The organism is Streptococcus sp. 1F3 (assembly GCF_054968985.1).
On record NZ_JBUEQR010000028.1, the window covers coordinates 1 to 47,068 of the forward strand.

A 47,068-nucleotide genomic window follows, 5' to 3' on the forward strand; every position below is an offset into this window, starting at 1 on the left:
TTGAAAACTTTAAAAAACGCATTTTGATTGCTTTAAACGTAAAGAAAGAGAGAACGAAGTTCGTCCTCTCTAGGTGTTAGCTTTTCATCTACCCACTACAGTTGACAAAGAGCCATGATTTTCACCTCCTGCTTGTTAATTCGAAAAAAACCAGTCAAAAAAGACTGGTGCAGGAGATTATGAAAAATTTTAGGAGTGGATATAGTATAGCAAATGGGAGATAGAGAAACATCAGTCTTGGGGCGGATATTTTTAGGACTCTGACTAAGTATCTAATTCTAAAGTTTTACGAGTAGTAGCTTCGTATTGTTGAGCCAAATATTGAATCTTACGTTCAAAATCTGGAAATAAATCCTCTTCGAAATAATGATACTCCTTTAGTTTCTTAATCAATTCTTTACAAATATTCCTTATGCATTCTAATATTTCATAATCTGAATTGGATAATTTTTTCTCTAGTTCCTGTTTATACTCTTCTAATTCCGTATATTTAGTTTGAGTTATACTAAGAAGCTCTTCAATGCGTTCTATGTCTTCTTGTAAAGATTTTTTGTGAAAACATTCGTCATACTCTAAAACTATTTTGTAGGTTTTTATCTTTTTTATATCATAACTTTTAATACTATCTATTTTGTCAAAATTTAGAAAGGCACCTTTTTGAGCTATTATACGTTCGTTTACTCTGTCTTTTTTCACTTCAGTAAATAGATGTTTTTCTCTATGTTTCTCGTCATCAATCCTAAAGAAAAATAAGGACGGAGAACGCTTCTTATCAATATGTGACAAACCAGATAGCATAAAAAGCAAGGCAATGTAAGGATTTTTAGTTATATCTAACAAACTGGTCTTTAAGCCGTAGTGTTGTAACAAGGCCAGCTGTTCCTCTCTGTCGTCTATATTATCAGTATTCAAAGGAAAATATGAGATTTTTTCAGGAAATTCATTAGCTACTCTTTTATATAAATACTCAAATCTCTTCCTGTAGTCATTTTGTACATTTTTTCTCAAAATACCAGGAAGCAATGGGTAGTCATGAGATTGCCCGCGAAAATAATTACACGAATCCTGAAAAGAATCAGAGGTAAAGAATTGGATCAATTCCTTATAAAGATAGAAAAGTTGCCAATTTCCACCATTGTACATATTTTCACTCTTTAATTTCTTATTACAATCTTCGATAAATTCTTTTAATTTTTTAGATGTTTCGCCATTTTTTGATTCAATTTCCAAATTGAGTATTTTATAGAATCTGTAATCCTTCTCTTCCTCTGTTTTTCTTCTGGCTACATAGCGTATTTTTATTATCACTTCTTCGAAATATTTACTTGCATCATATTCTTTATTAACTTTGTTATAAAAATCATCGTTGCTATTATGCATCAACAAACACCTGCAAATTATCTAATCTATATCTAAAAGATTGTTCAGAAACATTCATAATACCTGCTCCTATTTCGATTATTTTATCTACATCTCCGTTATCGAAATTTTGATCTCTTGTATATCCTAGATTATCTATAACTTTACCAACAACCTGCTGCACTAATTTACGCGGCATAAGCAAAGTCGCTGCAAACTTATTTGCCGAAACTTCATTCATTCTAGATATAACATCTTTATACCTAGAGCTGTCCTCATCCCTATAATGAACTGTACCTTGGTGCTCTAAAATAATGTGTCCTATTTCATGTGCTATGGTAAATCTCTGCCTAACCTCCGGATCCCATATATTAACACAGATTTTTTTATCCGCCCCTTGCTTAGCTTCCCCAGAATATTCTAAATCTTTATATTCGATTTCAATACCACATCGTTTCGCTACCTCGACCACATCAATGGATAGATTTTCCGTAGAGAGATTTTCTATCACTTCTCTTTTATCTTTGAATTTTTCTAAGAAAGTTTCGTCATATAAATTTCTATATAATAACATTATACTCACTTCCTTTTTGATATTTTTCATACAAAGTATATCACATTATATACCTTTTGGATACAAAAACACTCAATATTCGTAATTTTTCTGAAAAATACTGTTAAGTTTTGTTTACAAAAAAACCGCCCAAAAACTGGACGGGTGTTGCTGTATTATTTAAAAGTTCCCCAAGCAGATCCGAAACGTTCACCGTTTTGGGTTGTACCTGTGGCGACGTAGTTACGTTTTCCACTTGCCCCGATGTACGAAATCCAGACGAAGCCATTCAAGTCAATGATAACTAGGTCATACTTGATTGTTTGACCTTTAGTATATTGAGCTACGATTTCGCCTGATGTGTTAGGGGCTCTGCGTACGTTGATTGCATCAACGGCAACAGTCATCGTCCCGCTTTCCGCATACTGACGAGCTACTCCATTTGGGACTGCACTCCGGACTTCTCCTACGTTTCCTGGAGGTGTGATGTAATGAGCCACATTTTGCTTGTACGCTGAAGCACTGTAGTAGTTACGTGCTGGGTAACGCTTGCCAGCGTAATTTTGCTCAAGCACCGTCAATTGATCCCCATTGACTGCCTCAATAACCACAACGTGACCGTAGATGTTGTCTGCGGTTGGTTTTGTAGTAACAATTTGACCTACTTTGAATGGTCCAGAAATTGACGCGCTCCAGCCGTTCGCAGACCAGTTGTAAGATGTGCCGATGTTTGTGGCTTTAATAGTATCACCTATAGCACCACTGACATAGCCAACGCCAGCACCTAATCCAACTGTCGCGTCTGGACTAATCATTCGCTCATAGTAACTAGCTAAAGCGTAACATTCTCCGTTTCCAACGGGCTGGCCAGAACCAACTAGGGCTCCAACATTATTTAGAGCTTGACTTACTGTTGTCATTATTTTTTCCTCCTATTCAATTCTAAAAACGGGCTAAGCACGAAAACGATGTAGCCCGCAGGTAATAGAATCATCATTACAAGTATTCGCTTCATCGCTTTCATGATAGCCTCCTTTAGTCGTATTTTTCGTCAGACTGGATAGCTGTATTTGGTAATTTTGTACGGCTATCAATCAACGTCTGCACAATTTTTGTATTTTCCTTTTTCATTTGGTTGATATATGGTCGTAAGAAATCTGGGAAACCAATGCCGATAGCTTCCCAATTTTCGATGACGGACCCTAAATAATTGAAGATAAAGAACATGCACCAGGCAATACCAATAGTTCGTACGCCCAACGCACGAGCATACATCGCTACTACTAGAATGACCACGAAAACCAACGCATGTCGCAATAGACCTAGCGTGCCAGTCTTGCTATCAAAGCGCTTCAGTTTGAATGCTTTGATATAGCCTGTAACAATATCCAAAAGCATAAGCCAAAAGAAAAAATGAATATAGGGGCTTGTCATTAGCCCCCGCAAATGGATAAGTAGTTCACTAAAAATCAAATCTTGTAACATAGCTTACCCCCTCTCTTTCCACTCAAAGCGGTTAAATTCTAGAGGGAGCTCTTTCTCAACTGTGCGGGCTAAGCCAACGTGATTCTGTCCTGTATCTTCCCACGACAAGTCAGAAATAGCTACTTTGCGAATCTGAACAGATTCTAGCTCAATACTAGCGTTTGTGCGGAAATGATAATAGATTGCACTATACAATTTATCGACAGTTACGACAAAACTGTATTCAGTCATTGCATCTGAAATATCTGAAAACTCCTGCGTCTGATTTAGGCTTTCGAAGCCAAATTTGATATTTGTTACAGCATCGCTAGTCTTGCGAGCTTTAATACTAATTTCATAGTTTCCGGCTTCAACACCTTCAAGTGTTGAATAAGCAACTGAGCCGTGTAATTCTCCATTTTCAGAGCTTAGAAGTTGTTTTTCATCGCTGAGCTCTCTCGTCATATTGACAGAATAATCAAAGAAACTAGACTGTGCTAGATTATCCCCTTTTGAAACATTCGCATAAGCTGTATGTTCATGTAGTTTTGTACCCTTACGAACAATTCGCTTGACAGGCTCTTTCACGATTTCTTTAGAAATCAATTCATTACCTTTCCAGACATGTCGTTCTAAGCCATTTTCGCCCTCTTGCTCGACGACCTCCTCGCCAACGAAGAGATTGTTATCTTCAATGATTTCTTCGTCAAAATCAACGGTGACTTCTATGATTTCTTCAGCTTTAGGGTCTACCTTGCCAAAACTTGATTTGGTCACTTCAATTGTGACAGTATTCTTGCTTGGAAAGATATAACCTCCACAATAAACTTCAACGAAATAAGTATCTGCTTCTAACGTTTCTGTGATCGTAAACTCAACTTTTCCGTCGACAACTGTTGCTATTGTTTCGTAAACTACTTTGATTGCTCCGTTCTCTGGCTCTTTGACTAGAGCAATCTTTGCTTCTTTTCCGTCTAGAACTGGAATTTTTTCTTTGTGCTCATCTCGCAGTTCGTAGACAAAGTTAGACGAATAATCGTTTTGTTTAATGACCTTTCCGCCCTCGACTTGAACAAGACTAGTGCTATTTTTTGTTGCTTTTTGTTGTTTCATCTGCTTTTCTCCTCAATTAGTTGTCTACAAACCTGTTTCTGCCAGTTTCACCAATTCTTGAACTCGTTTACGAAATCGCTTTGGTACTTGTTCCAACGTAATCCAACCTTCCAAAATCTCCATAGCATAAAAATTGACCATCATAATTTTTCCTCTTTCTGTAATATTTTTAATTGTTTTGAATAGCTTCTTCATGTTCAGCTTCATCAATCTGTTCCTCCTCATCGCCACCACTCTTGAAGAGCATTGAGAGAGCTTCGTTCAATGTAAGAGACACAGTCCGAACCATTCCCTTGACCTGCTCTACCGCAGCCTTTGCTTCCTCCGCTGCATCTTGTGAACTTTTAGCTGCTCGGTTTGCTTCATTGATTTTGTCATTCAACAACTGATCAGAGAAGTCTTTGACATACTTCAACGTGAACCAATCGACAGCTAACTTGATAAGTTCTGCTTCTGAAGCGTTCGTGTGATCTCCATCAAGTAGTGCAGTAAATAGAACAGTCTCACGTTCATCTGCTTCCTTGACACCAACTAAGGTCTTACCTGTAGTTGAATCAAAAGAAGCGGAAGAATATAGTCTTAGTGCCATACTATCCCTCCTTTTCGAATTTTCGGACTTCGTATTGCTCTAGTAGATTATCCACTAGCTCAATTTCCGCAAGAGTTAAATCACCGTCGTAATTTGATAAAAACTCTAGAAAGTCAATATAGCGCTTCGAATACTCGCCACCCTTAATAACGACTTCCTCATCTCGCAATTCATCCAGAAGCCCGTTAACCTCCTGCATTTTGCCCGAATCAATCATGATGAGATTTCCTGTATCGTCACGCTTGAATGCACCGTTTTCCGTAACCTCGACATACTCTTTCAAGATGTCCGTTTCGTCTTGTAGGTACTCATTCAACTTATTTGCTGCATGAGCGGACAGCTTAGCCCGTCCACGATTCGCCTTCATGTTCCGGACTTCTACTTTCTCAAGAATTGTCATGAGAGTTGTTAAATCTTTGTTCTTTAATGTTAATTGCATGTTTTTCTCCTTTAAAATTTTCTCGGTAAACTGTAACTATACGCAGCAGCAGTTTCTTTGTTGTTGTGCAATAATTCCAAGTTATCAATGATGCTATTCAGAATTTCACGTAGCCATCTGTAGGTATTGTTGTTATACCACAATTTAACGTCTCCTACTTCGATATAGGACGGTCGGCGATGTTCTGATTTGTATGGGCGCATATTAGGAGTTCCCACCGTAGTTACTACCCAACCTGCGGGGGCATCTGTATAAGCTGCATGCACCAGATTCAGTTGATCCCCAACCAAGTCGATTTCATCAACCGTTTGACCACTTGGTCTGCCGTTCCAAATTCGTACGCCTACAAATCCTCCATCGTCCGTACTTTCACTGCCATAACGATTGGAACCAATCACGGTAACCCCTACCTGACCTTTTCCTACATAATTTCCCGTCGCGAATTTCACAAATTGCGTCGGATAGCCGGAAAGTACTCGACGAATAGCCGGGCTATCTGTATTGAAATTCAAAGCACCCGTATTCAGATTGAAAGTCGTTGCCCCATTTAAGGCAGACAGCAAGCCACCTTTGATTCGTGTTGCACTCAGATCCACCGCTTGAACCGCTGTGATAAATGCGCGCTTCGAAACCAGATTGCTAATAAGGGCATCACTTGCAACCAGTTTGTTAATTAGCGCAGTATCAACTCTCAGCTTATCAGCGGTAATCGCATTTGACTGGATCATATGAGAGGTAATTGAGTTTGCAATCAAAATACCTGCGCGAACACTGTTTACATCCAGCTTATCTGCTGTAATAGAGCCGTCTACTATCAATTCTGCACCCATTTTCGGCATGATGGATAGATTGCACACCTCCCAAACATCAGAGGACGATACATTCATGTAGAATCTGATACCCGTCACAGTCTTTCCAGCCGTTGATGTGAATTTAGAGGTTAGCTGAAAAGGTGTTTTGCTTGTGTTCGTCAGACTAGATGTATAGCCTGTTCCAACCTTACTACCGTCGTTGTAGAAAACCACGCAATAGAAATGCAGAGGGCCATTTCCTGATATTCTAGTTGCTTCACCAGTGATTAAGAACTCTCTCTCATCAATAGCTAGTGGAGCGTCCATTACATAACCACTTGATGATACGAATACACAGCGATTCTTATACTCGTCACTGACGATATTAGTCTGTTTTGAGGTAATGACTAATTTATCAGTCACCGCTCGAATCGCTTCTGGCTGAACCGTCAAGAGACTAGCAACTGTGTTTCCGTCAAGGACTTTTCCTGCACCAATTTGAACACGACCATTCTCAATTAGCACTTCTGATTTTTTCAGCACATCGCTATTGAGACTTTCGACAGTTTGAGCTATCTTGTCAGCTTCTGTTTCAATCCTGCTAATACGTGCTGAATCTTGCGATAATTTCTCTAATTGAGTACGTATTCCATGAGCGCTCTCTTCCTGCGTTCGCTTATAAGTTTCAAGATCTGTCAAGTTACCTGCTTCATCAAATTTCCCACGTAGTTGTGTGAGTTCATTTCGATACCTGCCCAACTCAGCTGACACAGTTGATTCAAAAGCAGTGCGCCAACCGTCGTGCTCCTCACGCTGACGTGCTAATTGCTGCAGTAAGCTCTGCTGTTGCCCTGCGAGCGTATTTGCCAAGGTGTTCGCTTGACTGGCGTTTTGAGAGGCTTCACCAACAAGCGCATCATATTCTGCAAGCGACTGAGTTAGCGTGTGATAACTTCTTTCAAGTGAAATTCCTAGCTCGCGCTCTACTTCGCTAATCGTTGCACGCTGTTCAGCTAACTTACTTTCGATTTGTGTAGCGAGTTCTAAACGACTTTTTTCAGCATCTGCCTTAGATTGTTCTATACTACTTTCGACATCTTTTCGAAGAGCGTTAAACTTTTCATCGAACTCTCTATCCTTATACTCGATTTGTTGCTGAACCTCTGCTTCTAAATCTGTAGATATTTGCTGAATTTGCTTTGTCAAAAAACCTCTGTAGCTGTACTGTGTATCATTGCCAGCCTTACTATCAGCACTAATCTTAGACTTTAGCCCACCTTTAAATGTAAAAGATTGGCTTAAAACAGGTACTTTGTAAGTTTCATTTTTATTAGTTTTTAGAGTGACCCACTGGCCGACTTCAAGTTTCAGATGGCCCTGCCAATCGAGCGAGTATGGATAATATTTCAGATTCTTCAACTCATCGTACAAATCGTCTAAGATGTTCTGGATCATAAAGCTATTCTCAAGCTCTAAAGATCGACCTGTTCGCAATCCAACTGTCAAGGTTTCCTTGTCTTTTTTACAAGTAATCCCTGCAATCTTATACTCAATTTCACTTTTTGTCAGACCGTGCAAAAAATAGCTATCAGCTGTAATTGTGATATTCGATTCAGTTAGACCTCGAATCTCCAACTTCCCTTTACGATTAAAAAAAGCAGAAAAGCCAAGCAATTGAACCGCTTGACTTAACACTTCTCTGAAAGTTATTTCTTTCTTATCTGGCTTAGCTTGAATATGGTGCTGAATTGCCCGAAAGCCTAGGTTATCCGTTTCCAAGACCACTCCAGTTTTTGCACAAATCTCACGAATAACATCACGAATCTGGGCGGGATAAGCTAAATCTGAAACGTAGGGCTGGTTGAATTTGAACATCCCGTCCATGAGATCCAGTTCAGTTGTATTTCTATTTCGGTCAATGTTAATATCATTGACGAAATATTCCCCCATTGGAACCCATTCATAGCTGTTGTTGACTAGCAGTCCTATTTCTGGATAAATCTTATCCAGTTTTCGAAACATGGTAATAATAGAGGTAAATGTTATCTTTGCAGAACCCGCGACTGTTCCACCTGGCTTAAATGTATCACCGCTGATGTAGCCATAATTAAAACTAGCTTCTTTAATGTTATTCGAGGTATAGTTTCCTGCTCGAATAGCAAACGTTCTATCCCTCGCTAACATCGCTTGATTAAATGTTACCATAGCAATCACCCCCTACCTTTCTATCAAATTAAATTTCAGCCCATTCCAAGGTTTTAGCTTCTCTGTAAATGAATAGGCAGGAGCGCTTCTATCTCCTACATAAAAAGTTTTTGTCGTCTGACCCAACACAGGGTCTGGATAAGATACAGGGAAGAACACAGCCGAAACAGCTGTCTGAATTTGAACCATCTCAGACTGTGTTAACATTCCCCATTCGCACTCTAACTTACGCTTGGTAGTAATTCTATCCCTAACCATGTCCCCGTTAGCATTACGACCAGTCTCTCCGTCTATATCATTGACTGAAACTTGAAAACTTTTAGGAGGTACTACTGTAACTCCGTTGATAACTAAATTACTCATTTTCCCTCCTAAATGTTAAGTAGAAGTTGTCCTGCTTCTTCTTGGGCTTTATTGATCTCATCAATAGTAAATCGTCCAAACTCCCTACTACCAATTTGAACAATAATATCCCCGCCTGGCCAATTCGATGATTGCGATAATCCTCCACCAAGAGCGTTGACCACTGCTCCACCGACAACGCGACCCATGGTCTGTAAGAATCCTGTGTTTTCAAGTGGCATAACGACCTCTTTTCCAGCCTCGCCAATCATGGCAACTGTAGGACTATCTACAATACCACCACGGGCTAAGCGCGGAAGGCTAACCCCACCAATATAGCCTAATGACACTCCTGGAAGCTTATTGATTATGCCTATTACACCATTAATCATATCAACAAAACCATTTACAACATTTTCAATTGTACCTAGAACTGCGTTCACTGCCCCTCTAAATGCACCACCCACAGCCGAACCGACCATTTGACCTGCATCCACAAAGATACCTTTAACAGTATTCCAAACACCACTAAAGAATGATCCGATTGAGCTAAAGGCAGCTTTTACAGCCTCAAATGCTTGCGAGAAAATATTGCCGAACCATTCACCAGTACCTTTAAAGGTGTCAACAATACCATTCCACCAACGCTTGAATTCTTCAATCAGCTTATCAACATCAACTCCCAAAGCCATAAGGATAAGTTTCATAATACCTACGAATAGGTTCTTGATACCTTCCCATGCCTGTTTCCAATTGCCTGTGAAAATACCTGTTAAGAAATCTAACAATCCTGATAACGCCAATGCAACGTTGCCAATAACTTCGGCTATTACTCCAATCGTCTCAATAAGATCAGTTAAGAATACTTCGGCAATAATAGCAAGCAATGGCATCAAAATACTTGCTAAAGATTCCCACTGGGGTTTTAGATGCTGTTCCCATAGTACTTTAAGGATATCGATAATACTGCCTATCGCTTTTCCTATATTCTCAACAGCCGGCGCTATCTTTTCGTCATAGACTTCTGAAAACAGCTTTCCGAAGTTCTCTAACACAGGATTTATGTAGGTGTCATAACCGTCTACTAAGGTACTGATAATATCTGAGATACCGCTCGCAAGAGATTGTATAAACGGCGAAATATGCTCATCATATATTTTTGTGAGGGTATCACCTACTTTGTTTACGTGCTCTTCAAGTGTTTCAAATACAGGAGCAATATTTTCCAGAGAAGTACTGAGAGACTGTCCCAACGCAGGCATATTATCCGTAATAATTTGCTCAAAGCCTTTAAACACATCCCTTGCAAGACTGCTTCCGATTTCAATCATACTGCTACCAGCGCTTAAAAGTGCTGACACAAATGCACTACCTATTCTGACAGCCCCTGACGAGGTAATGACATCGTAGAATGTCCCAGAAATGCTCTCTGCTATATTTCCGACAGCTTGGGCAATATCGCCTGTATTGTCAAAGAGAGTAGTCAGAGCGTGAATAATGCGTTGTTTTTGACGTTCTAAACCATTTGCAATACTTTCTGCAATGAATACGCCCGTTCCTACTGCCACTGTTCCAATAGAACCCGCAACCTGTCCTAATGCATAGGCAATTTTCTCCGCCATTCGACCAAAAGAATTTACAACACGTTCATCTGTTGCGATTTCCCCTAAAGTTTTCTTGATTCTATCGAGAGCTTTTGCAATGCGATCTATTCCTTCGGAACGGAATGCGCTCTTAAATCCTTTAGAGAACAAATCAAATAAGGGCTTTAGTTTCGCTCCCCAACCGTCGAAGATACTTTTGAACTGATTGTTCATATCTTCAAGAGCGATTTCTGGCAAGATATCCGCAGGAGAAGCTCCTCCGCCACCTTTTCCTTTACCTTTGCCTCCGCCACCAGATCCTGCACCACCTCCGTCATCATCTTTGTTGAGATTTAGAGTGGTGATTTCGTCAAAACCTGCTAAGCCGAGTAGTTCTTTTGCAGCTTTCTTAGCCGCCTTTGCGGTATCATCAAGATTGCCAGCAGTGCCACCAGAAGCATCATCTACATCCCCCATAGCATCACCAAGTCCGCCTACTGCATCTTGTGCGTTTTTGGCACTGTCTGCAACTGCTCCCATGGCACCGCCATTTTTTACAGTGGCTTTCTTGTTGAACATTAGACTGATAAACTCAGCAAGTTTTGCAGTCACATTCTTAAGTGCCATAGCTAATGAATTAAGCACAGGCATTATCGCATTTAGAATCGGCAACAGTGCATTACCGATATTCAACGCTGCGTCGCTCAGCAAGGATTTAAATAGACTGATTCGACCATTTACAGATTGCTGTAAGGTATTACCGTACTTAGCTGTGGCCTGCTCCAAGATTGCCATTAGACGAATTTGTTGCTGGGTATTATAATCCAATTTCTGCCATGACTGCCCGTTCGCAAAGCGCTTGAACGCTTCGGTAGATTCAATCATTGCAACGTTGACGTTAATTCCGAGGTCTTCGATTGCTTCGGTATTTCCCAACAATCCTGAGCGAATACGTTCCATAACATCCGTCATCGTTCTTCCAGTACCTTGCGCAATAACTGCAGACGTCTGCAACATCTTACCTGTATATGCACTTAGCTTGTTGGAATCCTTGATGAAGTTCGAGAACAAATTGGAGTAAACAGCTCCGTATTTAGTCGCTTCTCCGACAGACATATTCATAGCATTGGCATTGTTATCAATCCATTTTAAAAAGGCTTGTGAACTTTCGCCCATTTGACGCCTAATCTGGTTCATCGCAGCAGAAACTTCTAGAGCCATTTGCGTTGAGTACATACCTAAGTCAAGCATTTTCTTGCCAATAATGGCAAAACCAGCTATCTTAGCCAATTTGCCAAAAGCAGCACCAATTCCGCTTGTTTGCTTGCTGACGGTATCTTTGATTTTGCTCGTACTTGATTGAACCTTAGATTGAGTTTGTTTTAACTGCCCTTCCATTTCTTTCATCTTTTTCTGAAATGGGGCAATCTCACCTTCAATAATAACTCGAAGCTCCTCTAGTGTAGTCGCCATACTCCCTCCTTTCTATTCATTTACTCGGGAGATTTGAATCTTCCTCTCATACGTTCTGCGAATGCACGCATACGTGCTTTGTGTTCCTCTAGCTCACGATCAGCTTTAAGTTGTTCAGCTTGCTCTCGAACATCGCTGAAAATATCTGGATAAAAGTCCCATACCTCTGGCTCTTTTCCGTCACTCTGAAGCATTAAAGATACATAACTTGCAATCATCTGCGCTTGTTTATATCCGTGCATCGCTTTTAGTTTCTGACTTGAAATAAAATTGCGATTATAGCTTTCTACTAGGTCTTTCAACTCTTGTAACGTATAGTCCCAAAAAGAAAACGGGTCAATCCCCGCATCTAAAGCAGTAGGATAGAACCCGTCAATCAACTCTGCCACTGAACAAGGTTCAGAACCTAATCGACTACTGTCAACGTCGATTCTTTCTTCGTCTCCTTGTTCTTTGGAATAAAACCCGACACTTCAAATAAAGGCATGATGACCTCCGTCATCAACTCTGTTTGCCCATAGCCTTCGTCGATATACTTATCAAATAAATCGTAGACATCGTCTAGTTTCATCCCGTGATGAAATTTTTGTAGTGCCCCATGGATAATCACAAGCATAACCTTTAAAGGGGGTAAATTAAATTGTTCGCCTGGTTTTGGCATGAAGATTTTAAGCAGGTTTACACCTAGCTTTTCCTCTACATCGCAAACTTGCCGTGTGCTAAGACGTAGCTTATATTCTTCATCCTTAACTACCCATGTGGTATAAGGTTTACGTACTGACATTTATTCTCCTCCTTAAAGTGCTACTGGATCGGTAAATTCCAAATCCGATTGCAAAGCCAATTTCAATGTAAACTCGATGGCTGAATTTACGCCACCACCGCCCAACTTAACAGCGATTTGGGCAGAGAAATGCACTTTCGTACCGTCTGGATATTCCTGCTCAAAGTGGCGAGTAGCCTTGGAATCTGCGAGTTTACGCAGTGTTCGGTAACTAGCTTCCGCTTTCGAGTTTTCATACTTAAATTTGTACTCCAACTCGCCGGCGTCGCCGATACCAAATTCATATTGTTTAATGGGATCTGCTAAAGTAGTGTTTTCTACTTTTTCTGGATCGATACCAAGTTCAGGTACTTCTTTCAGACCTTCGAGAATTGCATAATCTGAGCCTTTGGTTTCGCTCATTTTTAGTTTAATTCCATTTGCTAACATGCATTAACCTTCCATTCTATATTGATACACGATTTGCGATTTAAGATCCAAAATACCCTCAAAACGCATAATCTTGTGCCGTAAATGTGTCGGGTCCGGTGTATCTACACTAGAAGTACGCTTCAGACCAAGCGAAGCGAAAATTTCATCAATCGCTACTGCCAAATCCGACGTACTATCATTGTGGAAAATATCCACCTTATACCTCAAATACGACATTTGTTCCTTATCATCAGTAATCTCACGAGGTCTGTTCTCCTCTTCAAGATAGATGATAACTGGGAAATTTTCCCAATCCTGCGGATATGTGTCCGTCACATTGTCCGTGATTTCTTTTAATTTTTTATAAATAATGGGCTTAATATTTATCATTTACTGACCTCTTCGATTAGTTTTCGTTTGACGTAGCGACTGATGTTCGCAACTACTCTTTTTTCGTTATCTTTCAAAGCGGGATAGAGATAGGGTTGAGCAACTTGACCGTACATTTTATAAAACTCACCGTGCTTAGGAAATTTATAAGACCCTACGTCAATTTGCGATTCGTGAACATACCATGGTGTGCTACGATAAGAAACACTGGCATCGGGAGATATGCCAGCATGGTTTGCAGCTCCTTTTGGACCTGTGCCAAACTCAACATAAGCACCATGATCTGATGTACTAACTACTTCTGCTCTAGGAGCTCTATCTGATTTTGCCATGCGAACTTTAATTCCCGGGCGTAAATCATCATTGTTTACGGGCGCTCGTAACTTAGCATCTGCCTGGACCACATTTTTAGCAGCGTTGTGAACAGCCGTACGCGTAATCTCAACCTGCCTCTGACTAGACAGGCGTTGGAGTTTAGCAATCAGATCATCTGCACCAATCAACTGCGACATTGTTCTAACTCCAACAGCTGATGATTGGTATATCGCTTAATAGAAATGACTTTGTGCGTCACATTCTCGCTATCAATGCAGAAGCCGTCTCCCTCGTTGATAACTGTGCTACGTTCCACTAAGCAATTAAGAATATATGCTAAACGTTGGCCGTATATTTCTGCCTGCATTTTCCCGCTCGCTGGCCATATCTCAGCCCGTATTTTTGTTGTAGTATCGCTATATACCGCTTTTTTTATACCCTCATTGCTAGTCACTACAGCCGCCTTACGAATCATATATGATTTCATCCGATTCCGCTTCAAACGCACGACCAGACACCCTTGCGAGCCTATGACTTCTGATTCCGTTTAAAACTGTTTCAGATAGCCCGTCCTTGTAGGACACAGACACGCCCCCTTCACTTCGTGATAACTCTCCCTCGCTCCCTTGGCGATTATACAATTCAAGCGCGATTTCCAATTGTAAACCTTCAAGCGTCGGGGTTAAAACAGTACGATTCGTTTCAGTCAAAATGATGTTTTTAGCCCTAGAAAGCAAAGACAAGAGAATTTTTAAATCACTCTCGCCTGTTAACATTTTTAAATCATCAAGCATGTAGACCTCCTATTTTGTCGGAGCGTCTGCCCCTTTTGGTTTTTCTTTCACTTCCTCAAGGTAGTCAGATACGGCTACGCCTTGGATTGCAGCATTCTTTTGCATCTCTGCATAACGTTCTGGGGCAATATCGATAACAACACCTACAGGATATCGATAACCGAGGTCATTATCTGTAAATTCTTTTTTTACCTTATAACGCATCTAGTGCCTCCTTTAGCTCTTCTTTTGTCATAGTGGAATAGCCTTCGATTTTCTTTTCTTTAGCCAAAGCCTTTAATTCCTTAAGAGACAAGTCAAGAGGTTTTCTATCCTCTTGAGCCTGTTTCTTATGGTGGCGACGCAATAACATACTCATTAAGCACCTCCGAATTTAACGACCTTTGTCGGGTCATAGAGATAAACACCGTAATGTTTATTTCCTGTAATAACCGTAGTGTTCTTAATGATATCTCGGTCGGTTTCAATCATCACATCACGTTTTAGCATGATCACAAAAGCGCCATACTTAGCCGTGTCCTCTGTCTCAGTAGCACTTGTAGATACTTTGACAAGGAAGCCTTTTCCTTCTTCAACTTTCTTAGAACGAACGATTTGGACGCCACCAGCTTCTCCGAAGGTTCCAGATACAACCATGTTTGCGCCAAGTTCTGAACCCTTAATCCACTCCTTGGCTACAGTTGCTTTCAACTTAATAGCATCTTTTGGATTGATAAGCGCTACATAGCGTGCATCTTCTTCATCTTCGAAAATCTCAAGCGCCTTATCAATAGCTTCAAGCGTTGTAGGCGCTTCTGCAACGTTCTGAGTAGCAGTTTTAGCCACCTCAACAAGATCATTATCGATTTTATTAGCGATTGCAAGACCAAGCTGGTGCACAGCTTGACCAATCGGATCTCCTAGACCAGATAAGACTGCCTCATCGGTAATTTCATACCCTTTTACAGCTTTCTTAATGGTCATGGTTGATTTCCCAGTTTCCAATTGGTCTAGTGGAATAGCTTCACCTTCTCCAATCTCGGTCGCATCGCCTGCATATTTCCAAGACGGGACTGTTAAGGTATTGCCTGGTTGACCCGCTAAAGTCGATTCGACATATGCGAGCGGTGTAAATTTGATTAGCTTATCCAGTCTTGCGGACACCATATCCGCCATCACTTCTGGATTAATCATCTGTGCTAATTTTGTTGTTCCTGTTGCCATTTATTTTTATCCTTTCAATTTAGCGTAAAGTTCTGGATTCTTTTGAATCAACTCATTGCGATCCTTGTAACCCATTTTGTCAAATTGTTCCTTTGTGATTTCGTTAGAATCAGCAGGAGCTTTTTTCATCGGTGCACCGCCTTTCATCTTGTCAGCTACACCTTTTTGTACAGCTACCTCCCAAGATTTTTGTAGAGCATCGATTGAATTGCGTACACTGTCAGCATCTGCGAGATTGACCACCTCCACTAGTTCAGACGGTAAGCCACGTTCGCTTAGAATCAACTTAGCTTCTGCGGTTAGCTCCCTACGTGCAATTTCTGCTTCACGGTCAGCAAGTGCCTGCTCACGCTTCTCAAGCTGATACTTCTGCTTGTCTTCTGCGTTCATCTTAGACAGTTTTTTAGCTTCATCTTGCTTTGTTTGAAACTGCTCCTCGGCTTCTTTGTGAGCTTTCGCAACTGCACGATTGACGTTCTGTTGAATCATCTCCGTAACTTCCGCTTGTGTGTACGTCTTTTCGATAGTTTCTTTGGTATCAGGAGTGCTAGCTTGCTCTTTTACTTCATCAACTACCGAATCTTTTGTTTCCTCTGCCATATAGGCACCTCCTTGTTTAAAGTCTTGTCAGACTGTAAAATCTTGCGCAGTTTAAAGCCTTGAGCATGTTTTGGGCAATAATAAAAACCGTTTGGAAATCTAGACGGTTTAAGTATTTTTGAGTAGTTTCAAGTAGTCTTTTCTACCAGTCAAGATGAGTGATCACGCTCCTAATCTTTGATTACTCGGTTTGATACCTTGGCATAGACATCCACATAAGTTTCTGCTTTATCGCCATTATGAGTTACTTCCGCATAGTCGCCACACTTTTCATCAGACTTGATTTGATTAGTGCTGACTAATGCTTTCCAATTTTGTAGGGTTTTGCTAAACCAAACTACAAAACAGTCTTCAGTCTTGATTTCACGACCTGACAGACGTGAAAATTCTTGAGCTGCCAATTTCTTTGCTTTTTCTAACATAATTTCCTCCTTAACGTTTCCAAAACGGTTTCTTAGTATTACTATTGGCCACTTGTTTTTCAAGTTTGTCAAATCTTGAATTAGTAGCCTGTGCATTGCGTTCAACAATGGAGCGTAACTCAGCGATTTCTTTAGCTTGTTCAGAAATCTTGTCATTTTGTTCTGCCACTGCGGACATAAGCAAATGCTCACGAGCTAGGCATTCTGCTAACTTGATTTCAAGCCACCGTTTCTTCTTGATACGTCTATTCATTGTGTACCTCCTTTCAGTTTATTAATTAATGATTGTACCAATTGAGTGATAAAGGCTGCCCAAAAAAGTAGCAGACATAGCGCTACTAAGGACAAAAATAAAAAGCAGATAAACTGCCATAAAACAACTAACCTGGTGTATCCTCCTAATTTTGGGTATAAGAAAAGCACCCGATTTCTCTAGGTGCTTAAATTATTTCAATGGATTTTATCTCTGATTCAGGAAATCCATAGAATTTCTTATCTAGTTCATTCTTGATAGTTAGCTCGTCTTCTTCCGTTTCGTAATCCTCTGCATCGCAAAAATAAGCTCTACCCTGGTAAATATTTCCTGTTTTAGTAAGTAACTTCACTTTCTTGTTGTTATATTGCAGTAACCTCATGACTACTCCTCGTGATATGTTGGTATCAAATGTGATCCAGTCTTTCCGTATTTTATTGTAAAGCCATTGATGTACTTTCCGGTATAAATATCTTTGCCAAGTTTTAGGTCTGCCGGAATATCAATCAACTCATTCCCTGTTCGACCATTCTCGCGATGCCTAATATTTCCTGTCATTTTATATTTCTCATACAAAGCATTTACATCCACACCATCATAAAAATAACTCTTATTCTTCCCAGTAGTGGATTGAATGTGTCTTGCTTGTTTTTCAGGATTTATTTTATCTAACCAAGTCCCATCATTAAACTTAGATTGAATATAAGACCAGTCCTTCAACCGCTCATATCCCTCTTTATCATTATACTTCAAATCAATATAGTCTTCAAGAGTTTTAGGCGCTTTATCTCCCAAAATCGCTTTGTACTTTTCATGCTGGTTATTGGCACGTTCAATTTTCCAAATGTCCAAGTTATCCGCCTTGTATTTTGGTTTGACATACTTCGCATACCAGTCTTTATACGTCATATCGCCTGGTACCTGGATAGTCTTACCTGTCTCTGGGTCTCTTGCGCTTCTGCTTGCTTTAGCTAACCATTCTAGGTCGTCTGATGCTATTGTATCCGACCGACACCACGGATGCAAAGGAGGATAGTTCTTGCCAGTTATCCGTTCGCTAACTTTGTAGATTTTGCCATCATGCTCTCGACAAATACTTGACGTTCTCAGGTCTAACGTCGCAAGAAAACGATAATATTCCACATCTGCTTCTTCATAAGCCTTCGCTTCCATTTCTGCATGGAAATAACTCGTTTCTGTTCGAACCAACCGTCGAGCATTTTGACTCCCTTTTCCGAATTGAGCTTCAATGACTTCTGCTATCTCATGTGCTGACTGACCTGTCAACAGACTGACCGCTAACTGCTTTTGCAGTTCATTCGCTAAGGTTTGAGTGTTGCCCCAAATCCTCTCAGAATAATTTGCTCCCAGCCAAGGCTGGCTCTGAATAGCTTTGATTTCTTCTGGATCAATCTTGTTAAATGCGAAAACAACGCCAGACTGTTGTTGTAAGTCGAAAATAGAATGGTAGTAAGCATCCGGGACATATTCGTCATAGAACGCTCTAGAAGCCTTGTTTTCAGCTTTATAGAGTTGGATGGATAAATTATCCACTTCACTCTGCAAAACCTCGTAGCGCTCAATTCTCGAAGCGTAGGGAGCTGAATCAAGCAAGATAAGCAACTGACGAATTTCTTCGCTATCAGTTGTATTCTGTAAAGCTAATTTTAACTCTCGAATATCCGACAGATTCTGAACTGTAGCCAGTATTCTCTTGGCTTCAACCTCGGTCAGTCCGTGTTCTCTACGATAACTATCAAAAATCTGGTCAATCTTAGATGTGATATGTCTACTTGCTAGCTTGTAGATTTCGTCGAGTTGCTTTGCGACCTGCTCTGCCTTGTTCATCTCTTGAACCATTCGCTGAGCTTTCCGCTTCTCCCAATACTTCTGATTGTCCATCTGTCACTTCCTCTTCATATAGCGAATTTTGACTGAACATCGGTTCTCCCTGAGGTTTCTCTCTCTCGAGTGCTTCAAGTTCTGCATCTGGATCTTCCACAAACGGGAGTAGGGAGATAAGCTGGCGCAAGCTAACTTTTCCATTAAGATTACTGATAATTTGAGACAATTCAAGAATATTTTTAGGTAATCCTCTGCTGAACTGTGGAACGATCGATTTTGCATTTTGGGCAATCTGCTCCATATTTGAATATTCCGCAAACAACTCTATACGCTTCCGTAATCCCCGTCTGTAGTATTGCTCCTTCGTTTTCGTCACCATTTCAAGACCCAATAACTTGAACTCCATAGCAACGCCCGAACTATTACCTGCGAAGTTCTCGTCGGTTAAATTCGGGATATGGCTGAATGTATAGATGTCCTCTTTAATTGCGTTGCGCAAGACCTCAACTGCATTTTCATCTAACGTGTTAGTCAAAAATTCCGCTTTTGCTTCTGAAGGCAACTCAAGCAAACCGTCCTCGCGTAATATCCGCATAGCCTCATGTGCCTCTTCCTCAGTATCCGCCAGCTGAGCACCATAAATTAGCAAAATAGAATCAATTGCTTGTTCCTTGTCATTCACTCGATTGCCTGCTAACGAATTATAAGCATCAATCAAACTAATCTGTTGTTCATAGTCTCCAATCGAGAACTTATTATTGCGATATTCGATAACTGGAATACTATTGAACTTGTGATTGCTTGCTTTTTCAATCGAGGCACTCCCTTTTGAATCCTCTTTCAAAGTCAAGTGATAATGCAGTCGCTCAGTTAATACTTCCGCTTGATAACTAATTGATTCATCAGTAGCATCTTTGATTTGATAATAATAAACTGCAAAGAGCACCTTCTGCTCAATAGAATCATCGTAAACAATAAAAGTATTCTCAGGTTCTAGGCTAACTGCATCTACAACATTCGCATCTTCTCGTATATAGAGATATTCGTAAGCTCTGCCATAAATAGACATGTTCAGTGCATTGTCACTGTCCACTTGGTCAATATCAGCCTCGTCGAAGGCTAGCAGTAATTTTTCTAAATCGGTATCAGCTGTATTCTGATATTTTATGCTACTCCCTAAAAAGTAACCCGTTGCAGTATCAGCAATATCCTTAGCGTGATTACATACCGTTTTAAAGTTTGGTTTACCTTTTCGGCGCTCATGTTTCAAAATATCATGTTTACCCAAGTAGTAATCTTTTAATTTTTTTAATCGAGAACTTTCTGTCTCATGTTCACGAATTAACTTGTAAATAAGTTCCTTATCAAGTTTCTGCTCGTCATATTTTTCTCTCGGATAAGTTAGAATCTGTTGCATATATCTCCTTTCTATAGTCCATACAAAGACTTACGTTTTACAGTAGCCTTAACATTTCTCATGTCATCCTCAAAAGCGTACCTCGTCGCATCAATTGTATGATTGTCTTTATCTTCTAATCGATTGCGAGGATTACCGTCTTTATCTGTTTCATAGTCGATATTTTCGAACTCTCTGGCGATATTAGGTGTGCGTTTTGGGTCTATGATAATCTCTTCTAAATCATCAAGCCATTTCTCGCCAAACTCTACTGAATCAGGTCCTTTCTTGACCTGTGTAACATAAGATATTCCGTATTCATAACGTAGTTCATCGTTTGACTTAGGTTCTACTTCTGCGTGTATTCTGTCACGCTGATAGCCTTTTTGCTTCAACTTCTCAGAAAGCATGCGATTGCTTATCTTCACGCCGTAAATTTCATCAACTGCGTATATCCGTCTGCGCTTTTTATCATAATGCCAACGAACGAAGGCTAGCGGATCGTTTGCGTATCCGTAATCTAGTCCATTTCTTATGTTATCAAATGAGTTAAATTCCTCATCTTTGATTTCCCGAAAAGTAAGATTATCAAAGGGTACAACCCCCGAACCAACAGCCTTCCCGAGATACTCCCATTCGTATCGAATCTGCGAACGCTCTTTAGTCGCCTCTGCTTCTTCTATAAATTCCTTGGCAATATGAGGATTGTCGAAATAGGTTGAGTGATGGACATAAGTATTGTCAGGCTGAATTACACTCTCGTATTTCTTGTTCACCCACGATTGTTTTCTTTTAGGTGGATTGTACGAAAAAAAGAACTTGTAAAAAAGTCCTCCTGGTAATTCTCCACGAAGTAGTGAGTTAGTAATGATTTTAACTTCGTCCTCAGTCTTGAACTCAGCCAACTCTTCAATCCAGGTAAACGCAAACGGGAAGCGACTGTCTTTCAGTGACTTAATCCGTTCCGGTTCTTGTGCACCTCGAAATATAATATAGTTCCCTCGTGGCAAATAGGTAATACGAAGCGGTGATTTATTGAAGCGAAAGAATGCTTCTACACCTTGCTCGTATATCGCCCACTTTATTTGTTCGTAGACTGATTGCTCCAGTGTGTTGTCCACCTTACGAATACAGACAGCATTGCCTGCATATCTCATCACTAACTGAACAAGTATGTGAGCAATATCTGAAGATTTACCAGAACCGCGCCCACCCTTACAGACCACGTTTAGATATCTTGGGCAAATAGCTGCGCTCCAAACTTCTCGAAATTTTGGAGGTAGCAATTCTGATAATTTTCTACTCATCTTCAAAGCCTCCAATGTCATCCACAAAAGTGACGCTTGCCACGACATCTGCCTCAACCTTATCCGTCCAAATCCTGTGCCGTTTACCTAGGAGCTCCGCAGCCTTGATTCGGTCTTTTGCGCCGACCTCTATGTCGTCTATGGCTTGCATCCCCTCACCTTGACCTCTGAGGATCTGCTCGGTCTGCTCTCCTCGCATAACCGAAGTAAGATAAGACAAGACTTCTTCCTGCGTCGCGACCTTTTCGGATTCCAGCTGTTTCAGTCGGTCATCTATATAGTTTTTAACCTTAGGATTTCTTAGTAATTTATGTCCTTCTACACTTGCAACCCTATCACTAGAAACACGATAACCTGCTTTCTTATAAGATTCAGTCGCATTACCTGAGATGATGTACTCATCTGCAAATCTCTTTTGTTTTACCGTCAAATCATTCAATTTTCCAACACCTCCAATCAAAAAAGCCACACGCTTGTGTGACTAAGTATCCATGATACGACCTAAAAAAATAGTTGACACATGCAAGTGCTCACCTTTAACGTATCACTACTATATGGGAACAGCAGGACTCGAACCTGCGACCGTACGATTAGAAATCGTATGCTCCTCCAACTGAGCTATGTTCCCGAAAACTGCACGGGTTGAATATTTCTAACCCTACCAGTTAAGGATTGCAGTCTATGATAATACCGAACCCAAGTTTGGACCTCTGGTCTCAATGACGTAAAAAGGGTATTATCTCACAGTGAACATTGGGAAGTCCTGCGATTCTTTTTGTTTTAACTACCTCTTGCCAATGTCATTCTTGGGTAGCTCTTGGGTAACTCTCCAGATGGCGACCTCCACCTCGTGCTCGCCAATCTTTCGACACTACCATTTTATCACTTAGAAAGTGCAAATGGTGCAAACTGTGCAATAATTTTATCCAAGCCTTTATTTTTAGCATAAAAGATGGCACGCCTGCTCAAGGGTAGTTCTCGTTCTATATCTCGAATTGAGTATCCATTGATATAGAACAGTCGCATAACTATATTTTCAATCGGGTCTTCCAAAGATTCGATCGCCCGAACAAGCTCGTCTCTCTCTGCATAGAGCTCCTCAATCTCCTTGTAGATTTTATCTGCCTTGTCAATAATCAAAACATTTAGCTCTTCAGATTTATTTTTCTTAGTTCCTCCCTTAGACTCATTTGAATAATGCTGTCCTCGAAGTATGCCTGATTTCAAACTGATAATCTCTTGGTGCTTCGACCGAACTTTACTATCGATAAACTGTAAACCTTTAAGACGTTTCTGAATCTCTACTAGCAATAATCTTCTCCTCCAATCTGTGCCTTTACTGCCTCAAGTAAGGCGTTTTGTTTTGCTTCTTTACCTTGTAGAATTTTTAAAACTCTTTCATCAACCGTATTTTGTGCCACCAGATGATGAACAATGACAGGCTCTGTCTGACCTTGTCTATCTAAGCGGGCGTTAGCCTGTTGATAGTATTCCAAACTCCATGTCAGACCGAACCAAACAATGATATGCCCACCCTTTTGAAGATTCAATCCGTGTCCAGCAGACTGTGGATGGCATAGGAGAATAGGAATGTCCCCCCTATTCCATCTTTCTACCGAGGTCAATTCTTCTGCCTGTGGGAATCGAGACTTTAGTCGCGATAGATCATGCTGATACTGATAAAAAACTAGAATCGGCTGACCTTGGCTATCTTCAACGATATTTTCTAAAGCCTCCAATTTGTCATCATGAATAGTCACCACGTTTTTATCGTCATCATAGATAGCACCATTGGCCAACTGCAACAACTTATTTGCCAGTACCGCTGAATTAGCAGCAGTAATCTCTTTGCCTTTAAATTCCAATACAAGTTCACTTTCCATCTGCTTGTATTCTTTGAGATTTGACAGTTTAACAGGCACTACGTTATCTGTTCGTTGTGGAAGGTTCAGATAATCTTTAGCTTTCATACTAACGCAGATATCATCTAGCTTAGCATAGATTTCATCTTCTGCGCCTTCTCGTAAAGCCCAACTGTAGACGATCGGACCATTTCGCTTGTCCGGTGTAAAATATCGCTCTTTGAATCGAGTTTGACTCGTCTCTAACCTCTCTCCCCGATCCATCAAATAGATCTGTGGCCAAAGATCAATCAAGCTATTAGGGGCTGGTGTTCCAGTTAGTCCGACTAAGCGTTTGATTTTCGGTCGTACTTTACGCAAAGCTCTGAAGCGTTTTGCTTTACTTGACTTAAAGCTAGACAACTCATCAATGACAACAAAGTTGAACGGCCATTTGATCTTGAAATAATCAACCAACCAAGCCACATTTTCTCGATTGATGAGATAGATATCCACATCTTCAGCTAAAGCCTTTTCACGTTGCTTAGGACTCCCTAGAATTTTTGTATAGGTTAAATCGAAGCCCCACTTTTCGATTTCAGTAGACCATGTCTCTTCTGCCACTTTCTTAGGAGCTATCACAAGAATTTTCAAATCCTCGCAAAAGACATTTTTTAGCTCATCAATCGCAGATAAAGTTGTTAGAGTCTTACCCAAGCCCATATCTAACAACAGTCCACAATAAGGATGTTCTAAAATCCAATCTCTGGCATATTCTTGATACTCATGTAGTTTCAATCTCTCCCTCCATCTCTAAAAGGGCCTTGTCTACCGACTCATAAGAATCCACAACCCAAACCTTATGCCCTAGCCGTTCAAATTTCTTATGGAGAATCTGTTGGCTCTTACGAGGCTTTTTACCGGGGGCTTTCACCTCGACAAAGAACACACCGCTCTGATTGATGATAATTCGATCCGGTACTCCTACCGTCCCTGGACTGGTGAATTTCAGGCACAGCCCTTTACATTTTCTTTTTAAGTAGTTTTCAATATCCCTTTCTGATTTCATTTTTACCTCAATAATGGGGTAACAAAATTTTTCAACTTATTATTTCTCTCTATATATTTTATATACACATACACCTTATATACTATATATATTATTTATATTTATTATATAGCTAATAGAGAAAAGATGTTACTTTGTTACCAATCATACCTAAAGCCTTGATACTATTGATTTTATATGGGTAACATAAAAGTAACAAAGGTAACGTTTTGAAAGGAATTTTCCTAAAATTCCCGGATTGTGGTAACAGAGTAACATCTTTTTTCAACTGATAGAATTTTTTGCAGTTTAGAATTTTTGTTACTCTGTTACCCACTTTCTCCCCATTCTCCAAAATGTTACCCCCGAAATGTTACCTAAAAATCATCTAATAGTTTGAATCCTGTCCAAGATCGTACTGGTTTCTTACCAATTTTTACAAGTTTATCTTCAAAGCCTAGCTCCCGCAATCGCTGAATAAATGTATTTTTAGCTAACGGTTTATACCCTGAATCCATACAATATTGCTTATAGGCTGGATAGACTTCCGCTACTGGCGCTTTATTATCTTTATCTACTGCGCACTCATCTTCTAAGAACATAGCTACAACATCGTTACCACGCTCCCACTTCTCGACGCTTTCTAGCATTGGTGTGCTCAAGCTGAAATCCTTCGTCTCTAATACTCGTCTAAGCCCTTCCATAGCCTTATTAAAGATACCTGGTATCTCTGCTACAATCTTATTTAGTGGGTACTTCCTCTTAATTTCTCCCGTCAAAATAGTATTCATCTCAAGGATCATCATTCTTCGCTTCAATCCTCCGCTGAAATCTCGCATTGGTGGTAACTCGTTCATGGCAAAAGTCAATTTTGCATAGTTGTAAAATGTAATCGGTTCTTTATTCTTTCTATCTGCATAGATAGAATCCTCGCCAGTCAACATTTTCAAGGTAGCACCATCTGCTAAATACTGAGGTTTTGCGTCTGTATCAAAGTTGGCAACTTTCCGGTACAAACTAATCTTGGCAAAGCGCTCTGTCATTAGCCCCTGCAAGGTGACCGCCGCGTAGCTATCGCCACCAATCATTTCTCGCAAGATATTGATAATGGTTGACTTACCCGTACCGCCTTTCCCTTGAATAAACAACATCTTTTGAATTGTGTACTCTCTGTAGAAATTGTAGCCGAACCATTCGTAAACAAAATCCATATTTTCAGCGCCTACTGTTTCCAATAGAAAACCGTCAAAGTGAGGGCACTTAGCCCCAGCTTCATACCTTACGGGGTGACTTGACCTTGCGTGCAACTCGGAATCAAACTGACCAACAAAACTATCTTCTTTTAAATCGTAGACACCGTTTGCTAGAACAATCTTATTTATATCGTTTTCCTTGAATACTTCCTTAGAAAATGCCTGTGCCTTAATCGCTACGATTGTTTCGTTGATGTGTCGAATCTTTGTTATCTTGCCTAATTTTTTGGTAGAGATATAGCTACGCAGGTATTCTTCTGCGTTCGGAATCCAAATTCCTTTTTCTGCCTCGTACCTCAAGAACTCCAGACCGTCATACCAAATCGGTACCTCACGTAGAATCTGTTGAGCTAGCAGATAACTGTTGACTTCGGGATTCCCCCTCTCGTCAATCTCAAGCCACTCCCTCTCATCTTCTATGCCCTCAGCTAACACTTCGTCAAAGTCACCAAGGGCTTCGTTCATCAGTTCTTCACGAATAGCCGGAAGCTCTGAGACCCACTCATTCATAGCCTTACTAGAAGGCAGTTTGCTAGTCGGAGTACCGTCTTTAGCATCTCCATCTAAATCGCCAAATTTGTGAATCCGTACTAAGTCATAGCTGTTGACCAGCCTATCGCCAACAGGATCTGTCCCGTGGTGACTGTAGGCAAATACATCATCATAGATAACCAAACCATTCGCCGTAGAACCTTCTACGTAGGTGTAGCGATCCGGCGTTGTTCCTTCTGCATAGACATCTGGCAGAAATTCCGCAATTGCTTGTCTGATGTCATAGTTTCGACAGAAGGTTCCAACTAGTCCCTTCTTGCTCAAGGGATCACCCTGCTTCTTCGCTTCTGATTTCCTTCTCACAGTATGTGTAGGACTTTCTGGCCAAAAGCTGGAATCTTTCCAATCCGGATAGGTCGCAAGCACCTCATCTACACTTAGAAACTCGGCATCGTTGACATCAAAGATAAAATCCGCATCCCTTGAGTGGCTCGGAAAATACATCATCCGCACACCTTGATAGGTCGTATCATCAAAGTTTCCCATTCCTAGCTGATTCGCTAAATAGCGAGCCACGGGTTCGTACTCATCTGGTAGCATTAACCTATCTGTCGGAATTACTATGCGGTATTTAGGGGCTTTGTGTGAGTGGCTGTGCGTACTATACAGCACATAGGCATAGTCTGCCATAAGCTCCAAACGGTCAAGAAAATCACCACTCGGGCTATCTGCATCTAGCGCCACAAGTGAACGGCTCTGAACATGTCCATTCTTGCGTTGTCCCTTTTTCAGCCATCCGCCCACGAACCCGCCAACATCTTTGACCCGACCTTTTTCGGCTCTTGACATTTTTTGGTATTCCGCAAAAGTCTCTTGCGTAACTGTAGGATTTCGTAAGCGTTCGACCAGCTCCTGCCAAGTGCAGGTTTCATTTTTCCATTTTTTTGTCGTTCTGGAAGCACCGACAGACAAGTGGATTTCTTTATTAGGGGCATATTTTATTTTCAATTCCTCCATACATCAATCCTTCTTATAATATTTTGTTACATAACCCTCGCTGTTCAGAGGTAGCCCCTCTGCCCAGTCCGGACTTTGAGCCATTAGATCGTTAATCGTCTCGATATTCGTCCCAGAACTTTCAACAATACATTCGTCATGGACGTGAAAGACAACTGAGTAACCTGCCTTTTCAAGCCTCAAGATAGCTTCTGCGAGAATGTCCCGGGCAGTTGCCTGTACGATATTCTCGACTAGCTTACCCCCGTATGTCTCCTGTTTTGTGAAGTAGGCTCTGTCTCCTTGTCCCTCGTAGATAATCCTATCCCCGTAGTCTCCAGCCTCTAGCTTTGCCTTAGCATAGGCAAGAGAGCGACCGCTCGGAAGCTGAATCAGTAAAAAGCCTTTTCGATATTTAAACTTTAGTCGTCCAAGTTTAACAACTGCTCTTGTTCGTATCGCTTTGATCGCTGCTTTCTGAACATCTTTCCAGAACTGGACGATCTTAGGATTAGCACGACGCCAGTCATCAACCAAACTTTGTAGTTCGTTTTCAGCAACTCCCATCTCTAAAGCTCCCATTTTCTTGAGAGCCCCAGGGCCTCCTTGGTAGCCAAGAGCTAGCTCTGCAATTTTTCCTTTCTGTCGCAGTTCCTTATCGACCTCTTCAATCGGAATGTGAAACATCTGACTAGCAGAAGCCTCGTAGATTTTGCCGTGTGTGGAAAATACATCCAGTCGCCACTTCTCTCCTGCATACCATGCAATAACCCTAGCCTCAATCGCGGAGAAGTCAGAAACATAAAACTCCTTCTCATCTTCTGCTACAAAGGCTGTCCTGACTAGTTGTTTCAAGGTATCATTCAAACTGTCGTAGAGGATTTCTACAGCGTCAATGTCTCTCTTTTTCACGAAGTTTCTAGCATCGTCTAAATCCTTGAGATAATTTCTCGCTAAGTTCTGAACCTGCACGACCCGTCCTGCCCAACGACCTGTCCTGCTAGCTCCATAAAATTGTAGCAGTCCGTGAACTCGACCGTCTGAACACACTGCACGTTCCATAGCTTCGTATTTCTTCAAGCTAGACATAGCTGTCTGAAGTTTCAACTCAAGCACTCTCTTTAGCTCTCCTGTCGCTGTTTTTAACGCAAGCTGAACATCAGCCTTTGTTAAACTATCGGGGTCATATCCATGCGCTTTTAACCACGGTAGGAGCTTAGCGCGACTGTTGGGATTATCAAGCCCTGTAATAGCTCTCAGCTCGTCAAAAAGCATTTCCATTTTGACATCTTTACAGTAGAGTGCTGACTGTACCAGCTTCTTATCAAGGGCAACTCCTCTATCGTTGATAGCCTGGTCAGCAGCATAGTAATCCCACTCCCGTTCATGCACTGGGAGAGCGGATAATTTTTCCGCAATAGCCATCTCAACCACAACGTCCTGACGACAGTATTCAGCGAACTTCTCCCATTTTTCAGGGTCATGTTCAGGCAGGTTTCTAGTCCTGCCACCGTTCGCCTTGGTCGGTTTACAGGGAACTGAGAAATACTTGATAAGGTTTTTTCCTGCTGTATCCTTTTCCTCTGCTAAATTAAGATATAGAGCACAGCGCTCAAGGCTAGCAGGAAGTCCCAGTTCCTGTGCATGCACCATAGTACATCTCCATTCCGCGGGGTCAAGCCGAACACCTAAATGTTTTCCAAGGCACACCCGTTCAAATTGAGCATTGAAAGCATGCTTAATGACATCATTTGAAAGGATGGCTTGTTTAATCTCCTCGGGAAGTTCTTCTTTTGTCAAGTCTAAACACTCCACATCGCCCCCGTCAAAAGAGTAGGCGAACAGCAAAATCTCAAAATCTGGAGCATCTACGTACTTATATACGCCATCCTTAATATCGTTGGACGAGAAAGTCTCAATGTCTATTGATAAATGTTTCACGTTAATCCTCCCTATCAACAGGGATAGCGAAACCACAATCAAATACCCATTTATAGCCTCGTTCAACTAGTTCACCATACGTAAAATCTGCATCTCCGTTTGTGGCGGTTACAGCAAATACTATCTTACTTATGTAGTCATACCCCTGTTGACCATTCGGAAGTTCTAGACGATAGAGCTGGTCAGCTGGTAATGAGTGATAATCTAATATTTTCATTTTCACCCTCCTGGATAACCTACGTATCGATTCATTTCTTGCAACTGCTGCGTGATGACTTCAATTCGCTGATGCATACTGTCAATCTGCCACTGTAGCCTATGAATTGTAGATAACATCATGAACAACGTAGTCAGCAACAAGATTGCAATGAGCATGATTTCTGATTTGATGTGTGTAGTCATTTATCCACCTCCAAACGTCGCTCTGATAGCTTCTGCAATGTAATCAAGAATATAGTATGTTAGTCCACAAATATAGAATATTATCCTGCCTTTGCTATCCTTAATGGTTATTAGAGGACATATCACCATCATCAATAATATAAACTGCTTATCAGTCATCATCTACCTCCTCAATAATATAGCGTGCATTATGTGCACCGTAATCAACATATGTAACACCGTTCTTATCCCAAAAACGCCACAAGTCAGTATGAGTAACACTTGACTTCTCGTCAATAAGTTTTCTTATTGCATCAAGCACTGCTTGCTTCGTGTCAAATTTTCCTTGCAGTTCTGGTTTTTTGTCGTTTATTTGGAAATATAGATTGTATATAGTTCGTTTGTAAGGTACCTCAAGTTCTTCATCTGAAAATTCTACTTTTTCTATATCAAAATGAGATAAGTTCATCACTCCACCTCACGCATAAACTCAGCATCGTCTTCTTCTGACATAGTAAATATGTAATCATATCGTTCAGAACGACCAGCTATGCTAAAAGTTAGTACTTTGCAACTATGGTTTGGTGATTGTAAAGCAATTCTACCGTCAGGAAATTCAATTATTTTTTTAGGATAACAACCAAGCCTGCCAAAACAATCAATATACTTTCCAATGTTTGCTCTCGCAACTTTTTCTGTTAATATTTTAGTCATTATTTACCTCTTCAATTTTAAGAATTATTTTAAACTCTGAATCTGCATCTAATCTGACGACAGCCTCCAGTTGATCGCTGTCAGCATTTATAATCATCTGCAATACTTCCTGCAATGTCATGCTGAAAAAGTTTAGTCTGTTCATGTCAAATGTTTCTTTCATCACTCCACCTCCATTAACGCCTCGCCGTTCGTGAACTCTTGCGACAGTCTTTGTAGTTCTTCGTCAGAAATATAAGTCACGCCTTTTTTATGAATTTGAGACCAAATTTGATTGTACATCTCATCTTGAACATTTAACCAGCCCCAACCATCACGAAAAAAGATACAGAGAACACCCTCACGAACAGAAAAGATTGTCAAATCTTTCTTTGACTTATAATTGATGCGAAATGGTCTGTATTCATCTATCATCGTCTGCCTCCTCGTTAGTTATTTTCAAAATAGCTTCTTGATAGATTTGTTCCAACTTATCTCCAAATGCGATGTAGTCCCCAATCACACATTATTGTCAAGGCGTTAACTTGTTCAAACCGCAATCCTTTTACAGGACCATGCGCTTCTAAATGGTCATGTACAGCTCCAGACAATTCAGTGCTTGAGATTCCCTTCGCCCTTTTAATCTCGCGCCATTCCATCACTCCACCTCCGCTTTCTCAAAATAAAACTCACCATCAAATTGCTCAATCGCTACAATGCCATACTGCATACCTAATCTAGCAATGAATGGTTGAGCAATTCTCTCATGCAGAGATAGTAACTTCTCTCTAAAATCTTCTAGGGTATGTGTTGACTTGTAAAAATTGCACTGATAACAGGCTGGCATATAATTGTCAATGTGGTCCTCTCCACCTAGATAGTGAGGATGCATGTGGTCCACTCTCAACGACTTTAAATCCAGCACCTTGCCACAATATGCACAATGATTGTTATATTTTGACAAGACTTGCTGTCGCATCTTTTTTGATATAGATTTTCTACTAGACATCACTCCACCTCCACAACTTCAAACATTGAATTATTGAATACATCACCAAATCCCCATGCTTCTAGCTCCTTTTTAGTGAAAATTTCATTATCAGAATCATCACCAATGCTAAATGTAAGGAGGTGGGTTATAGGATTTTCGGTAAGGGTATCGCCAATTACAAGCCCATCTTTAATTCGAACCCTATACTTTATCTCCTGCTCAACCTCAACTGCATCTAAACCATTTACGATCAAAGTCGCTAAAGCTAACTCTCTTTGACGATTTGTTTTATTATCGTTGTCGTATAGCCAAATCCTCAAATCTTCAGCTCCTGCAAAATCAGATTCAAAATCATCATCATCATAGAAATCACAGAACCACTCATCAAATCCGGAAAGTTCGTCCTTGTATTGGCTATAGTAGTCTACAGCTACTTGCGACACTTTGACTTTCGTATGCCCGTCCAACTGCTTCACTAGCTCCACAACGCAGTCTTTTGATACAACAACTTTCTTGTCAATCAAATGTGACGGCAACTGCTCAATTTTATTTAGTATTTCTTGTGTGTTCATGTTTACAATCCTTCCACATAATTACGAATAGTTTCAGAAATACTGTCTTCGTCAACAATATCCCGCAAAGTATATAAATCAATCAAGCCATTATCCTCAATTAAGTCATAGAGTTCAGCTTTTTCTTCTAGTGTTAACATTTCTTAACTCCTTTAATTTATTATTCACCTTAACTACACCTATTCCTGCTGATGTTAACTCAGGATTAGATGTAAAATAGTGATTCTGATTCATACGAGCAACTTCATTTCGACTTAAGCAAGCTAGATTTGAAATATCACAATTCGTCCTATCACCGTCCAAAAAAACAATTGAATGCCCTTTGGGTATTGGACCGTGGTATTTCTCCCATTCTTGCCTATGCAAGTACTCCCATTCATTAGGATCTGCTACTTTGATTCTCGGATAACCGTCAGTTGTATAGCGTATTGTTCCAATTGGAACATGGTTCGGCGGTTTATTTCCTTTCTGAAATTGACCACTATTTTGCGCCATATTAGGAAACTTCTTCCCTTTGTTGAAAGGGACGTGTCCTTTTGAGAAATGTCCTGTAAGGCCTGAGTGAAGACTATGATTTTTCCTGTAATTTTTAATCTGTTGCTGTGTCAGACTAAGACCATATCTGTTGTTTAAGAACTGAGCAAGCTCTTTTGCTGTTTTTCCCACTTGGATTTTTACCAGGTAATTGTGCTGTTCATCTGTTAATAACCTAGCCATTTAGCAACTCCAAATTAACATTGCGCTTGCCATTATAATCAGCAATCGTTTTCTGTGCATCAAGTATCAAGCGTCCATTGTCGATAATCTTCCCTGCGACATTAGAAATAGCCTTGCTTCGTTCAATTTCTTGCTCCAGTTGCTCTGCTGATAACTCCTCATCACCCAAACGCTCAAGAGTAGCGAAAAGGTGATTGCTTAAATCTGAAAGTTTATTTTGTGTCATTTTTCCAACTCCTCTATTAACCAATCCAAATGCTGCCGTGCTTTTTTCAAATCCTCAACACCATTTTTCTGTTGAAAACGCAGTAGGTACTTTATAACATTGCCCCAGCAATAAGCTGCCTTCCCTGCTAAATTGCCGATAAAATTATCGACAACTGCCATCGCTTCAAGACCGTGTTTACCTTGATAATGCTTCGGTTTTGTTACGTTGTTAAATTGTTCCATTTGCTTTTTCCTTTAAAATGAAGAAGAGAGGGGGAAATCCCCCCTTACAAGAAGTCTTCATCTTCTTCATCCTCAAAATCGTCATAGTCGTCCGTAGTATCTACGAATCCTCCCAGACTTTCGCCGTCGGCTACTTTTCGGCAGCCGTTGATTCCGAAGGTCACACCCTTGCTCCCACTAACATCATAGACATACGCGTTAATAGATACTTGAGCGTAACAACCACTGTATAATTCTTCTTCATTTTCAAGCGGTAGAGGTTTTCCATCTGCGCCTGTTCCTCGACTGAAGAGCTGAGGTTTACGCTTAGAGCTTACATTCATAAAGTAATGACCTGCGTATTCTGGGCGCTCATCTGTGTCCATTTCCTCATCACCGTCCCGGAGGGTCTGTTTAAGATTCTTAGGAATTTTATCCCCCCATTTCGCTTTAGCTGCATTCTTCTGTGCTTTCCTAATGAACTCAATCGTTTCCTTATCTTCTTTTGGGATTAGAATCAAAGCACTATACTTCGCTTCTTGCCCATCAAAAGCCTTAGGTTTAAAAAGATTTACAAAACTCAAACGTACCTTACCTGTTACTACTGCTGTATCATTTTTCATTTTTGCCATTAGTCAATTCCTCCAAAATCGTTTGTTGTATCGTTAAAAATTGGTCGCTTGTCACTATTCGGGACAAGGACAGGTTTTCCTTGCGGTTTATCAATAACTTCTGCTAGAAGTTCTGTAAAGGTCGACTTGCCAATGAGTTTTTCAAGAGCACCCATAGCCAGAAGTTCTTTCGGTTTATATATTTCATCATCAAACCCATTATCGTGCAAAATATCGATTGCTTTATCTTTATCCGTAATCACTCGAACGCTACGACCCTCAACTACTTTATAGCCAGGTATCTCTTCGCCAGATAGAGCTTGTTTTAAAGCGTACGCTTCTACAGACTCAAGCCATTTCTTAACTTCTCCCGCCCTATCAAGGATTTCAGCAATTGCTTCATCGTTTAAATAGAGAGGCTCTTTTAGTTCATGGCGATCTATTAGTTCCCAATTAGCTTGAGCCCTAGGCACTAACTTAGCAGCAACCGGTGACCACTGTAGAACCTTTTCGTTTAAGTCCCAGTCACCAATCCCCGCATCAGCTTGTGCTGCCATTGGTAGAACCACATTATCTGCCCAATAAAGCAACTCTTCTACAAAGATTTCAACCGTGCTAACGCTATCCAGCCTAGGTTGAACAATTGTCATGCGGATTTTATCAAAATCGTAAATCATATCATAGGTCGCATAGGCTCCAAGGGCATACAAACCCATCTGCGGGTTCTGCTTGGCAGAAACTGGCATACCCTTACCGTACTTCAAGTCGATGATTTCAATGACACCGTCAGACAGGATGACGACATCCGACGTACCAAACCCGTTTGGTACCCACTCAGAGAAATCAACTCGCTTCTCTAGTTCGATTTCTGCACTATCGTAGCTGTTGAAATGTTCCATGACAATATCTGTATAGAGTTCTGTCATCTCTTCCATTTCTTCGTTATAATAGTCTGTACCTTCTTTGAACTCTTTTAAGCGTTTGTCAAACTCCCGCTTTTTGATTTTCCCAGACTTGTACATTAGCTTAATTTCTGACAACTCGTGAGCCGCCGTTCCTTCTCTCGTGTAAACTGTATCCCTGCTTGGATACTCTGCTTCTAAGCGTGGCAACATCGGGCAATAGAGCCAGCGATGCGCACTTGAAGCTGATAACAAGGCGTGATTTTCAACAGGCATTACAATCCCTCCAAGCTTGCATAGAAGTCAGCGTATTGGTCTTCGCCCAATTGATCAATCTTCTTGATTCCCAAATCGGCGAGTAGCCCTTTAATAGCTTTAGACTTTTGTTCTTCCATTTTAGCCTTGGCTAACATCTTGATTTCTGCGAGAGTTACAGAAGGGGTATCATCTTTTGTTGCAGGCGTATCCTCGGTATCCGTAACCCCAACAGTCCCTTTCACATCGGTCTTCACAGACTTTGCGATATCGATACTGCTCATGATACGAGCCATCTTATCTGTAACCTCTTCAATCGTGTTTCCGGTAATTTTAATTTCAATCATCTTTTTACTCCAATCTATGTTATAATGGTTGTGTGTTATTATTCATGGCGGTCTTCTCTTAGACTGCCTTTTTAATTACAATCAAGTGCATCACCCCTTTCAAGCAAATCATTAACCTCTTGAAGGTCGTGAGCAATAGAAGCTCTATAATGAGGATTATTGTGTCTCCCCCAAATAAATTTCGGATGCTCGATTTCGTCCCACGTTCCATCAGATAACTCTACGTCAAGATAATGATTGTCACAAAGAGCTAGCTCTTCTTCCAAATAGAGTTTCGCATATTCTAAGTATTGCCTCATCTATTCACCTCTGTAAAATACAATCTGATTTCTTTAGAAAACTTTAGTAACATTTCGTCATCTGTCATGGCTTTGGCTCGGTCAACAAGGATTTCCAACATGTCCCAGATAGCCTGCTTAGCTGGATCCCTGTCAATTTCGTTAGGCAGTTCAAACTCATCTGCGTAGGTAATACCACCCCGTGAATCCTTTATCACAATCCCTCTTTTATGGTCGTACCAAACACCCTGCTTAACGGTACCATAGTCAAAACCGAGAACTTCAGTACACGCCTTTAGCGTGCTTCCTGGGTGTTCCCTAAAATAATTTCTAATCTGTTCAAACTTACTCATTTTTCTTCCTCCCCCATAAAAATTCTCTCCACGAAATCGTAGCGTCTTTAAATTCCTGTTCAGCCTCTTTCTTGAACTCTCTACGCTCGTCATCATCTGTAAATAGTCTAGTTGCAACTCTGTGCCAGAACGCTTGTCTCGTGATATGGCGCTCTAAGAAAGTCTGACTAAACTTAAAATCGTTATTCTGGTACAATGCTTCGTATTTTGTAGCATCGTTTAGCTCCGGTAGCTCAATCCATAACATTAATTTTAAATCCTGCTCTAATGCACTTATCTGATTGGATAAGATCCCCAGTGACTGGTGTTTTTCGCCATTATCCGCCTTTAACAACTCTTTTTTTTATCGAATCTAAACGAGCAATTACTTTTTCAAATGTTGACATTGTTATTCCTCCACTAGTAGCACAAATACCGCTGAGGTATCTACTATCTCATCGACCAATGTATTATCTCGATAAGTTGATTCTACAAGTTTCTCTATCTCAGGTTGAATGCTTGTAATTTTATGATCGCCATGAGTCTTTAGGTACTCCCATGCACCATACCGACTCCCCTCTATTTCAACCTCTACATCTCCTGTCCTTACGACATCTAAAAAGTGTGATAATTTAACGTACATATTTCTCCTCGCATTTCTTAATAATCTTTCTTCTTTGCTCCTCTGTCAGATGACTAGCTAGAAACACAGTGTCTCCCTCTACCCAATAGAAGCCTCTTGAGTTCGTTAGGGTGTCTACTATTGTGACTTTCATACCACCACCCCTCTCACATTTTTAGCGATTGATTGTATTGAATCCAAACCTGCTTTTAGTAGCTTATTCTCTTCTCTGAGTTTTTGATTCTCAGATTTGAGTGCAATGTAGTCTTCTTGGGTTACTTCAATCATTAGGCTAATGTCCTTTCTATTTCATCTAAGTTATACACAACTTCCTCTGCCTCATCTAACCCCTGTAAAATGAGCTTGATAAAGCATATAAACTTGGACTTCTCGTCATTCGACAATTTGCTTTTTCGTACTTGGTCAATCAAGTAGTCTGCGCATAGTTTTCTAAACATCTTTGTTCTCCAATTCTCTTAATTTCTTCGTTAGATAAAATCCACGGGCAATCGCTAGAAAAGCTACCCCAGCCATTGCGTAGAATCCGAGTGTGAGCATACTCCTATCCTCGCTTCTAATTTCAAGTTTTCCAGCATTTCTGCTAAGGTTTCTTTCTTAGCCCGATACCGATTTCTAGTTTTCCACTTCACAAACAACCTGAACCCTTCATAATTGATAAATATAATTCTGTGTGTCGGGTTGTCTATGAATTGTCTAAAATCCGGGTGCTCCCTCATTTCAGATGCCCATAGTTTCGCTGTCTGTTTAGACAGCCCCTCCCAGCGTTGCATTAGATGTTCATAGTCACCGTGTGTTGCTTCCTCATTGACACCAACAGGCTTGTACGTAATCTCTGCCTTAGGCATAGCTTTTTCTCCTTTCATGTGATATAATCTAAGTAAGTTTTTTTGTAAGTCACTGTTTATTCAGTGGCTTTTTTGTGTTTAGGCAGCGTCGTCCTGTTCAATTAGTGGTAAGATTCCTTTTTTATTCTTCAATAAGTCATAGATGAACAACCGACCTTTCTGTGTCCAGTAAGTGTGCATCTTGCTATGCTCTGCATCAATCGTATGTGTTTTGGACTGGGTGTATCCCTTGCTGGCGTACTTCTGATATAACAGCCACGTATTCCCCTGCTTAAACTGAACTTTCAATTCACGTAGGATTTCATTCAACCACTTGGCACTTTTACCGTAATCCTTAGCAATGACTGAGATAGCTACGAGAGATTCACTTTGTAAAATCAAATCGTAATAGCTAGCTTTCGGCTGCAACTCTTGGATAATTTGGTTCTTCTGTGCCAATTCTTCCTGCGCCCGCAAACGCAACTGTCGCTCTTCTTTCAAGCGCTGAAACGCTGCAATCGCCATATCGGGATTGTCCAATAGATCATCTACTGCAAACATGCCGTGCTTGCGAATATTTGGCAATACCTCTGACGTGACCCAGCGTTTGAACTCTTTGGCTTGTGGAAGTTTGCTGGATAGTATAAGTGAATATAGACCAGATTCGTTGATAATAGTTTGCTCTCTCGTTTGACCTGAGGTACTGATTTGGTACTTCAGCCTATCATCTTCATCGACATGTGCATTGATGTCGCGGCTGCCATTCTTGTACCCCAAAATATCTGCCACATCTTTACCAACAAACCAGGGCTCGTTGTTAATGTCTACTGTACGGATTTCTCCAAATTGTTCGTTAGTAAATACTTGTAATTCCATACTGTTTTCCTCCCTATTCTTCTAGCGTTGTCCAGCTTTCATCAATTCGTAAGACATCACACACTTTATTTTTCAATCGGTCACTGCCTTTTCCATACTTCAATAACTCAGTGATTGTTGGTGATTTTACGCCCACTGCCCGAGCCAACTGAACATTTTTCCAACCCAACTCTTCCATTTTTTGCTTAACTATCTCTAGCCAATACTGTTGTTGTCGTGACATGCCAATCCTCCTTTCTATTATTTTTTTAAAAGTTAGCTAATTTCTTTATAAATTACTTGACAATTATCAATCAATAGATTAAAATAAACCCATAAAGAAAACACTTGATAAAACACAGTTCAATCAATATAATATGCACGCCAATGCTTTATTTTTTTGAATCAGCTTTTAGCTTGTGTTTTGCTAACTCTTTAACTTACAAGAACTATTGTAATCTATAGATTAAGTTTTGTCAACTATTTTTAATCGAAAAATTACAGTATTTTTTGTCAATCTCTTAGAAAGGTTGATAAATCAATGTTTCCAACATTTGAAATAATCAAAAATTTGGCTGAGCAAAAAGGAATTTCGTTAAATCAGCTGGAAGAAAAATTAGGATATAGTCGTAATACCATATACAATATGAAAACGAAAAAACCTAACGCCGAACGAATTTCTGAAATCGCTGACTATTTCAACGTCTCAACAGATTATCTATTAGGAAGGACAGATAATCCCAATGTAGCCGGTGATTCAAATGAAACTTTTAGTATTAAAGGCCGAGCAATCGCTCGTAAGTATGACAGCTCTAGCCCAGCAAAACAAAAGTACTACGATAAGATGATTGCAGCAATGTTTGAAGATGACGAGGAGGACGATTGATTGGAAATCCCCTCTGCTCCTCGCTACAAGTTTGCCACTCAGATGGCATTGAACACTTTCACATACTTTAACGTACTAAATTTCCCAGTTGATATTAAGGTTTTAGTAAAATCAGAAGGTATAAAACTAAAAAAGTACTCTGTCATAGCTAAAAGGCTTGGCATTACTTTGGAAGAAGTTTGCGAAGAATACCAAACCGAAATGGCCTATATCTTCAGAACTGAGGACGGTAGATATTCAATAGCTTATAATGATACCCATCCGGACTACATAGCCAGATTCAGTATAGCGCACGAACTAGGGCACTACGCGCTAAGGCACCTAGAAGACTTTGACGAGACCATACTCAGATATAGAGGAAGCGGGCTCACGGAAAGCAAATACCAGGTCTTGGAAAGAGAAGCGAATTGCTTTGCTAGAAATCTACTTTCACCAGCACCTATAGCCGAAGTTGTCCCAGTAAAGATATATCAGACATATTTCGGCATTGGGTATAAAGCAGAACTAACACGCATAGGGCGGCTTGGCTCTGATAACTACTATACAAAATTGCTGGACAATGATATTGATAAAAAGCATTTTGCAAGGCTACGAAAAAAGCTAAAATATGCCCATCAATGTAGTGTTTGTAATGGTGTATGCCATAAGAAGAATATTCAATTCTGCCCTTTTTGTGGGGAAGAGAGCCTCAAACAACTATCGGTACAGGAGGCAATCAATTTAAATTTAAAAGGAGATTATGTGAAATACTCATCTATCGAGCTTAATAAAGATAAATTCCCTTTACAATGCCCTCGATGCGAAAACGAAGACATTAATAGCACGGATAAATTCTGTCAAATTTGTGCTACTTACTTAAGAAATATCTGTATCGGCCACGGTCCATTCGTGGAAAATCCGTTTGGGCCATACGCAAATTTCTCCCTTTCTAAGGAAGAGGGCGGGTGTGGTAAGTCTTTACCAGGTTTCGCTAGATACTGTCCAGATTGCGGGGGACTAAGCTCTTATTTTAACCAAGAGCTACTAAGATTTTGGGATAGCGAAAAAGAAGAAAAAGAAATGTTGGGGGAACTGCCCTTTTAAAACTCTACCCCACACTCCCGAATAATCGGAAAAGTTGTTGATGTTTATAGAGAGGGGTAGAAAATATGAGAAACATCAAAGGTTTACTAGTAGAGCTAGAAGAACTAATCCGTGATGGAGACTCGTTGGATCAAGCGCTAAAAAAACTGAAAGAGAAGTACAACCTTTCAGATAAAGAAATTAAAGCCCTTGAGAAAGAATATCATCAAAACCTTGCTGAAGCTCTATCGAATTTCCCAGATTTAGGCTCTGAACTAGGATTATAAAATAAAAAACTCCCCACACTCGCAACCGCCAAGTCTGAGTGTGAGGAGAAAAAAGGTTTATAGTAAGAACCTGCTTTGCAGTAGGTCTCTTTACTATACCCATTTTACCAAGAAATGAGGAAAAAAGCAATGTGGATGGAAGAATTAAAAAACGGTAAGTATAAATATTTTGAACGGTATAGAGACCCTTATACAGAGCAATGGAGACGAGTTTCAGTCACGCTTGATTCAGGTTCAAGTAGAGCAAAAAAAGAAGCTCAAAAGTTACTAGATGAAAAAATAAGAACCAGAGTCAATTCTCAATCCACATCAGACATGACCCTGCAAGAGCTTTACGCTCTTTGGTTTCCATACTACCAAAAAATTGTCAAGCGCAATAGTTGGATAAAAGTTCCCGCTATGATGAGCCATGTCTTCAAAGTCATAAGCCCTAGCGTAAAGGTGAGAAATGTAGATGTAACACTTGTAGACAAGCTCATCGAAGATATGTATATTTTTGGCAACTATTCTCTCAACTATAGCAAACAGACCCGAACAACCCTCTCAACTATGTTAAACTTTGCTGTTTCTAAACAGATAATTGAGAATAATCCTGTCTTAAAGACAAGAGTAATTGCTAAAAAGCAAGAAGAGGAGCGGATTCAAACTAGAATCGAGGACAAGTACCTTGAACGAGATGAGGCAAAGAAAATACTTGAACATTTATATTCTAATAAGCGAAGAAACACCCACGCTAGATTTAGTGAAATATTACTGCTCACAGGTCTTCGCTATGGAGAGTTTCAAGCAATGCAACTAAAAAATTATGACGGTCATAGCTTAACCGTCGAAGGAACACTAGATTACACTTCAGTAAAATTAGAAGAAGCTCAAAAAACCTCTCCTAAAAATCTCTACTCTCGCAGAACAATTGAATTGCCAAATCGTGCCATTCATCTTATCAATGAAATTATCCTAGAAAATAAATTGATGATACCCGGATATAACGAGGATTCTTATATCTTTCTAGCAGATCACAAGAGAGCTCCGTTAGCAATCCAATCATTTAACGCCGTACTCCATTCCATCGAAGCCGAGCTAAACTTACCAAAAAAACTTACCAGTCATATCTTTAGGCATTCCCATATATCCTACTTGGCCGAATCAAATGTACCACTCAAAGCCATCATGGAACGGGTAGGACATGCCGACCCCGAAACTACTCTCAAAATCTACAATCATGTCACCAAGAAATCCAAAGAAAAGGTACTAGCTGTTCTGAATGAGATGTAAAATCCTTGCCCCTTCTTTGCCCCTTCTCTGTAAAATAGCAACCAATACAACAACAAAACCCTTGATAATACAAGGGTTTTCTCAATTTCTACATCATACCACCCATCATACTTGGATCCATTGCTGGAGCTGGGGTAGCTGGTTCTGGTTTGTTGGCAACAACCGCTTCTGTTGTCAGAATCAAGCTAGCAACGCTGGCTGCATTTTGAAGGGCAGAACGTGTCACTTTGACAGGGTCAATGATTCCTGCCTCAATCATATTGACCCATTCACCAGTCGCAGCATTGAAGCCTGTTCCTGCTTCTGAGTTTTTCAAGCGATCAATCACGATGGAGCCTTCAAAGCCCGCGTTGAGAGCGATTTGACGAACTGGCTCTTCCAGAGCACGTAGGACAATATTACGTCCTGTTGCTTCATCTCCCATAACCTCAAGGTTTGCAACAGCATCCATGACATTAACAAAGGCTGTCCCACCACCTGCAACAATACCTTCTTCAACGGCTGCACGAGTTGCGTTAAGGGCATCTTCAATGCGGAGCTTCATTTCTTTCAATTCTGTTTCTGTCGCTGCTCCAACCTTGATGACAGCTACACCACCTGATAACTTCGCCAAGCGTTCTTGCAATTTCTCACGGTCAAAGTCTGATGTCGTTGTTTCAATCTGTGCTTTGATTACAGCGATACGATTAGCAATCGCTGTTGCATCGCCCGCACCCTCAACAATCACTGTTGTATCTTTATCAACGCTAACTTTAGAGGCTTGACCAAGTGCTTCAATAGTCGCATCTTTCAACTCAAGACCAAGATCATCTGTAATGACTGTACCACCTGTCAAAATAGCAATATCTTCAAGCATAGCCTTGCGGCGATCTCCAAAACCTGGCGCTTTGACAGCCACAACATTAAAGGTACCACGAATCTTGTTCAAGACAAGAGTAGGTAGTGCTTCACCATCCACATCATCTGCAATAATCAGTAGAGGACGACTGCTTTGGAGGATACTTTCTAGTAACGGTAGGATTTCTTGAATATTTGAAATCTTCTTATCCGTAATCAAGATGTACGGATTATCAAGTTCTGCTACCATTTTCTCATTATCCGTTACCATATATTGAGAGAGATAACCACGGTCGAATTGCATTCCCTCTACAACATCTAATTCAGTCTCCATCCCTTTAGACTCTTCGATGGTAATCACACCGTCTTTGCCAACTTTCTCCATGGCTTCACTGATATATTCCCCAACTTTAGCACTACGCGAAGATACAGCAGCTACTTGGGCAATCGCCTCCTTATTTGCAACCGGAACAGAATTTGCTTTTAAGGCTTCTACTGCGGCACGGACAGCCCTTTCAATTCCACGACGGATACCGATTGGATTTGCTCCTGCGGTTACGTTTTTTATCCCCTCGCGGACAATCGCTTGGGTCAAAACAGTTGCCGTTGTGGTTCCATCACCTGCGATATCATTGGTTTTGGAAGCAACTTCTGACACCAATTTAGCCCCCATATTTTCAAAATGGTCTTCTAATTCAATTTCTTTGGCAATTGTTACACCATCATTCGTGATAAGTGGTGAACCAAAGGCTTTTTCAAGTACAACATTCCGTCCTTTTGGACCCAAGGTTACCTTTACTGTATCTGCCAAAATATCAACACCACGTACCATACTACTACGTGCATCTGATGAAAATTTAATCTCTTTTGTCATTTTTGTTCCCTCCTTGATTATTCAACAATCGCAAGAATCTCTGCTTCACGGACAAGCAAGAGTTTTTCGTCACCATCTGTTACTTCAATACCTGCATGATTTTCCAGTAAAACTCGATCACCAGATTTTACACCAGATGGGACCAATTCTCCAGTTAATGTACGAACCCCCTCACCAACAGCAAGTACCTGGGCTATTTTAGTAGTTTCATGTGCATGTCCAGCCAGAACAAAACCACCAATTGTCTGTTCTTCTTGCACCTCAACTTTCACGACCACTCGGTCATTTAATGGCTTAAGCATATCATACCTCCAAAATACATTCTATTTTAGCACTCATAGTCTATGAGTGCTAATTTTTATTGTCTTTATTATATCATTTGGTCAAAAATAGTCAAGAGAATTTTATTGCCTTTTTGCAAATCAGCCCCAAGACCGATACTTTCATCAAAAGTTTGGAGTAGGGCATCCAGCTCTCAACGTTTTATCGTATACTCATTTCATTTACCTTTTATTCCTTCGACAATTGTGGAAACTTCGTTTCCTTATTTCCAACTTCCAATCATCTTCTAGATGATTGGAACTCGCTTTGCCGTACTCTACGATTGTTACTGACTATCGTCAGTATGATTTCCAACCTTCAACAGTCATTAGACTGTTGAAGCAGCCTGCAGCTCCTTGCCTAGTACTAAAAGCAAACAAAACAACTGTATTTTAGTCTATATTTTGAATTCAATTGAATTCAAATGAAAAATCTAGAAAGAAGATGAAGCGGCTGGATAACAGAGAATCCCTTCTCCAATCCCCTATTTTCTCTCTATTTTCTTTTTCCCCTCATATCTTAAAGGATACGGAAAAGCAATTTCTCCTAAATCACACTGTTTATCCTATTCCTTTTAAAAAGGGGCCTCTTCCTCTAACACCAAACCAGCTATATCTTCGGTCATATTATTCTCACGCATAACACGTTGAGCTCGGCTTTCTAGTAGTTGAAAGGACTGACCTAGGACTTCTGTTATATATTGGTTTTGACCATTTTTTTCATATTTTCGCGTACGAAGCTCCCCATCAATGGAAACAAGGCTCCCTTTTCCTCCATAAGATGCCAATATCTCAGCCAACTTACCCCAAAAGACAACTGTAATGAAATCAGCTTCACGCTCACCTTCCCCAGTTTTAAATCGGCGATTAACTGCTACTGTTACTCGTGTAACCTGTTTGCCACTCGCTGTCTGATTCACCTCAGGCTGGGTCGTCAAACGACCAATCATAATCACTTTATTATACATTTTTATCCTCCTACTAACCTATTCGCAAAAAAGAAACAAAAAAAGTTGGTTGATCCAACTTTTTTATTTATTTTCTATTATCCGTGCCAATGTTTTTCAGGATCAAAGGCTACTCCTACTATTGCACTTGAACTTAACTCAATAATCCCTCGTTTTTGTGGTGCATTTGGAAGTTGTAACTCCCGAGGACTGCACATCATTCCAAAGCTCTTTTGGCCTCGTAACTCACCCGGAAAAATCAAGCTACCATCTGGCATCATCGCACCCGGCAATGCCACAATTGTCTTTAAACCAAGAGCCACATTTGGGGCCCCTGCAACAATTTGAACGGTCCTATCTTCTGCCACTTTGACTTGACAGATATGCAAGTGATCACTATCTGGATGAGCAACCAGTTCAAGGATTTCTCCAACAACAAACTTCGGCTCACAATCATTGACTAACTGCTCTGCAAAATCTTCTTGTTGCAATTCTTGATTAAGAATGGCAACTTCTTGATCTGTCAAAAAAACTTGGCCTCTCCCAGCAATATCAAATAAGTGGGAAACCTGAAAGATATTCCAAGCAACTGTTTCTTGACTATCTAGCCGAAAGATACGTGCCACATTCCCCTTCCGCTCAGCAGCTACCTTGGCATTCTTACTATCTGAAACGATAATCATCAAGACATCGCCTACATGTTCTTTATTGTATGTAAAAATCATTCTTTATCCCCTCACACCTGCTAAAAAATCATTGATTTCTTGCTTGGTCTTACGCTCACGATTGACAAAACGACCAATCTCTTTTCCCTTTTCAAGCACCACTAGGCTTGGAATCCCAAATACATTCCACTCCTGAGCCACTTCTAAATACTTATCTCTATCCACTAAGACAAATTGAAAATCTGGATTATTTCTTTCAATTTCTGATAAAAAAGGCTTGATATAGCGACAATCACCACACCATTCTGCAGAAAAGAAAAAGACCTGCTTGCCCTCTTGTTCTGCTAAATGAGCTAATTCTTCGATAGTTTCTGGAATAATCATATCAACTCCTCCTCATACAAAATAATTCCAGCCTTATTTTCAAACAAGTAGACCCGCTCATCCTCCATGACTACCCCGCCAACTAGACGCTCCTTGCTTGATCCCTCTTCATTGACAAATACTGTAGCAATCTCGCCATACTTCTCAAAAAATGCTCGTACCTGCTGAAGTGCCTTGACTTTTTTTCGCTCTTCATACACCGCCATCAAGTATCGTGCGCTCGCTACGAGAACACCTGCTCCAACTACACCTGCTAGTAAGGTTGCTTTTTTCTTCTTCATACCCAACATTTTACCATAATTCATGATAAAATAGTAGCTAGGAGGATCAATTATGACATATTCTAATTTATTCGAAAAAATAAAAGAAGTCACCGAACTACAAGGTATCGCGGGTTTTGAACATGAAGTGCGCGATCATATTCGCCACAAAATAACTCCTCATGTGGATCGCATTGAAACCGATGGTCTAGGAGGTATTTTTGGTATTAGAGAGACAGACCAAGTAGATGCACCGCGAATCATGGTTGCTGCTCATATGGATGAAGTCGGATTTATGATTCGTCAAATTAAGGCCGATGGAACTTTCCGAGTAGTTGAAGTCGGAGGTTGGAATCCGTTAGTAGTATCCAGTCAAGCATTCACACTCCATTTACAAGATGGTCGCCAAATCCCTGCCATATCAGGTTCTATGCCACCTCACCTTTCCCGTAATAGCCAAGGTGGTGCTGGACTTCCTGCTATCAGTGAGATCATCTTTGATGCAGGCTTTACCTCAAAAACTGAAGCTGAGACATTTGGTATTCGTCCTGGTGATCTTCTCATCCCTAAAAACGATACAATCTTGACAGCAAATGGGCAAAATATTATTTCAAAAGCTTGGGATAACCGCTTCGGAGTGCTGATGGTCACTGAATTGCTCGAAAACCTATCAGGCAAACTATTACCAAATCAGCTAATCGCAGGGGCTAACGTTCAAGAAGAAGTCGGTTTGCGCGGTGCACATGTGTCTACAACTAAGTTCAATCCAGACATCTTTCTGGCAGTTGATTGCTCACCAGCAGGCGATATATTTGGAGAGCAAGGCAATATCGGAGACGGAACTCTTTTGCGTTTCTATGATCCAGGTCATATCCTCTTAAAAAATATGAAGGATTTCTTACTAACAACTGCAGAAGAAGCAGGGGTCAAATTTCAGTATTATTGCGCAAAAGGCGGGACTGACGCAGGTGCTGCCCACTTAAAAAATCACGGAATTCCATCTACAACAATTGGTGTTTGTGCGCGTTATATCCATTCACATCAAACACTATACAGCATGGATGATTTCTTACAAGCACAAGCATTTCTACAAGCAATTATCAAAAAACTTGACCGCTCAACTGTTGAGCTAATCAAGCATTACTAATTCGCTCGTTCAATATCAAAAAAGGGCTCTATAATTTCTGTAGTGGGTAAATCCACTGTAGAGATTATGGAGCCTTTTTGAGTATAGAAAAAAAG

The 47,068-nt window shown here is 40.5% G+C and carries 69 protein-coding genes and 1 tRNA gene; 5 read left to right on the plus strand and 65 right to left on the minus strand.

Features of this window, described 5'->3' with window-relative positions; all coding sequences use genetic code 11:
* Positions 1 to 264: 264 nt before the first annotated feature.
* From ACVPON_RS01790 to ACVPON_RS02080, 59 genes are all read right to left on the minus strand, one after another.
* Positions 265 to 1,380, minus strand: a complete 1,116-nt coding sequence (locus ACVPON_RS01790) for an FRG domain-containing protein (protein ID WP_462875581.1) — start codon at positions 1,378 to 1,380, stop codon at positions 265 to 267.
* Positions 1,373 to 1,963, minus strand: coding sequence for an ImmA/IrrE family metallo-endopeptidase (locus ACVPON_RS01795; protein WP_462875583.1), 591 nt, complete (start codon positions 1,961 to 1,963; stop codon positions 1,373 to 1,375). Before ACVPON_RS01795 ends, ACVPON_RS01790 begins: the two co-directional genes overlap by 8 nt.
* Positions 1,964 to 2,088: 125 nt before the next feature.
* Entirely contained in the window at positions 2,089 to 2,832 is a 744-nt protein-coding gene (locus tag ACVPON_RS01800) for a PlySs2 family phage lysin (RefSeq protein ID WP_462875585.1), read from the minus strand.
* 115 nt (positions 2,833 to 2,947) lie between these two features.
* Positions 2,948 to 3,397, minus strand: coding sequence for a phage holin family protein (locus ACVPON_RS01805; protein WP_462875587.1), 450 nt, complete (start codon positions 3,395 to 3,397; stop codon positions 2,948 to 2,950).
* A 3-nt stretch (positions 3,398 to 3,400) separates the two neighbouring features.
* The gene (locus ACVPON_RS01810) at positions 3,401 to 4,489 is read right to left on the minus strand and encodes a G5 domain-containing protein (protein WP_462875589.1); all 1,089 of its coding nucleotides are present in this window, start codon (positions 4,487 to 4,489) and stop codon (positions 3,401 to 3,403) included.
* Between the two features lie 169 nt (positions 4,490 to 4,658).
* Positions 4,659 to 5,078, minus strand: coding sequence for a hypothetical protein (locus tag ACVPON_RS01815; RefSeq protein ID WP_462875591.1), 420 nt, complete (start codon positions 5,076 to 5,078; stop codon positions 4,659 to 4,661).
* A 1-nt stretch (position 5,079) separates the two neighbouring features.
* The gene (locus ACVPON_RS01820; RefSeq protein ID WP_462875593.1) at positions 5,080 to 5,517 is read right to left on the minus strand and encodes a DUF1617 family protein; all 438 of its coding nucleotides are present in this window, start codon (positions 5,515 to 5,517) and stop codon (positions 5,080 to 5,082) included.
* A gap of 11 nt (positions 5,518 to 5,528) precedes the next feature.
* A complete protein-coding gene (locus ACVPON_RS01825) occupies positions 5,529 to 8,513 on the minus strand; it encodes a gp58-like family protein (RefSeq protein WP_462875595.1) in 2,985 nt (994 codons plus the stop codon).
* Positions 8,514 to 8,525: 12 nt separating this feature from the next.
* On the minus strand, positions 8,526 to 8,876 hold the full coding sequence (locus ACVPON_RS01830) for a DUF6711 family protein (protein ID WP_462875597.1): 351 nt from the start codon (positions 8,874 to 8,876) through the stop codon (positions 8,526 to 8,528).
* Between the two features lie 8 nt (positions 8,877 to 8,884).
* On the minus strand, positions 8,885 to 11,911 hold the full coding sequence (locus tag ACVPON_RS01835) for a hypothetical protein (protein WP_462875599.1): 3,027 nt from the start codon (positions 11,909 to 11,911) through the stop codon (positions 8,885 to 8,887).
* A gap of 20 nt (positions 11,912 to 11,931) precedes the next feature.
* A complete protein-coding gene (locus ACVPON_RS01840; RefSeq protein ID WP_462875601.1) occupies positions 11,932 to 12,300 on the minus strand; it encodes a hypothetical protein in 369 nt (122 codons plus the stop codon).
* A 17-nt stretch (positions 12,301 to 12,317) separates the two neighbouring features.
* Entirely contained in the window at positions 12,318 to 12,695 is a 378-nt protein-coding gene (locus ACVPON_RS01845) for a DUF6096 family protein (protein WP_462875603.1), read from the minus strand.
* Between the two features lie 12 nt (positions 12,696 to 12,707).
* On the minus strand, positions 12,708 to 13,124 hold the full coding sequence (locus ACVPON_RS01850) for a phage tail tube protein (protein WP_462875605.1): 417 nt from the start codon (positions 13,122 to 13,124) through the stop codon (positions 12,708 to 12,710).
* 3 nt (positions 13,125 to 13,127) lie between these two features.
* Positions 13,128 to 13,496, minus strand: a complete 369-nt coding sequence (locus ACVPON_RS01855; protein WP_462875607.1) for a hypothetical protein — start codon at positions 13,494 to 13,496, stop codon at positions 13,128 to 13,130.
* Positions 13,493 to 14,008, minus strand: a complete 516-nt coding sequence (locus ACVPON_RS01860; RefSeq protein ID WP_462875609.1) for an HK97-gp10 family putative phage morphogenesis protein — start codon at positions 14,006 to 14,008, stop codon at positions 13,493 to 13,495. Before ACVPON_RS01860 ends, ACVPON_RS01855 begins: the two co-directional genes overlap by 4 nt.
* 267 nt (positions 14,009 to 14,275) lie before the next feature.
* Complete coding sequence (locus ACVPON_RS01865) at positions 14,276 to 14,605, minus strand: phage head-tail connector protein (protein WP_462875611.1); 330 nt, start codon at positions 14,603 to 14,605, stop codon at positions 14,276 to 14,278.
* Between the two features lie 9 nt (positions 14,606 to 14,614).
* Entirely contained in the window at positions 14,615 to 14,809 is a 195-nt protein-coding gene (locus ACVPON_RS01870) for a hypothetical protein (protein ID WP_462875613.1), read from the minus strand.
* Positions 14,799 to 14,963, minus strand: a complete 165-nt coding sequence (locus ACVPON_RS01875; protein WP_462875615.1) for a Rho termination factor N-terminal domain-containing protein — start codon at positions 14,961 to 14,963, stop codon at positions 14,799 to 14,801. Before ACVPON_RS01875 ends, ACVPON_RS01870 begins: the two co-directional genes overlap by 11 nt.
* Positions 14,963 to 15,808: a N4-gp56 family major capsid protein gene (locus ACVPON_RS01880; RefSeq protein ID WP_462875617.1), complete on the minus strand. Its 846-nt coding sequence runs from the start codon at positions 15,806 to 15,808 to the stop codon at positions 14,963 to 14,965. Before ACVPON_RS01880 ends, ACVPON_RS01875 begins: the two co-directional genes overlap by 1 nt.
* A 6-nt stretch (positions 15,809 to 15,814) precedes the next feature.
* Positions 15,815 to 16,408, minus strand: coding sequence for a DUF4355 domain-containing protein (locus tag ACVPON_RS01885; RefSeq protein ID WP_462875619.1), 594 nt, complete (start codon positions 16,406 to 16,408; stop codon positions 15,815 to 15,817).
* Between the two features lie 170 nt (positions 16,409 to 16,578).
* The gene (locus ACVPON_RS01890; protein ID WP_462875621.1) at positions 16,579 to 16,830 is read right to left on the minus strand and encodes a DUF6275 family protein; all 252 of its coding nucleotides are present in this window, start codon (positions 16,828 to 16,830) and stop codon (positions 16,579 to 16,581) included.
* Between the two features lie 10 nt (positions 16,831 to 16,840).
* Positions 16,841 to 17,083 carry a hypothetical protein gene (locus tag ACVPON_RS01895; RefSeq protein WP_462875623.1) on the minus strand — a complete coding sequence of 81 codons (243 nt, stop codon included), beginning with the start codon at positions 17,081 to 17,083 and terminating at the stop codon, positions 16,841 to 16,843.
* A gap of 187 nt (positions 17,084 to 17,270) precedes the next feature.
* Complete coding sequence (locus tag ACVPON_RS01900; RefSeq protein WP_462875625.1) at positions 17,271 to 17,465, minus strand: hypothetical protein; 195 nt, start codon at positions 17,463 to 17,465, stop codon at positions 17,271 to 17,273.
* Between the two features lie 2 nt (positions 17,466 to 17,467).
* Positions 17,468 to 18,985 carry a minor capsid protein gene (locus ACVPON_RS01905; protein WP_462875627.1) on the minus strand — a complete coding sequence of 506 codons (1,518 nt, stop codon included), beginning with the start codon at positions 18,983 to 18,985 and terminating at the stop codon, positions 17,468 to 17,470.
* Complete coding sequence (locus tag ACVPON_RS01910; protein ID WP_462875629.1) at positions 18,873 to 20,345, minus strand: phage portal protein; 1,473 nt, start codon at positions 20,343 to 20,345, stop codon at positions 18,873 to 18,875. The genes ACVPON_RS01905 and ACVPON_RS01910 overlap by 113 nt, the downstream gene beginning before the upstream one ends.
* Before the next feature lie 11 nt (positions 20,346 to 20,356).
* Positions 20,357 to 21,631 (minus strand): PBSX family phage terminase large subunit, encoded by a 1,275-nt coding sequence (locus ACVPON_RS01915; protein ID WP_462875631.1) that lies wholly within the window; start codon positions 21,629 to 21,631, stop codon positions 20,357 to 20,359.
* A complete protein-coding gene (locus ACVPON_RS01920; protein WP_462875712.1) occupies positions 21,624 to 22,091 on the minus strand; it encodes a terminase small subunit in 468 nt (155 codons plus the stop codon). Before ACVPON_RS01920 ends, ACVPON_RS01915 begins: the two co-directional genes overlap by 8 nt.
* A gap of 95 nt (positions 22,092 to 22,186) precedes the next feature.
* Positions 22,187 to 22,259, minus strand: a tRNA-Arg gene (locus ACVPON_RS01925).
* A 254-nt stretch (positions 22,260 to 22,513) separates the two neighbouring features.
* Complete coding sequence (locus ACVPON_RS01930; RefSeq protein WP_462875633.1) at positions 22,514 to 22,942, minus strand: DUF1492 domain-containing protein; 429 nt, start codon at positions 22,940 to 22,942, stop codon at positions 22,514 to 22,516.
* Positions 22,936 to 24,270, minus strand: a complete 1,335-nt coding sequence (locus ACVPON_RS01935) for an SNF2-related protein (protein WP_462875634.1) — start codon at positions 24,268 to 24,270, stop codon at positions 22,936 to 22,938. The genes ACVPON_RS01930 and ACVPON_RS01935 overlap by 7 nt, the downstream gene beginning before the upstream one ends.
* Positions 24,257 to 24,541 (minus strand): VRR-NUC domain-containing protein, encoded by a 285-nt coding sequence (locus ACVPON_RS01940; protein ID WP_462875636.1) that lies wholly within the window; start codon positions 24,539 to 24,541, stop codon positions 24,257 to 24,259. The genes ACVPON_RS01935 and ACVPON_RS01940 overlap by 14 nt, the downstream gene beginning before the upstream one ends.
* Before the next feature lie 356 nt (positions 24,542 to 24,897).
* Complete coding sequence (locus tag ACVPON_RS01945; protein ID WP_462875638.1) at positions 24,898 to 27,282, minus strand: DNA primase family protein; 2,385 nt, start codon at positions 27,280 to 27,282, stop codon at positions 24,898 to 24,900.
* Positions 27,283 to 27,285: 3 nt separating this feature from the next.
* Complete coding sequence (locus ACVPON_RS01950; protein WP_462875640.1) at positions 27,286 to 29,202, minus strand: DNA polymerase; 1,917 nt, start codon at positions 29,200 to 29,202, stop codon at positions 27,286 to 27,288.
* A gap of 1 nt (position 29,203) precedes the next feature.
* Positions 29,204 to 29,419 carry a hypothetical protein gene (locus ACVPON_RS01955; RefSeq protein WP_462875642.1) on the minus strand — a complete coding sequence of 72 codons (216 nt, stop codon included), beginning with the start codon at positions 29,417 to 29,419 and terminating at the stop codon, positions 29,204 to 29,206.
* 2 nt (positions 29,420 to 29,421) lie between these two features.
* A complete protein-coding gene (locus tag ACVPON_RS01960; protein WP_462875644.1) occupies positions 29,422 to 29,604 on the minus strand; it encodes a hypothetical protein in 183 nt (60 codons plus the stop codon).
* 151 nt (positions 29,605 to 29,755) lie between these two features.
* Positions 29,756 to 30,052 (minus strand): hypothetical protein, encoded by a 297-nt coding sequence (locus tag ACVPON_RS01965; RefSeq protein WP_462875646.1) that lies wholly within the window; start codon positions 30,050 to 30,052, stop codon positions 29,756 to 29,758.
* Positions 30,052 to 30,297 carry a hypothetical protein gene (locus tag ACVPON_RS01970; protein ID WP_462875648.1) on the minus strand — a complete coding sequence of 82 codons (246 nt, stop codon included), beginning with the start codon at positions 30,295 to 30,297 and terminating at the stop codon, positions 30,052 to 30,054. The genes ACVPON_RS01965 and ACVPON_RS01970 overlap by 1 nt, the downstream gene beginning before the upstream one ends.
* On the minus strand, positions 30,290 to 30,460 hold the full coding sequence (locus ACVPON_RS01975; protein ID WP_462875649.1) for a hypothetical protein: 171 nt from the start codon (positions 30,458 to 30,460) through the stop codon (positions 30,290 to 30,292). The genes ACVPON_RS01970 and ACVPON_RS01975 overlap by 8 nt, the downstream gene beginning before the upstream one ends.
* Positions 30,460 to 30,711, minus strand: coding sequence for a hypothetical protein (locus ACVPON_RS01980; protein ID WP_462875651.1), 252 nt, complete (start codon positions 30,709 to 30,711; stop codon positions 30,460 to 30,462). Before ACVPON_RS01980 ends, ACVPON_RS01975 begins: the two co-directional genes overlap by 1 nt.
* A 56-nt stretch (positions 30,712 to 30,767) precedes the next feature.
* The gene (locus ACVPON_RS01985) at positions 30,768 to 30,938 is read right to left on the minus strand and encodes a hypothetical protein (protein ID WP_462875653.1); all 171 of its coding nucleotides are present in this window, start codon (positions 30,936 to 30,938) and stop codon (positions 30,768 to 30,770) included.
* Complete coding sequence (locus ACVPON_RS01990) at positions 30,935 to 31,285, minus strand: HNH endonuclease (RefSeq protein WP_462875656.1); 351 nt, start codon at positions 31,283 to 31,285, stop codon at positions 30,935 to 30,937. The genes ACVPON_RS01985 and ACVPON_RS01990 overlap by 4 nt, the downstream gene beginning before the upstream one ends.
* Positions 31,285 to 31,839 carry a hypothetical protein gene (locus tag ACVPON_RS01995; RefSeq protein ID WP_462875658.1) on the minus strand — a complete coding sequence of 185 codons (555 nt, stop codon included), beginning with the start codon at positions 31,837 to 31,839 and terminating at the stop codon, positions 31,285 to 31,287. Before ACVPON_RS01995 ends, ACVPON_RS01990 begins: the two co-directional genes overlap by 1 nt.
* A 2-nt stretch (positions 31,840 to 31,841) precedes the next feature.
* Positions 31,842 to 31,979, minus strand: coding sequence for a hypothetical protein (locus tag ACVPON_RS02000; RefSeq protein ID WP_462875660.1), 138 nt, complete (start codon positions 31,977 to 31,979; stop codon positions 31,842 to 31,844).
* On the minus strand, positions 31,954 to 32,556 hold the full coding sequence (locus tag ACVPON_RS02005) for an HNH endonuclease signature motif containing protein (protein WP_462875661.1): 603 nt from the start codon (positions 32,554 to 32,556) through the stop codon (positions 31,954 to 31,956). The genes ACVPON_RS02000 and ACVPON_RS02005 overlap by 26 nt, the downstream gene beginning before the upstream one ends.
* A complete protein-coding gene (locus ACVPON_RS02010; protein WP_462875663.1) occupies positions 32,549 to 32,782 on the minus strand; it encodes a hypothetical protein in 234 nt (77 codons plus the stop codon). The genes ACVPON_RS02005 and ACVPON_RS02010 overlap by 8 nt, the downstream gene beginning before the upstream one ends.
* On the minus strand, positions 32,779 to 33,006 hold the full coding sequence (locus tag ACVPON_RS02015; protein WP_462875665.1) for a DUF3310 domain-containing protein: 228 nt from the start codon (positions 33,004 to 33,006) through the stop codon (positions 32,779 to 32,781). Before ACVPON_RS02015 ends, ACVPON_RS02010 begins: the two co-directional genes overlap by 4 nt.
* 44 nt (positions 33,007 to 33,050) lie before the next feature.
* Complete coding sequence (locus ACVPON_RS02020; RefSeq protein WP_462875668.1) at positions 33,051 to 33,617, minus strand: DUF2815 family protein; 567 nt, start codon at positions 33,615 to 33,617, stop codon at positions 33,051 to 33,053.
* A complete protein-coding gene (locus ACVPON_RS02025; protein WP_462875670.1) occupies positions 33,617 to 34,774 on the minus strand; it encodes a DUF2800 domain-containing protein in 1,158 nt (385 codons plus the stop codon). The genes ACVPON_RS02020 and ACVPON_RS02025 overlap by 1 nt, the downstream gene beginning before the upstream one ends.
* Entirely contained in the window at positions 34,774 to 35,100 is a 327-nt protein-coding gene (locus tag ACVPON_RS02030) for a hypothetical protein (RefSeq protein ID WP_462875672.1), read from the minus strand. Before ACVPON_RS02030 ends, ACVPON_RS02025 begins: the two co-directional genes overlap by 1 nt.
* Before the next feature lie 71 nt (positions 35,101 to 35,171).
* Entirely contained in the window at positions 35,172 to 35,399 is a 228-nt protein-coding gene (locus tag ACVPON_RS02035) for a hypothetical protein (RefSeq protein WP_462875674.1), read from the minus strand.
* Positions 35,396 to 35,731, minus strand: coding sequence for a hypothetical protein (locus ACVPON_RS02040; RefSeq protein WP_462875676.1), 336 nt, complete (start codon positions 35,729 to 35,731; stop codon positions 35,396 to 35,398). Before ACVPON_RS02040 ends, ACVPON_RS02035 begins: the two co-directional genes overlap by 4 nt.
* Entirely contained in the window at positions 35,724 to 36,065 is a 342-nt protein-coding gene (locus tag ACVPON_RS02045) for a hypothetical protein (RefSeq protein WP_462875678.1), read from the minus strand. Before ACVPON_RS02045 ends, ACVPON_RS02040 begins: the two co-directional genes overlap by 8 nt.
* A gap of 54 nt (positions 36,066 to 36,119) precedes the next feature.
* Complete coding sequence (locus ACVPON_RS02050; RefSeq protein WP_462875680.1) at positions 36,120 to 36,353, minus strand: hypothetical protein; 234 nt, start codon at positions 36,351 to 36,353, stop codon at positions 36,120 to 36,122.
* A complete protein-coding gene (locus ACVPON_RS02055; protein ID WP_462875682.1) occupies positions 36,343 to 36,486 on the minus strand; it encodes a hypothetical protein in 144 nt (47 codons plus the stop codon). The genes ACVPON_RS02050 and ACVPON_RS02055 overlap by 11 nt, the downstream gene beginning before the upstream one ends.
* Complete coding sequence (locus tag ACVPON_RS02060) at positions 36,483 to 36,620, minus strand: hypothetical protein (RefSeq protein WP_462875683.1); 138 nt, start codon at positions 36,618 to 36,620, stop codon at positions 36,483 to 36,485. Before ACVPON_RS02060 ends, ACVPON_RS02055 begins: the two co-directional genes overlap by 4 nt.
* Positions 36,620 to 36,790, minus strand: coding sequence for a hypothetical protein (locus ACVPON_RS02065; RefSeq protein WP_462875685.1), 171 nt, complete (start codon positions 36,788 to 36,790; stop codon positions 36,620 to 36,622). The genes ACVPON_RS02060 and ACVPON_RS02065 overlap by 1 nt, the downstream gene beginning before the upstream one ends.
* A 63-nt stretch (positions 36,791 to 36,853) precedes the next feature.
* Entirely contained in the window at positions 36,854 to 37,198 is a 345-nt protein-coding gene (locus tag ACVPON_RS02070) for an excisionase (protein ID WP_462875687.1), read from the minus strand.
* 78 nt (positions 37,199 to 37,276) lie between these two features.
* Positions 37,277 to 38,053, minus strand: coding sequence for a phage antirepressor (locus tag ACVPON_RS02075; RefSeq protein ID WP_462875689.1), 777 nt, complete (start codon positions 38,051 to 38,053; stop codon positions 37,277 to 37,279).
* A gap of 13 nt (positions 38,054 to 38,066) precedes the next feature.
* On the minus strand, positions 38,067 to 38,231 hold the full coding sequence (locus ACVPON_RS02080) for an XRE family transcriptional regulator (protein WP_462875714.1): 165 nt from the start codon (positions 38,229 to 38,231) through the stop codon (positions 38,067 to 38,069).
* A 342-nt stretch (positions 38,232 to 38,573) separates the two neighbouring features.
* Between ACVPON_RS02080 and ACVPON_RS02085 the strand changes: the two genes are divergently transcribed.
* From ACVPON_RS02085 to ACVPON_RS02100, 4 genes are all read left to right on the plus strand, one after another.
* Positions 38,574 to 38,918: a helix-turn-helix domain-containing protein gene (locus ACVPON_RS02085; protein WP_462875691.1), complete on the plus strand. Its 345-nt coding sequence runs from the start codon at positions 38,574 to 38,576 to the stop codon at positions 38,916 to 38,918.
* On the plus strand, positions 38,919 to 40,001 hold the full coding sequence (locus ACVPON_RS02090) for an ImmA/IrrE family metallo-endopeptidase (RefSeq protein WP_462875693.1): 1,083 nt from the start codon (positions 38,919 to 38,921) through the stop codon (positions 39,999 to 40,001).
* Positions 40,002 to 40,066: 65 nt separating this feature from the next.
* The gene (locus tag ACVPON_RS02095) at positions 40,067 to 40,267 is read left to right on the plus strand and encodes a hypothetical protein (RefSeq protein ID WP_462875695.1); all 201 of its coding nucleotides are present in this window, start codon (positions 40,067 to 40,069) and stop codon (positions 40,265 to 40,267) included.
* A 129-nt stretch (positions 40,268 to 40,396) separates the two neighbouring features.
* Positions 40,397 to 41,539: a tyrosine-type recombinase/integrase gene (locus ACVPON_RS02100; RefSeq protein ID WP_462875697.1), complete on the plus strand. Its 1,143-nt coding sequence runs from the start codon at positions 40,397 to 40,399 to the stop codon at positions 41,537 to 41,539.
* Between the two features lie 88 nt (positions 41,540 to 41,627).
* Here the strand turns inward: ACVPON_RS02100 and groL are convergent, their stop codons facing one another.
* The 6 genes from groL to ACVPON_RS02130 form a co-directional block, all read right to left on the minus strand.
* Entirely contained in the window at positions 41,628 to 43,250 is a 1,623-nt protein-coding gene (gene groL / locus ACVPON_RS02105) for a chaperonin GroEL (RefSeq protein ID WP_462875699.1), read from the minus strand.
* A 17-nt stretch (positions 43,251 to 43,267) separates the two neighbouring features.
* Positions 43,268 to 43,552 (minus strand): co-chaperone GroES, encoded by a 285-nt coding sequence (gene groES, locus ACVPON_RS02110; RefSeq protein WP_462875701.1) that lies wholly within the window; start codon positions 43,550 to 43,552, stop codon positions 43,268 to 43,270.
* Between the two features lie 593 nt (positions 43,553 to 44,145).
* Complete coding sequence (locus ACVPON_RS02115) at positions 44,146 to 44,538, minus strand: single-stranded DNA-binding protein (protein WP_462875703.1); 393 nt, start codon at positions 44,536 to 44,538, stop codon at positions 44,146 to 44,148.
* 77 nt (positions 44,539 to 44,615) lie between these two features.
* Complete coding sequence (gene ytpR / locus ACVPON_RS02120) at positions 44,616 to 45,242, minus strand: YtpR family tRNA-binding protein (protein ID WP_462875705.1); 627 nt, start codon at positions 45,240 to 45,242, stop codon at positions 44,616 to 44,618.
* 3 nt (positions 45,243 to 45,245) lie between these two features.
* Positions 45,246 to 45,566 carry a thioredoxin family protein gene (locus tag ACVPON_RS02125; protein ID WP_462875707.1) on the minus strand — a complete coding sequence of 107 codons (321 nt, stop codon included), beginning with the start codon at positions 45,564 to 45,566 and terminating at the stop codon, positions 45,246 to 45,248.
* Positions 45,563 to 45,847 carry a DUF4651 domain-containing protein gene (locus ACVPON_RS02130; RefSeq protein WP_462875709.1) on the minus strand — a complete coding sequence of 95 codons (285 nt, stop codon included), beginning with the start codon at positions 45,845 to 45,847 and terminating at the stop codon, positions 45,563 to 45,565. The genes ACVPON_RS02125 and ACVPON_RS02130 overlap by 4 nt, the downstream gene beginning before the upstream one ends.
* A gap of 52 nt (positions 45,848 to 45,899) precedes the next feature.
* On the opposite strand from ACVPON_RS02130, the gene pepA reads away from it, so the two are divergent.
* The gene (gene pepA / locus ACVPON_RS02135) at positions 45,900 to 46,973 is read left to right on the plus strand and encodes a glutamyl aminopeptidase (RefSeq protein WP_462875710.1); all 1,074 of its coding nucleotides are present in this window, start codon (positions 45,900 to 45,902) and stop codon (positions 46,971 to 46,973) included.
* The last annotated feature ends 95 nt before the right edge of the window (positions 46,974 to 47,068 follow it).

Bases quoted from the DNA above. Each gene is read 5' to 3' on its own strand.
- ACVPON_RS01790 (WP_462875581.1), bottom strand. From the start codon at position 1,380: ATGCATAATAGCAACGATGATTTTTATAACAAAGTTAATAAAGAATAT.
- ACVPON_RS01795 (WP_462875583.1), bottom strand. From the start codon at position 1,963: ATGAAAAATATCAAAAAGGAAGTGAGTATAATGTTATTATATAGAAAT.
- ACVPON_RS01800 (WP_462875585.1), bottom strand. From the start codon at position 2,832: ATGACAACAGTAAGTCAAGCTCTAAATAATGTTGGAGCCCTAGTTGGT.
- ACVPON_RS01805 (WP_462875587.1), bottom strand. From the start codon at position 3,397: ATGTTACAAGATTTGATTTTTAGTGAACTACTTATCCATTTGCGGGGG.
- ACVPON_RS01810 (WP_462875589.1), bottom strand. From the start codon at position 4,489: ATGAAACAACAAAAAGCAACAAAAAATAGCACTAGTCTTGTTCAAGTC.
- ACVPON_RS01815 (WP_462875591.1), bottom strand. From the start codon at position 5,078: ATGGCACTAAGACTATATTCTTCCGCTTCTTTTGATTCAACTACAGGT.
- ACVPON_RS01820 (WP_462875593.1), bottom strand. From the start codon at position 5,517: ATGCAATTAACATTAAAGAACAAAGATTTAACAACTCTCATGACAATT.
- ACVPON_RS01825 (WP_462875595.1), bottom strand. From the start codon at position 8,513: ATGGTAACATTTAATCAAGCGATGTTAGCGAGGGATAGAACGTTTGCT.
- ACVPON_RS01830 (WP_462875597.1), bottom strand. From the start codon at position 8,876: ATGAGTAATTTAGTTATCAACGGAGTTACAGTAGTACCTCCTAAAAGT.
- ACVPON_RS01835 (WP_462875599.1), bottom strand. From the start codon at position 11,911: ATGGCGACTACACTAGAGGAGCTTCGAGTTATTATTGAAGGTGAGATT.
- ACVPON_RS01845 (WP_462875603.1), bottom strand. From the start codon at position 12,695: ATGTCAGTACGTAAACCTTATACCACATGGGTAGTTAAGGATGAAGAA.
- ACVPON_RS01850 (WP_462875605.1), bottom strand. From the start codon at position 13,124: ATGTTAGCAAATGGAATTAAACTAAAAATGAGCGAAACCAAAGGCTCA.
- ACVPON_RS01855 (WP_462875607.1), bottom strand. From the start codon at position 13,496: ATGATAAATATTAAGCCCATTATTTATAAAAAATTAAAAGAAATCACG.
- ACVPON_RS01860 (WP_462875609.1), bottom strand. From the start codon at position 14,008: ATGTCGCAGTTGATTGGTGCAGATGATCTGATTGCTAAACTCCAACGC.
- ACVPON_RS01865 (WP_462875611.1), bottom strand. From the start codon at position 14,605: ATGCTTGATGATTTAAAAATGTTAACAGGCGAGAGTGATTTAAAAATT.
- ACVPON_RS01870 (WP_462875613.1), bottom strand. From the start codon at position 14,809: ATGCGTTATAAGGTAAAAAAAGAATTTACAGATAATGACCTCGGTTAT.
- ACVPON_RS01875 (WP_462875615.1), bottom strand. From the start codon at position 14,963: ATGAGTATGTTATTGCGTCGCCACCATAAGAAACAGGCTCAAGAGGAT.
- ACVPON_RS01880 (WP_462875617.1), bottom strand. From the start codon at position 15,808: ATGGCAACAGGAACAACAAAATTAGCACAGATGATTAATCCAGAAGTG.
- ACVPON_RS01885 (WP_462875619.1), bottom strand. From the start codon at position 16,408: ATGGCAGAGGAAACAAAAGATTCGGTAGTTGATGAAGTAAAAGAGCAA.
- ACVPON_RS01890 (WP_462875621.1), bottom strand. From the start codon at position 16,830: ATGTTAGAAAAAGCAAAGAAATTGGCAGCTCAAGAATTTTCACGTCTG.
- ACVPON_RS01895 (WP_462875623.1), bottom strand. From the start codon at position 17,083: ATGAATAGACGTATCAAGAAGAAACGGTGGCTTGAAATCAAGTTAGCA.
- ACVPON_RS01900 (WP_462875625.1), bottom strand. From the start codon at position 17,465: ATGAGGTTACTGCAATATAACAACAAGAAAGTGAAGTTACTTACTAAA.
- ACVPON_RS01905 (WP_462875627.1), bottom strand. From the start codon at position 18,985: ATGGACAATCAGAAGTATTGGGAGAAGCGGAAAGCTCAGCGAATGGTT.
- ACVPON_RS01910 (WP_462875629.1), bottom strand. From the start codon at position 20,345: ATGCAACAGATTCTAACTTATCCGAGAGAAAAATATGACGAGCAGAAA.
- ACVPON_RS01915 (WP_462875631.1), bottom strand. From the start codon at position 21,631: ATGAGTAGAAAATTATCAGAATTGCTACCTCCAAAATTTCGAGAAGTT.
- ACVPON_RS01940 (WP_462875636.1), bottom strand. From the start codon at position 24,541: ATGAAATCAGAAAGGGATATTGAAAACTACTTAAAAAGAAAATGTAAA.
- ACVPON_RS01945 (WP_462875638.1), bottom strand. From the start codon at position 27,282: ATGGAGGAATTGAAAATAAAATATGCCCCTAATAAAGAAATCCACTTG.
- ACVPON_RS01955 (WP_462875642.1), bottom strand. From the start codon at position 29,419: ATGAAAATATTAGATTATCACTCATTACCAGCTGACCAGCTCTATCGT.
- ACVPON_RS01960 (WP_462875644.1), bottom strand. From the start codon at position 29,604: ATGACTACACACATCAAATCAGAAATCATGCTCATTGCAATCTTGTTG.
- ACVPON_RS01965 (WP_462875646.1), bottom strand. From the start codon at position 30,052: ATGAACTTATCTCATTTTGATATAGAAAAAGTAGAATTTTCAGATGAA.
- ACVPON_RS01970 (WP_462875648.1), bottom strand. From the start codon at position 30,297: ATGACTAAAATATTAACAGAAAAAGTTGCGAGAGCAAACATTGGAAAG.
- ACVPON_RS01975 (WP_462875649.1), bottom strand. From the start codon at position 30,460: ATGAAAGAAACATTTGACATGAACAGACTAAACTTTTTCAGCATGACA.
- ACVPON_RS01980 (WP_462875651.1), bottom strand. From the start codon at position 30,711: ATGATAGATGAATACAGACCATTTCGCATCAATTATAAGTCAAAGAAA.
- ACVPON_RS01990 (WP_462875656.1), bottom strand. From the start codon at position 31,285: ATGTCTAGTAGAAAATCTATATCAAAAAAGATGCGACAGCAAGTCTTG.
- ACVPON_RS01995 (WP_462875658.1), bottom strand. From the start codon at position 31,839: ATGAACACACAAGAAATACTAAATAAAATTGAGCAGTTGCCGTCACAT.
- ACVPON_RS02000 (WP_462875660.1), bottom strand. From the start codon at position 31,979: ATGTTAACACTAGAAGAAAAAGCTGAACTCTATGACTTAATTGAGGAT.
- ACVPON_RS02005 (WP_462875661.1), bottom strand. From the start codon at position 32,556: ATGGCTAGGTTATTAACAGATGAACAGCACAATTACCTGGTAAAAATC.
- ACVPON_RS02010 (WP_462875663.1), bottom strand. From the start codon at position 32,782: ATGACACAAAATAAACTTTCAGATTTAAGCAATCACCTTTTCGCTACT.
- ACVPON_RS02015 (WP_462875665.1), bottom strand. From the start codon at position 33,006: ATGGAACAATTTAACAACGTAACAAAACCGAAGCATTATCAAGGTAAA.
- ACVPON_RS02020 (WP_462875668.1), bottom strand. From the start codon at position 33,617: ATGGCAAAAATGAAAAATGATACAGCAGTAGTAACAGGTAAGGTACGT.
- ACVPON_RS02025 (WP_462875670.1), bottom strand. From the start codon at position 34,774: ATGCCTGTTGAAAATCACGCCTTGTTATCAGCTTCAAGTGCGCATCGC.
- ACVPON_RS02030 (WP_462875672.1), bottom strand. From the start codon at position 35,100: ATGATTGAAATTAAAATTACCGGAAACACGATTGAAGAGGTTACAGAT.
- ACVPON_RS02035 (WP_462875674.1), bottom strand. From the start codon at position 35,399: ATGAGGCAATACTTAGAATATGCGAAACTCTATTTGGAAGAAGAGCTA.
- ACVPON_RS02040 (WP_462875676.1), bottom strand. From the start codon at position 35,731: ATGAGTAAGTTTGAACAGATTAGAAATTATTTTAGGGAACACCCAGGA.
- ACVPON_RS02050 (WP_462875680.1), bottom strand. From the start codon at position 36,353: ATGTACGTTAAATTATCACACTTTTTAGATGTCGTAAGGACAGGAGAT.
- ACVPON_RS02055 (WP_462875682.1), bottom strand. From the start codon at position 36,486: ATGAAAGTCACAATAGTAGACACCCTAACGAACTCAAGAGGCTTCTAT.
- ACVPON_RS02060 (WP_462875683.1), bottom strand. From the start codon at position 36,620: ATGATTGAAGTAACCCAAGAAGACTACATTGCACTCAAATCTGAGAAT.
- ACVPON_RS02065 (WP_462875685.1), bottom strand. From the start codon at position 36,790: ATGTTTAGAAAACTATGCGCAGACTACTTGATTGACCAAGTACGAAAA.
- ACVPON_RS02070 (WP_462875687.1), bottom strand. From the start codon at position 37,198: ATGCCTAAGGCAGAGATTACGTACAAGCCTGTTGGTGTCAATGAGGAA.
- ACVPON_RS02075 (WP_462875689.1), bottom strand. From the start codon at position 38,053: ATGGAATTACAAGTATTTACTAACGAACAATTTGGAGAAATCCGTACA.
- ACVPON_RS02080 (WP_462875714.1), bottom strand. From the start codon at position 38,231: ATGGAAGAGTTGGGTTGGAAAAATGTTCAGTTGGCTCGGGCAGTGGGC.
- ACVPON_RS02085 (WP_462875691.1), top strand. From the start codon at position 38,574: ATGTTTCCAACATTTGAAATAATCAAAAATTTGGCTGAGCAAAAAGGA.
- ACVPON_RS02095 (WP_462875695.1), top strand. From the start codon at position 40,067: ATGAGAAACATCAAAGGTTTACTAGTAGAGCTAGAAGAACTAATCCGT.
- ACVPON_RS02100 (WP_462875697.1), top strand. From the start codon at position 40,397: ATGTGGATGGAAGAATTAAAAAACGGTAAGTATAAATATTTTGAACGG.
- groL (WP_462875699.1), bottom strand. From the start codon at position 43,250: ATGACAAAAGAGATTAAATTTTCATCAGATGCACGTAGTAGTATGGTA.
- groES (WP_462875701.1), bottom strand. From the start codon at position 43,552: ATGCTTAAGCCATTAAATGACCGAGTGGTCGTGAAAGTTGAGGTGCAA.
- ACVPON_RS02115 (WP_462875703.1), bottom strand. From the start codon at position 44,538: ATGTATAATAAAGTGATTATGATTGGTCGTTTGACGACCCAGCCTGAG.
- ytpR (WP_462875705.1), bottom strand. From the start codon at position 45,242: ATGATTTTTACATACAATAAAGAACATGTAGGCGATGTCTTGATGATT.
- ACVPON_RS02125 (WP_462875707.1), bottom strand. From the start codon at position 45,566: ATGATTATTCCAGAAACTATCGAAGAATTAGCTCATTTAGCAGAACAA.
- ACVPON_RS02130 (WP_462875709.1), bottom strand. From the start codon at position 45,847: ATGAAGAAGAAAAAAGCAACCTTACTAGCAGGTGTAGTTGGAGCAGGT.
- pepA (WP_462875710.1), top strand. From the start codon at position 45,900: ATGACATATTCTAATTTATTCGAAAAAATAAAAGAAGTCACCGAACTA.